Source organism: Paraburkholderia sp. GAS199, assembly GCF_050436585.1.
Lineage (GTDB): Bacteria > Pseudomonadota > Gammaproteobacteria > Burkholderiales > Burkholderiaceae > Paraburkholderia.
This window is the reverse complement of the sequence record NZ_JBNDMM010000001.1, coordinates 518,901-576,571: the sequence shown is the minus strand read 5'-3', so window position 1 is coordinate 576,571 and position 57,671 is coordinate 518,901. Positions and strand designations below refer to the sequence as shown.

Below are 57,671 nucleotides of genomic sequence, written 5' to 3'. Positions count from 1 at the left end.
AATGTAGACTGCGCGGTGGGTAAACGCAAGTAAACTTTGCACGCTCCGACCCCGCCGAAACCCGCTTCGCGCCTGGCGCTGCGGGGAAAAGCTAGAAAAAGCTTAAGGGTAAACGGGCGAATGGCCTTATTAGGGGCCATATCATAACCACATTTCGTCGACTTTTTAGGTCGAAACGGTGTGTCGCGCATTGTATTCTGGTCGACCGCTGGCAGTTCCGCCGATCGGTCGGGCGGCCAAATTTGGGCCTTAAAAATTTTAAGTCGCTGATTTCGTGGCATTAGTTTTGTGGGAAACAGGCTGCTACCGATTGATCACGGTGCGCTGAGAAAGAACTGACAGACTCCGCGACCGTCGCCGCGCGAAGCTTCCTGCTGCACGGTTTGAGGAAAGTCCCGCCGTGTAGGTACTCTCAACTTCCTGATCCCAATGAGCCGATCGTCAATACGATGGACGTGCCGCTTTTCAACAGCATGACTTTCGAATTGTCACCGTCGCGCCGTATGAGTGAAAAATGGAAGAGTTTTGATTTGTGCCTAAAACTGGATTTGTTACGCCGAGGATCCGATGGTGCCAAGTGGACGGCACGCGAATGACGATGCAGAGAAGTGCTACCGAGTGATCACTGTCTAGTGCGGCATCGGATTTGTTTTCTCCTCACTGACGATCCATCAATTGGCTATGTGATGGTCGGCCACCTACATCGTGTAATTTGAGTTGGGCAGATGCGAAGAGAGATGGGCGACGAATGAAATGACGGATTGCAGCCACTCGAGCGACTGCCCAGCAAACTTGTTTTTTCGATGAGCCGGAATCTAAGCTGTCAGTCGCTCGGGAGCCGAAAACCAAAGCATCGGCTTTCTTCAGGCTCGCTTTTCCTCTGGGCACAAAAACGCGCACGGCATCTGTTTATCCAAGTCGCCAAAAATTTGCAGCGGTCAAAAAAATTGCAAACAACATCCACGTGCCAATCACCAACAGGTTTGGGCGGCTGAAACTGCAGATGGCGCGAAACCGCCTCCTGACAAAATCCGAACACGCTGCAGGGACAAATATCTTGTGACGAACCCGCCGATCTAGACGCCCGTGCCACGCGAGAGCGCGAGGTGCTTTAGTCAGCGAGATTGGAGGAGGGGCACATTTTGATTAGAGCACTGGACCGCCGCTGACTACGGTGCACCGACAGCCGCGGAAAGAAACCTCAACAAGATAGCCAGTAGATATTCACGACACTTGTGCACGGCGACTCCGATGGAGCGGAGCCAATCCGCAATGTTGCGTGTCTGTCGTGATGCCGGGAAGGATTGGCGCTAATTGAGTTGTGTTGCTTGCGGCAGTCTCCATCACGCCGGCCCACAGAAAGTGCGCGCTTCTCGGTCGGAGCATCCGCTCATCAGTCAGCGGCATTGCGCGCGCCGGCGCTTGCCAGGATCGTACTGAATCATTCGTCAGTGCCGCGCCGCGTTTTGCCGTGTGACACGAGCAACTTAGTCCCGGTCTTCGCGCCGGCGCTCACGCACTCGCACACGTCACGACGTCCGACGCTCGCTCCTTGAGCTGCGCTCAAAAAAGCTTCAATTGCACGATCTCATAATTCGTGGGCTCTTAAGCGCGACTGGCTACAAACTGCGCGCTCGTCTCCAGTCCAATCCGCGACCTCGATTACGCATTATCTTTCTCCTGGCCAGCACCCTGCGACTTGAAAACTTGTTCGTGCGCACCTGTATTTATTGTGAAGGTGAGGCGGGTGCGGGCGGAGCCTGAGGCCGAGTGAAGCAGGGGAGGGACCACGATGCTCGGACGCGCGATGCACTTTACTGGCCGTAGATCCGACTATGGTCAGGCCCAAGCTTCCCATAGCGTCGCAAATCCTCAGCAAGGATTGTGAGCCCTCAAGTGTTTCCCCAAGACCCTCACACAAGTCCAACCAGCATTCGCTCCGTGAAACAATCATAATTTTTCGGCAACTGCGTGAAAACCCAATATAGACGGCACTTTCGGCCAATTGATCGCTCAATGTTTCACGAAACGAGAAACAAGATGAACATTTCGTGTCTCTGCGGCTCCCAAAAACGCTCAGGCGGGCGCTAAAGCGTTCTAACGTGGCAATGAGTAGCAATTGCTACGTAATTTGTAGTGCCGCGAATTCCGCGCACTGAACTGGGTGGACGGCGCAGCGCACGTCGGATTATCGAATCGCAGCGAAAACCGGGAAACGACGTTTCACGCTGCATCCGTCGACCTTGCAAAACCTGGCCTTTGTGACTTCCCAGACTAAACGAAGCCAGCACCTAACCGCGCAAAGTCGCATGTCCGCAGCGAGCACGACCCGTGCATACACCTAATGCCGACAACCCCCCCGGCAAAAAAATAAATACGGCTCCGCATGAAAACCAAACCTGCGGCCGCCTCCACGCCAGCAACCTGAAGACACTAATCCAGTTCCACACCGTCCGCGACAACCCCGCCCCGCCAATTCGCGGGTCGGCCACACTAATCGCACACGCGTCCCGACTGCCGCATAACCCATCCCGCAATACCGAAGTCAAACACACTCACCTCCGAACATTCGACTCATTTACCGGTCATGACAAAAGCAGAATCGCGTACCACCTAACCAACATCCAATCCGGGACCATCCGACCGAACCATGCGTAACCTCGATTTCAGTTCCCTCCATGCGCTCGTGTCGACGCTGCTCGGGCTCACACTAATTACGCTGCTCGGCGTGGGCATCCGGCTGATCCTGATGCAGACCCTGCAACAGCGCCGCGAGCGAGAAAACCGCCAGATCAACGAACGGTTGCGTACGCTGATCGCCGCGTACAAAACGCTCGGCGGTTCATTCACCGGCAACCTTGCGGTCGATCCAACCCACCTGCGCGACCTCAAGCGTGCCTCCTTCGCAGTCCCGGCACCGGTAACAGACGTCGAACACACCGCCACCGCCAGTTCAGCAGACACCGGCACGCCATCAAATGCCGACACCGCCGGCTCCGATCGATCGCGACGGATTCGCGATGCAGTCGAAGCCGCGCTCGCCGACATCATTCTGCTGGGCACCGAGGAGCAGGTTCGCCTTGCTGCCCGCGCGGCATCGGAAATGATCGAGGGTCGTCTGATCCACACGAGCGAGTTGGTGGTTTCGCTGCGGTCGTTCATCAGAGATGTGCTGGCGCTCGACCGTTTGCCTGCCGAACTCGTCGTCCCCGCTCAGGGGCCTGCGCGACAGGGCGGCGCTAAAAGCACCAAAGACGGCGGTAAGGAAGGTCAGGGCTCAGGTGGAAAAGGAGCAGGGGGCGGCGGTGGCGCTACCGGCTTCGGACAAACAAGCGGTGCCACGACCATTCACGACGACGCCGCCAGTCATCACGAGAGCGTCGACGATGACGAGGAACGAAAAACCTGAGCGCCAGGCGACAGCACCGCAAAGCGTACAGAGCACACAAACAATTCAGAGCAACACTCGCTGCTCGACGATGCCTGAAGGCGTCGATAAGGCTGATCCAGGAATCACTGCCTTTCTCTGGCAACCAGTCTGCTACAAGCCAATCCTCGGACGCAGCCAACGTCTCTCGCGCGTCCACAAAAGCGCCAACTGTCCGACAAAACAACTAACGCTTCGCAATTCGAGAAGCGTTGCCGAATACCCACATTGCCCCAACCCAATCGCGGCATCACGGCTCATTTTATTGATGACGATTTTTTGACCAGGTAAGCTTTTTCTCAGACCGCGCTGCAATAAAGCTCGCAAGCGCGGCGACAGAAACGCCGAAGCAGAACGGGGAGTATGACGATGAAAATGGCTCACAGATTAGGTAACGCCGACACCGCCGGCCCGGTGTGGGGACTCGTCTTCGGCATGTTCATGACGATAGTCGGGCTGGGCCTCTGGTTCTACGCGGCGTCGTCAGCGCATCCCGGTCGACAGGATGAATCTCTGGCTGTCGCCGCGCTGCTGATCGGATTGTTTTCCGTGGTCTACTCGGGACGCGAACTCCGTCACAAACGTCGATAGATCTATCTCGACAACGCTCGTCCGTAGCGAACTCCTGCGCCGCGGGAGCGGCCCGACAGCGCCGCTTCTTCACAAGACAGACGCGCCGATGTGCGCGCGCTCGCGCGACTCCTTTACCGCAATGCGATGGTGCCGTCGTTCCGCAGTTACGACGGCAATCGATCACACGTGTGTGGCAATAAGCTTGAGCGCGAGCGCCACGAATACCAGACTGGCAAACCTGTTGACCGCTCGTTGCGTACGCACCGAACGCATCAGGAAATCGCGCGCGAGGCCGGAAAAGCCCGCGATGAGGCTGAACACGATGAGGCTGCCGGCAATGAACGTTGCGCCGAGTACGGCAATCTGGATGGGGACATGCCCACGGTCTGCCATAACGAACTGAGGCAGGAACGCGAGAAAGAAAATAACCACCTTGGGATTGCTCAGGTTCATCAGCAAGCCGCGCCGGTAAAGATGCCCTACGTCGACGGCCTCGGCCTTGCCGGTTTCGATCCCCACTGGCGCGCGCCACGCCTGCCACGCGAGAAAGACGAGATACGCTGCGCCCGCACTCTTCAGGATCGTGAATGCTGTCTTCGAAGTCACCAGCAACACACCGAGACCGATTGCTACCACGAAGGTATGCACGAGCAGTCCCGTGCACAATCCCAACACGATGATCATGCCCGCGCGCGCCACGAATCGCGGACTGGATGAGCACGAAGATATTGTCCGGACCGGGCGCGAAACCCAGCACGAGCGAGATGCCGAAGAATGGCAACAGGGTGGAGGCGGGCAGCATCGGGTACTCCCAGTGAATGAAGGAACGGAGGGTTGTCCGTTCGATGAATGTATCGCTGGGGCAAATTGTGGAAAAGGCTACGTGCGGCTCAAAATCCCCGACCATCGGCTCACGTCGCACACTTTCGTATAGGAGCCGGCTACATACCATCGTCCAGGTCGTGAAAGAACGAAACCGCGCTAATCTTGGTACGCTTCACAACACCTCACCGTGTGAGGCAGTGAACACTTGAACCTTGGCCGTCCGCGTAGCCCGCTCATGCCGGCGGCGCTACCCGGCGCAGGACGTGCGCATGCGGCGGCTTTACCTGCAGATCAGGAGCGTTACATGACTGATGAATCGCTGACGCGTGGAATCGACCACGTGGGACTGAGTGTGCTGGACCTGAATGTGACCCGCGATTTTTTCGTTGAATGTCTCGGGTGGAAACAGGTCGGTGGTAAGCCCGATTATCCGGCGGCCTTCGTGTCGGACGGTCACGTGCTGCTCACGCTCTGGCAAGTCGAGAAGCCGGACGACGCCGTGGGTTTCGATCGTAAGCGTAATGTCGGACTCCATCATCTCGCCTTGCGAGCGGCGAACGAAGAAGCCTTTGCGGAGATCTTTGCGCGCGTGTCGGCGTGGCCGGGTGTGCGGGTCGAGTTCGCGCCCGAACTTCTGGGTGCGGGACCGAAGCGGCACACCATGATCTATGAACCAGGTGGAGTGCGAATCGAGTTCGACCTCCAGCCGCCCGCGAAGGCGTGAGTTTTCAGAGTAATTGAGCCGGATAGCCTCCGGCTCTCTTCGATGTCCAGCTCTCAGGTCGACGCAACCAGCGACGGCTCCACTCCGAGTAATTGCGCCTTGCGAACGAGATCGGCGACCGAGCGCGGGCCGAATCGACATGCGCGATGCCGATTTTGGGCAGCACCAATCTGCCATTCCCCATCAACGATCTGGTTGGACGCGAGCAGACAGGCATAACTAGCTTTTCGGTCTACACGCGAAATACGCTTTCGACATCTCGCATCTTTCTGATCTATTCACGGGCGTTGCAATAAGCAAACGCTGCTGCGCGAGAGTCGATCAGTTAGTTGCGTAAAGATGCCCGCGACGCTTCGCCGCGAGATACACGACGATGCTGAGTAGTGCCACCGTTGCGCCGTAAATCGCAAACAGACGTTCGGCGCCCACGTGTCGCAGCCACAGCAGAAGGTATGGCGACGTGCCGCCGAAAATGGACACACCCAATGCGTAACCGAGGCCCACGCCGGTCGTACGAATGCTGCGCGGCATCAGCGTGACCGCAATATAGTTGTAGAGGCTGAAGTTGATGCCGACGATCGTGCCGCCCAGAATCATCACGAGCGCGAAGCGCCCGATGTCGGGTGAGTTGTAGAACCAGATCAGGAAAAACGCCGGCGCCAGCATCAGGCGCGTGATGACGAACGTCCGCGACACGCCGATGCGGTCGGCCAACGCGCCGACTATCGGGCCGCACAGCATCCAGATCAGACCCATCGACGTCGCGATGCCGAATACGAGGCTGCTGTCTTCCTCGAACACCGAGTTGGCCATGCCAGGCAACCCACTGACCCACGTGTAATTGGCAATCTGGATCGAGCCGATCACCATGATGACGGCGAGCAGCGCGAGACGCACGTCCCAGAGTTGCTTCCAGATACCTCGCGTGGTTGGATGAATGCACGCGCCTTCGCCGGACGAACGTGCACGCGTGGTCCGGGCGATCAATGTCTCAGGCAAGTTGGTGCGTAGATAAATGATCGCAAGACCGAGCACGCCGCCCACTGCAAACGGGATCCGCCATCCCCACGCGAGCATGTCGGGCTTCGACACCAGCAGGCTGACGACCAACGCGATGAGCGTCGAACCCACGCCGCCGATCTGGATGGCCGTGCCGCCGATCAAACCCATGAAGCGGCCTTGCCGTCCCGGTGTCGCCAGTTCGATAGCGATGGCGTCGGCAACGCCTGCCTCGACGCCGGTCGCGACACCCTGGATCAGGCGCAGGAGCAGCAGAACGACACCCGCCCACACGCCAATGGACGCGTAGGCCGGCATCAGGGCAATGATCATGGAACAGATCGCCATGGCCGAGACGGACATCAACATCACCGTTCGATGACTGATGCGGTCGGCAATAGGACCGAGCAGCGCCGCACCGATCGGCCGCGCGAAGAAGCCCGCGCCGAACACGCCGAAAGCCGCGAGCAGCGACACAACCGGATCGTGCGACGGGAAAAAATTCGGCGACAGAAACGACGCCATGATGCCGTAAATGCTCCAGTCGTACCCTTCGAGCGCCACACCGCCGATCAAACTAAGCGTGACTTTCGATGAACGGCGCGCGCCGGGCGACGGCGTCTCTTCTGTTAGAACATCCGGGGTCGAGCCCATACTTTTGTTCGACCCGTACGTGCGTTTAGTGGGATTCATCAGAGCTGGCTGGCAAACGGCTTTCGCGTGCTTTTCATAGTTATTGTGTGCGCACGAATATACCGCAACCCTACCGGTCCTTCTAAGCCCCAGGAATAGAAGAGACTGTTCGATAGATAAATATCTTTTTCAGCGCGGAATAAGCACGGGTACTCACGTGTTTTCCATAGAGGAGCGGCAAACGCGCGCTTCATGGCGAGATTGCCCGCAGCATATTTCTGGATGGAAAACCTGATGAATACACATGCCCGAACTGCGATCGTGACTGGCGCATCGAGTGGAATAGGGTTCGCGATCGTCGAGGCGTTCCTGGGTCTCGGCTATAACGTGGTCGGGAACGCACGCACCGTCCAACGTCTCGAAAAGGCTGCGTCGAAATTGCGGGACCAGACGCGCTTCCTCTACGTTGCGGGAGACATTGCCGACGCCTCCGTTGCGCGCACTTTGTTCGATACGGCGATCGCGCATTATGGTTCGGTCGACATTCTCGTCAACTGCGCCGGGGCCTTCATCGCCAAGCCTTTTCATGCCTATACGGACGAGGACCTCGGTACGCTGATCGACACGAACCTGAAGGGATTCTTCTACCCCGCACAACTCGCTGCCCAGCATATGTCGGACAACGGCCATGGGCATATCGTGAATATCACCGCCAGCATCGCCATGCAACCCAACGTGCGCGTGCCGTCCGTGCTCCCCGCGCTGGTGAAGGGCGGTATCAATGCCGCAACACGGTCGCTCGCGCTGGAGCTGGCGAAGAGCAACGTCAAAGTCAACGCAGTCGCACCGGGTGTCATCGATACGCCGCTGCATGAACCAGGCGCCGTCGAACAGTATCGTGGACTTGCGCCAACTCACGCCGTGGGCAGCACGAAAGACGTGGTCGATGCGGTGCTCTATCTCGTGCAATCCAGTTTCGTGACGGGCGTCGTCGTGCCGGTAGACGGTGGATCGACCGCAGGGGTCTGGTGAAAACATGACTACGTGGCGTGACGAGCGGCTATTGGCGCTCTTCGGTATCGAGGCGCCGATCATTCAGGCGCCCATGGCGGGCGTCGGTACTCCCCAATTGGCGATCGCGGCGGCACGTGCAGGCGCATTGGGCTCGTTACCGTGCGCTTTGCTGAGTGCCGAGCAGGTGCGTGAGGCCGTCGCGCTGATCCGCATGCACGCGGGCGCCGCGCCGCTCAATCTGAATTTCTTTTGCCACGAACCTGCCGTAGTCGATCAGCACCGACTCGATCTCTGGCAGCAACTGATCCAGACCCGTGTGGGCGATCCGGACGTCGCACCGTTGCCGACGCCTACGCTATCCGCCAGTCCCGGCATCCATATTTTCGACGACACCTTCTGTTCCGTTGTGGAAGAGACGAAGCCGCAAGTCGTGAGCTTCCACTTTGGCTTGCCGGACGCTTCGCTGGTTGCGAGAGTGCGCGCAAGCGGCGCCCGAATCATCTCGTCGGCCACCACGGTAGCCGAGGCGCGCTGGCTCGCCGCGCACGGCTGTGACGCCATCATCGCGATGGGCACGGAAGCGGGCGGTCATCGCGGCACGTTTCTACCCGGCGCGCTCGATACGCAGGCTGGCACATTCGCGCTCGTTCCGCAGATCGTGGACGCAGTCCATGTCCCGGTGATCGCTGCCGGCGGCATTGCCGATGGCCGTGGCCTCGCGGCCGCGTTGATGCTCGGCGCGTCCGCGGTACAGGTAGGCACTGCTTATCTGTTTGCCGACGAAGTGGCGCTACCGCCGCTTTACCGGCGTGGCATCGAACAGGCGGGTGACAACTCCACTGCACTGACCAACGTATTGACGGGACGGCCGGCGCGAGCCATTGTCAACCGGGCGGTACGCGAACTCGGCCCGCTTTCCGCAGACGCACCGCCTTTCCCACTTGCGGGGCCGCACCTTGCCCCGTTGCGCAGTCATTTCGAGGCGGCCGGCTCCGACGACTTCACGCCGATGTGGTGCGGCCAGTCCGCGGCGTTGGCCAAACGACTGCCTGCCACCGACATCACGCACCGCATGGCGACGCAGGCGCTCGAAACCATGAACGGCGGCCAATTCCTTAGCAAAACTCACGACTGAACCGGCTTGCCGCCCGAACGCGCCTCTCGGTGCCAAACGGGTGACGCCGCAATCGCGCGCGGCCAGAATGGGCCGACGATGGTCTGCCCCACCTATCCGGAATTGGGTGAATGCCACGTCAGACGCGCAAGATGCGCGTCTGTGCCGTGTCGATCAGAGAAGACAGATCCGGCTCAGATCGACCGTGCGTCGGTAGACGTTGCGATCGAGCCAGGAGACGTACGTGTATTCGTCGTAAGCGTTGCTGCCGATCATGATCCAGGTGTGTAGAGCGCATTGCATGATGAGACTCCTTGCGTAAGCATGAAAAACCGACGTTGCGCGAGGCAATAATCGCGTGACGGCCGTGGCCGTTACGGATCGTCAGTCGTCGTATTAAGAGTACGTACGCAAGGGCGGCGCTTCCAGTCTACGAAAGACTATCGACACGCCGTCTTTGGACAACAGAGGGCATACGAACGTATGCGGTTGCAAACAGCGAAGTGGTCTGTGGTTCCGTATTTATTCCGTGACGACGCTGCGCAGCATGGCAGGAATCTGTGCGAGCTTTTCGAACAGCGCGCGATCGATCCCGTAGTCGCGCGTCAGAAGTTGCGTGACATCGGAATAGTCGACATGAACGAGCCCCGCGTTGTCCTGCCACACGACGACCTTGAGCGGTAGCTCGACCGCTGCGTGCGGATTGGCGGCCATGATCGGCGTGCCGGCAGCCGGATTGCCGAACAGCAACAGAACCGTGGGTCGGAGTGTGGTTCCCGAATCCGACGCGGCTTTTGCCTGATCCACCTTCGCGAAGAGCGTGATATGGCGGCTCTGGAAAGCGGCCTCGAGACGCGCCAGCGTCGTTGCAAAATCGACCCGGCTCGTCAGGCTGACAACGTGAGGCGGTAGCGCGAAAGATTCGGATGCGGACGTGCTCATGGCGAAGGACTCCATAGGAAACAAACGGGTACTGGCTGCTATTAAACGGGTTCCCGATGGCGGAAGCAAGTCCGCGCTCCGGTTCCGCGATCGCACCCCTTGCACCAATCCATACGGATAGACAGGAACACTCAACGGATAGGTGACGAAGCCCGAAAGTACTATGGTCGCCCGTCTTCGCTAAACCTATGCTTGGTACGTCTAAGGAGGAACGAATCCTTGCAGATGGCCGGGCGGGAGCGTTCTGGCCGTGAAGTCGGGGGCAGCGGACCCGGATCGCGGAACATTGAGACGATCGAGCGAAATCTTGAGCCGCAAGAGGATGGGCAGTGATCCGCCGGCCTCCTAGACTTCGAATCATGTCGTGTGTGCCGGTGCGCCTTCGAAACAGCGTGCCGCGTGATCAACCAGACCGGAGTAGGCCATGTCGGATGTCGAACAGTTTGAATATGTTTTTCTCGGTGGCGGTAAAGGCGGCAAGACGCTTGCCATGGAACTCGCGCAGGCGGGCAAGCGGGTTGCGCTCATCGAGCGTGGAATGATCGGCGGCTCGTGCATCAACGTTGCCTGTATTCCGACGAAAACCCTGATCCAGAACGCCCGCATCGCGCATGTGCGCGGTGCCGGTGCGGTGACCGACATGCAGGAAGTGACCGGAAACGTCCGTTCGGTCGTCCGTGGCATGGTCGATCTCAATCTGAAAGCCTTCATTGCGTCGGGTTTGACGCTCGTCACGGGCACGGGCCGATTCATTGCGCCCCGCACCATTCAGGTCGAATCGAACGACGGTTCTACACGGGTACTGGCAGGCCAACATGTGTTCATCAACACGGGTACGACGGCGGCGATTCCCGACATCGCCGGTTTGAGAGACGCGCAGCCGCTCACCCATGTGGAAGCGCTGCAACTGGAGACGCTTCCCGGCCATCTGATCGTGATCGGTGGCGGTTATATCGGCCTCGAGATGGCGCAGGCGTTCAGGCGGCTGGGCAGCCGCGTCACGCTGATTCAGGAAGCGCCGCGCGTCGCCATGCGCGAAGACGAAGACGTGGCCGCGGAAATCACGGCTGCGCTCGTAGAGGAAGGCGTTGACGTTCGAGTTGGCGTCAAGCCAGTGAACGTGAGCGGTACGTCGGGTGATAACGTGACGATCGAACTCGACGACGGCAACTCCGTTTCCGGAACGCATGTGCTGGTCGCCGCGGGCCGCACGCCCGTCACCGCGTCGTTGAATCTCGACGCGGCCGGCGTCGAGACCGACGAACGGGGATTCATCAAGGTGGATGCACGGCTCGCCACCACGGCAGCCAATACGTGGGCAATCGGCGAAGTAGCGGGAACGCCGATGTTCACGCATGCGTCGTTCGACGACTACCGTGTCCTGAAGTCCCAGCTTGCGGGCGGAAGCCTCACCACCGAGGCGCGCGTCATTCCTTACGCGTTGTTTATCGAACCGGAACTCGGTCGTATTGGTCTGAATGAAACGGAAGCGAAAGCGCGCGGCATTGCGGTTCGGGTCGCGAAGATTCCCATGGCGGCCGTGCCACGCGCCCGCACCAACGGCGCGACGAAAGGCTTCATGAAGGTGCTGATCGACGCGCACTCGGACCGGATACTCGGCTTCACGATGCTGGGCACGAACGCCGGCGACGTCGTGACTGCCGTGCAGATGGCGATGCTCGGCAATCTTCCGTACACGGCAGTACGCGATGCGATCATCGCGCATCCGCTGATTTCCGAGGGCCTGAATATTCTTTTCGGGAAAGTGCCGGCGCGCGAAGGAAGCTGATGACCATTGGACCTTTCACATTCCCGGTTGCGCCGCTGATTCTGCTGTTGAGTATCGGCGTCGCGATGGGTGTGGCGCGACTCGTCGGCCGGGGCGCACCCCAGGCCGACTCGGCGATCCTGTCCAGCGTCCTGGCTGGGCTGGTGGTGGCGAGATTGTCCTTCGTCGCGCATTATTTGCCGGCCTATCGGGGCAGTCCGCTGAAGATGCTGGATTTCCGCGATCTCGGTTTCGACGCGGCGCCGGGCGTGGTGGCGGGCGCGCTGCTACTGGTCGTACTGATCGCCTTGCGGCGAGGCGCGCGCAAAGCCGTGGTGTTCGCGGCGCTTGCAGGCTGCGTCAGTTGGGGCCTCGCGAGCGCTTACGCCGACGCCGGACAGGAGCCGGCCTATCTGCCGGCCGTCAGTGTCGTCGACATGAAGGGCAACCCGCTGCCGCTGGCCCTTCACGACGGCAAGCCGCTGGTCGTGAATCTGTGGGCAAGCTGGTGCGGGCCGTGTCGCGCGGAAATGCCGGTTCTGGCCGAAGCGCAGAGCGAGTTCGACGGCGTGAACATCGCCTTCGTCAATCAGGGCGAGTCGGCGCAGACCGTCAACGGCTTCCTGGCGCAGGAAGGCATTTCCCTGCGTAACCTCGCACGCGACCCGACGCTCGCGGTTGCCCGCGCGGTCGGTGCGCGAGCGTTCCCCACCACGCTGTTTTACGACGGAAGCGGGAAGCTGATGGCCGTCCACCTCGGGCCGTTCTCGCGCGCGACCTTTCAGCATGCGCTGGAAACGCTGTATCCGGACACGCCTTTGAGTACGCGACATTGATTGATCGACGACAGCGCGGCTGTTGCCAATGCCTTCGTAGACTTGAGCTTCAACGAGCTTCTCGACACGGCGCATTGCGGACTCACGACCGTCGTCTGGTCGCTGGTTTCCCCGAGAGAATCACGACAGTGCGTCCTTGGCAGCGTAATCGTTTGCGACCACGGGTCGGCATCGTTCGCGTACTAGGAGTCGTGCTTCATAGTGGAGCGACGGCTCAACTTCGGCGCGGATTATCGTCTCTCGGTGCGTACCGGGCTGTATCTGCTCGCGGCCTATGAGCACGCGAGCGGAACGCAGCGCACGGCGAGTGGCGGAACGCGTCCGGCGCAGGCGTCGATTGGCGCATATGGTTACGCCGGTACGTCGTCGCAGGAGTTGATCATTGCAGGCATTCGCCATCGTTTCTAGGCGACTCGACTCGCCGCGCTCCACACGCCTTCGCTAGAACTTCGTCCTCAAGCCCACTCGCAAAGCAAGCTGGTTCTGACTGGTCGAATAGCCGGTGTTGGTGGCCGGATTCACGATCAGAAAAAGCCCCGCGGGTGAGGCCGCCGAATTGCTATGCACGAAGTTGACGCTGGCATATACGTCGGTGCGTTTGGACAGCAGATAGTGCAGCGCCGAGCTGATCTGACTGAATTGGGCCTGCGGGTAATGGTCGTACATGTACGCGATACCGCCGTAAGTATCGGCGGCGAAAAAGTAGTCCGCGCCCGCTTCGATCACGCTCACGACCACCTTGCCCGTACCCGGCACGCCGCTCAGGCGGTTGTTCGTATAGTTGCCGAACACCGTGAGCGCGCCGAAGCGATACCGTGCGCCCACACCCATGTTGCGGACCGCGGTGGCGCCCAACGCAGCCTCGGCGACCGAGGCGCCCGTCCCATTCGCATTCGTGTAGGCGAGGCCGATCGCGAACGGTCCATTGTTATCGTAGTTCAGGCCGAAGCTCGTGAAGCGGGGCGCGCCGGTCGTGCCGGCAAACGATCCCGCGACATTGCTGAAGCCGTACATCGCGCCCGCGCTCAGTCCTTTCACCACCGGCGTCACGTACTTCACGGAATTGTTGACCTGTTCGCCTGCAAGGCGATCGACATCGAGCAGGTGAGTAGCGTAGACGCCGCCGAAACGCGCGATCGCCGTGTCGAACACCAGGTTGTCGATCATGAAATCGTACTGGCGGCCCAGCGTCAATGTGCCGAAACGGCTGCTCAGTCCCACGATTGCCGCGCGGCCGAACATCGCGCCGCCCTGGCCGAGCATGCCATTGCCGAGCGTAAAGCCATTTTCGAGCGTGAAAATGGCCTTGGTTCCGCCGCCGAGGTCTTCTGATCCGAGCAGGCCCCAGCGATTGGCCTGCGCGATGCCGGTGTCTTCGATGACCGCACTATGGCCGCGCTGATTGCTGACATACGTGATGCCCGCATCGAGAATGCCGTAGAGCGTGACCGAACTCTGCGCATGCGCGGCAGTGACGGCAGTGGATAAGGCGAACGCAGTCGCGAGCGCGACGGCAGTCAGTGCTCGATTCATGGTGTCTCCAGACCTGTCTTCTATTTTTGTGGGAACGACGAACGACGAAGTGGCGGCTAACTCGGCGAGACGAGACGCGCGGCGCTCCATTGCGCCGCGTGTTGCATGGCAAGGCGCGCGAGCGGCGTGTCGAATTTGGTGAATCCGTGCGCCATCGATTCGTAGAGGTTGAGCGTGACGCTCGCGCCCGCGCGATCCGCGTGGTCGGCGAGACGTTCGACGTCGCTCAGCATCACCTCATTCGCGCCGACGCAGAGCAGCAGGTTGGCGCGAGCGTCGAACCGCGCGTTGAGCGGCGTAGCGAGCGGATCGGCTCTGTCCTTGTCGTCGATGTAGAGGCTCAGCATGCGTTCGCCCATGTCCCGCGTGGCGATATCGCGCGATGCGTTCACGTACCACGACGCACTGTCCATGCGCAGATCCGCCATCGGACACAGGCCGACGAGACCCGCGGGCATCGGACATTCGCCGCGTGCCACGCGCTCCGGCAAGGTCATGGCGAGACAGCCGCCGGCCGATTCGCCGACTATCACGATGGCGTCGCTGGTGCGGCCGGTTTCGAGCAGCGCGCGATAGACGGCGAGCACGTCGAGGCTCGCAGCGGGGAAGCGATGTTCCGGCGCCTGCCGGAAACCGGCAGCGAGCACCGTCACACCGGACAGCGCGGCGAGTTCCATCGCGTTGCGGCGTCCCAGTTCGAGGCTGCCGCGCACGAAACCGCCGCCGTGGAGAAAGACGATCAGTCCGCGTGACGACGCATGGGCCGGCGTGATCCATTCGCACGGGACGCCCGCGATGTCACACGGCGTGACCGTGAGGCCGTCGGCGTCCACGGTGAAGCCGCCCGATTGCAGGATGGCGCGAGTGGCGTCGCGCATGTCGTCGGCCGACTGCGGCGTCGAGTAGACCTGCGTGAAGGCACGGTCGCCGAGCAGGGCGTCGATAAAACGGCGGTCCGCATCGGAGGCCGGGAAGTACTGGAGGTTCATCGGGCGATATCGGTGGATTGGGAAACGGGGCGCGTGAGCGTGACAGGGGTGCGTTCGAGTCGGTTCAGGGCGCGCCGCATCGACAGCGAGCCGGCGCCGGCGCAGACGAGCAGTACAACCGCCAGCGCGAGCGACAACGCGCGGCCATCGGCGTGGGCATCCGGAAAGCCGCTCAGGTGATCGCCGACGAAGCCGACCAGGACTGGTCCCGCGCCCGTGCCGATCACGTTCACGCCGAAGATGAAGAGGCCGATGACGCGGCCGCGCATCCGATTGGGTACGCCCACCTGCAATGGAATCGGCATCAGCGAAGTCATCATGCTGATGACGAACACCATCGCGGCGTAGCCGATGGTCGAGAGCAACAGGCTTTGTCCGAATGCGAGCAGCAGGACGGCGGGCACCAGCAGCAGACAGAAGCGCGCGCCGAGCCGCATGACGCGCGCAACGATTTGCGTGTCGCTCACACCGCCGACAAACCATTGGCCGCTCAACGAACCCGCGAGACCGCTCACGAGAAACGTGACGCCGAGCAGCGGCCCGAGCGAGGCAGCCGTGCCGTAGTGGCTGCGAATCGCGAAAGTCGGGAACCACGTGATGAGCGAGAAGAATGCGGCGAGAATGCAGGCGTAAGCAAAGAAGTAGCCCCGCAGATACGGCGATTCTCGGTTGACGAAGCGGATGACGTCGCGCAAACCGGCGTGCTCGACGTGACGGGTGGCGTCGTCGTGACGCGCCGGTTCGCGCACGACGAGCCAGAGCAGCAGCGCCAGGCACAGTCCCGGCATGCCGACGACCGCAAAGACCGCCTGCCAGGGTTCAAGGTGTCCGGCCCACGGCAAGGTCAGGCCACCGCTTTGCTCGAACCGTTTCAGCAGGAAGCCGCCCGCCACCAATGACGCGCTCCCGCCGATGAACGGCGCGGCCGTATAGATGGCCGTCACACGCGGCAATTGCCGTGGCGCGAACAGGTCGGAGAAAATGGACAGCGCGGCCGGTGAGCAGCCTGCTTCCGACAACGCGGTGAGCGAGCGCACCGCCAGCAGTTGCAGATAGGTCGATGCAAGCCCCGATGACGCGGTGGCAACGCTCCAGATGGCAACGCATCCGGAAGCGATACGCACGCGGTTGCGGTTGTCGACGAGCCAGCCGAGCGGGATGCCGCCGATCGCGAAGCATAGGGCGAACGCCAGCCCTTGCAGCAGGCCGATCTGGGTGTCGGTGAGGCCGAGGCTGTGACGCATCGGGTCGATCAGCAGTGTGAGGATCTGCCGGTCGAGATAGGCAAGCGCAAACGCGATGAAGAACAGCGCGACCACGAGCCAGCGTTGCGTGCGCACGCGCCAGCCGGAGGGCGGGGCGTTTTGTGGTGTCATATCGTCTCCTGATACGACGCGCCCGGTGGCGTCGCCGTAGGAATTTAAAGATTCATTTGATACTAGTATCGTTCTATATGAAACTATATTCAATCGAAGAAATGTAGTGGTTTACGCGGCCGGTGCGACGCGCGAACGCTGCCGGCGCGGACAGCGAGGCGGCGTCCGGGGCCGCTATACTGTCGTAGGAACATCAGGAGCGGGACATTGAAAACAAGGGTGCACAGCGAGGAATCGCGCCAGGCGGAAAGCTTCCTCGATCATCTGTCAGGGAAGAAGGGCGAGAGTCGCGGCGAGCCGTTTCCGCCGGAGAACTATCGCTACGAGCTATCGCAGCTGCAGATTCTCGCGACGCTGCTCGAACGGCTCTACATCAAGCGGATGTTGCCGTTGCACGATCTGCCTTTGCTGGAGTGGCGTCTGCTCGAAGCGATTGGTAGCTCGCCCGGCATCACGGCGGCCGAGTTCTCGCAATACTGGGTCTACGACAAGGTGACCGTGAGCCGCGCACTCAAGGCGCTGAAGGATCGCGAACTGGTGGAGTCCGGACCGCATCCCACCGACGGCCGTCGCACGGAACTGCGCCTGACCGACGCGGGCCGCGAGGTCTTCGAGTCGCAGCTCGATGCGAAGCAGCGTCAACTGGAGGCGCTGTCGAGCGTATTGAGCGAGAAGGAAATGACGGAGTACACGCGTTTGTCGCGCAAGCTCATCGACCATTTCCGGCGTGTGAATTCGGCTATCTGAGCGGCGAGTGGCGGCGCGTTCTTTACGGAGCGAACCGCACCGCAATAACAACGTCGACGTGAAATCGAACCCGGATTTTCGCGCCAATCTCTGAAACGACAGCATGCGCATCGTCCCTTTAAGCAGCGGTCCAACCGATTTGCCGACGCTCGTGTGTTTGCCCGGCGCAATGTGCAGTCCGCTCGTCTACGCGACGGCTGCCACGCAAGCGGGCCTGAACGCATTCGCGCTAGCGTGGATGGAAGACGACGGCGCGTTTGATCTGCACGCCATCGCCGGTCGCATCGTCGACGCCATCGCCCGCAAAGGTGAGGTCGTTCTGGTGGGGCACTCGCTCGGCACGCCGCTGGCGGTTCTTGCCACGCTTGCCGCCGCCGAACGCGATGACGTACGCGTGACTGGTCTCGTGCTGGCGAATAGTGGCGCGAATACGAAAGGTCATGGCGACGCGTCGGCCATCGTCAGACGCATCGAAGAGAACTGGGGCGAACCGATGTGGAAGACCTTCGCCGAGCGCTGCTTTCACACCATGCCGTCGAGCCCGTTGCTCGACGAAGTGCTCGCCTATCCCGCACGTGTTCGAAGCGGCGCGGTCGCGGCCGCAATTCGCAGTCAGATGGACACCGATCTGCTTCCGTTGCTGGGGCAATTGCCCGATGTTCCGGTCGCCGTCGTTCACGGAACCTATGACGCGGCGCGAACCCTCGCGCACGCGGAAGAACTGTCCGGCGCGATAAGAGGCGCAACGCTACACGTGCTCGATACTGGGCACACGAGTTGTGCCGAAGATCCCATCGGCTTCGCCGCGATCATGCGCGCGGTTGCCGAAACCGCGACTCGCACACAACGGCAATAAACCCACTCGACAGCGCCACTACCGTGTTCATCGAGGCGGCTTCGACACCTCGACGCTCTTGCGCAAATGTTCGCTGATTGGCCCTCGCTGCTGCTCCAGCGTTTCTTCGACCAGCGACAGCAACGCGCTCTCCTCGTTGCTGCGATAACGCATCGTGACGGGCAGCACGGCACTGCTCGCGGGAAGCGAGCGGTACGCAAGTTCGAGGTTGGTCCAGCGCGCGCTTTCGGGCACGATGCTCAGTCCGTAGCCCGCTGCCGTCATGGTCAATGCGGTGGCGAGACCGCGGACTTCATAGACGTCCCGCGGCGACACCCCCGCGCCTTTCACCATCGACCAGATGCGGTCGAACGAACTCGGTGCGGGCGTGTCGGGATATAGAATCAACACCTGGCCTTCCAGCGCGGAGAGCGGCAGTTCGCCAGTCTCGCTCGCGAACTCGGCGTCCTTCGGCATGGCGACGCATAGACGCTCGTCTCGCAGATGTTTGACCTCGGTGTCGCGCTCCCAGTCGTCGGAGTAGCCGAATCCGATGTCGATCAGTCCGCTGCGCAACGCGTCGCCCTGGTCCGGCGACATGACTTCCATGGGGCGGAACGCATAGTGTTCGCTGCTGTTGCTCAGTGCCCGAAGCAAGGTCGGCAAGCCGCTATACGTGATGGTGGGCGAGAAGCCGATGACCACCAGACGCTGCGTGGTGGAACCGGACCGCCGCGCGGTGCCGACCATGCGCTCGCATCGTTCCAGAACGGCGCGCGCGTCGTCGTAAAACCGGCGGCCGGCCGGCGTGAGCTGCAAAGGTCGCACGCCTCGAACGAGCAGTTTCGCCCCGACGTCGCTTTCCAGCTTCTGTATCTGTTTGCTCAGCGCGGGCTGCGCCATATGCAGGAGTTCGGCCGCACGCGTGAAATTGCGCGTCTCCGCCAGCGCGGTAAAGCGCTTGAGCATCTTTAGATCGATATTCATTCAAGAAGGGGCAATGGCGATACCTGCGCGGAACCCGGTCGGGCGTTCGTGACCAGCACGACGAACCTACTATTCCTGAAAGTATATGAAAGCTAGCTGATATTGGTCTTGGACTCAGCTTACAAATCCCCTGAGAATCGCGACCTTACGCCGCACTATAAGGGCAATGACTTCGCGCAGGCAACCTGACGCGACGCGCAAGCGCGTCATTGTCTTCACGGTTTCGCGCCTCACAAAAAAGCGCATGCGGCGTGGGCGATGGTCTTTTTTCATGCTGCGTTCACAAGCAGGCCGGTCTGTCGATCCGGTCGAAACGCGCTTTTTTCGGGGAATAGGGGTGGTCACGGAAGCACAGCCTACACGGCGCTCTGGTTGGATCGTGGTAATTCTCGGCATTGTCGTGGCGCTGTTCGGCGCCGCGATGGCTTATGGCGGCGCGCAACTGGTTTCACTCGGCGGCAGCGCGTACTACTTGCCCGCCGGGCTATTGATGCTCGTCTCGGGTTTCTTGCTGTGCCGTCGCAAGTTGACCGGCGTGTGGCTTTACTTCGCCATGCTGGTCATCAGCGCAATCTGGGCATTGTGGGAAGCCGGATGGAATTTCTGGCCGCTCGTCGGCCGTCTCGGTGTGCTGGGTCTCATCGGCATGCTGGTTGCCGCATCGGTTCGGGCGATACCCGAAGCCGCTGCGCGCCCAGGCGTGCGCAAGAGCGGTAGCGCAGTCGCCGTATTGCTGCTGCTGTGCCTGATCGGCGCCGGCTTCAAGGCATTCCAGCCGGTGTGGCTGGTCGCGCCGCATGGTACGCCGACCGTCGCCACCGACTACAAGCCGGGCGACGATCATCAGAGCTGGACCGGTTTCGGCCGCACGCCGGATGGTGTGCGCTTCGCGCCGTTCACGCAGATCACCAAAGACAACGTGAAGAATCTCCACGTCGCGTGGACCTTCCGCACGGGCGATTTCGCCTTCGGCGGCGGAGAAAACCAGAACACGCCGCTGCAGATCGACAAGACCATTTACGCGTGTACGCCGTCCAACAAAATCTTCGCGTTGAACGCGGTGACCGGCGAACAGCGCTGGACCTACGACCCGAACGTCAACTCCGGTTATTCGCCGACGTGGCAGCGTTGCCGCTCGCTGGCCTATGCCGATCTGAGCTTGCCCGAGTCGCATGCGTCGCAGACCATCGACACGAACTCGACGTGCGCGAAACGCATCTACGTCACCACGGCGAATATGCAACTGATCGCGCTGAGCGCGCAGACCGGCAAGCCGTGTGGAGACTTCGGCTCGGACGGCCGGGTGAGCCTCGCGGAGCATATGGGCGAGACGGTGCCCGGTTTCTACAATCCGACCTCGGGACCGGTGTTCGCGAGAGGCAATCTGATCGTGGGCGGCTGGGTCATGGACAATCAGTCCACCGACGAGCCTTCCGGTGTGGTTCGCGCGTTCGACGCGGTGACGGGCAAACTGAGTTGGGCGTGGGACATCGGTCGTCCGGGTCAGACTCAGGCGCCGGCAGCAGGCGAAAGCTACACGCGCTCGACGCCGAACATGTGGGCCACACCCACCATCGACAATCAGTTGGGCCTGGTTTATCTGCCCACGGGCAACGGCACGCCGGACATGTTCGGCGCGCAACGCAGCGCGGCAACCGACAAACACAGCTCCTCCATCGTCGCGCTCGATGCGACAACCGGACAGGAACGCTGGGTATTCCAGACCACGCACCACGATCTGTGGGACTACGATCTGCCGTCGAAGCCGGTGCTGTACGACGCGCCGGACGGCAAGGGCGGACGCGTGCCCGCGCTTATCCAGACGTCCAAGCGCGGCGAGATCTATATGATCGACCGTCGCAACGGTCAGCCGATTGCCGCGGTCGAGGAACGCAAGGTACCGACGGACGGCGCACCGGGCGAACGCGTTTCGCCGACCCAGCCGTACTCGGTCGGCATGCCGGAAATCCGCGAACCGGTGCTCACCGAGCAACGCATGTGGGGTATCACGCCGCTCGACCAACTGGCTTGCCGTATCCAGTTCCGCAGTCTGCGCTATGAAGGCGACTTCACGCCTCCGAGCATCAGTTGGTATATCGAGCATCCGTCGCCGTTCGGCACGATGAACTGGGGCGGCATTTCGATCGACCGCAAAGACGATTACCTCGTCGTCAACGACATGCGGATCATGATGAAGGGCAAGCTGATCCCGCGTCCGCAATTCAACGCGACGCTGGCCGCAAGCGACAAGGTGGGTCCGGGCGTCGGCGGTGTGGTGCCGATGGCGCATACGCCGTACGGTCTCGTCCGCGCGATGGTGATGTCGCCGCTCGGCGTGCCGTGCACGCAGCCGCCGTTCGGCACGATGACGGCCATCGACATGAACACGCGTCAGATTGCGTGGCAGCGTTCGATGGGAACGGTCGAGCAGATGGGTCCGTTGCATATTCGCACGCATCTGCCGATTCCGCTGGGTATGCCGACGCTCGGCGGTCCGGTGGCGACGGCATCCGGCGTGGTGTTCTTCAACGGCACCGCAGACTATTACCTGCGCGCGCTCGACGTTGCGACGGGCGACGAAATCTGGAAAACGCCGCTGCCGGTGGGCGCGCAATCGACACCGCTCGTGTATGAGCAGGACGGCACGGAGTATGTCGTGGTAACAGCGGGCGGCGCGCGCGACACGCCGGATCGGGGTGATTACATCATCGCCTACGCGTTGCCGAAGCAGTAAGCAGTCCGACCATGCCCACGACACAGCGTCGAACCGCTGTCGGGCATTGCGCGAGCGCCCTTGCGTTGATTCTCGTCACGCATGGTGTGCTCGCGCAGGCCGAAGACCGCGTTCTGCTTTACGGCGTACTGGACACCAGTATCGAAGTCACCAACCCCAGCAACGGCTGGACCGAACGGATGGACTCGGGGGCCTATCGCGGCTCGCGAGTCGGTCTGCGCGGATCGGAAAGTCTGGGCAACCATCTCGACGTCATTTTCGACCTGGAGAATGGCTTCAACTCGGCGGATGGTACGTTGTCGACCGCCGGCACCTTGTTCAACCGGCAAGCCTGGGTCGGCTTGCAGGGCGATTTTGGACAGGTGCGCGTCGGCCGACAGTATTCGCCGATCTACATTCCCTTCAAAGGTCAACTGGATGCGTTCGGTGCGGGCACGATTGCCTCCGGCCTGAACAATCTGTCGAAGATCACGCCTTATGTGAACAGCGCACTGACCTATATGTCGCCGGACATCCACGGTCTGCGCTTCACGGTGATGCTACCGCTTCGCGATCCTGCCGACGGCAGTGGCAACGGCATTGCCGGTCACTACGAAACCGTCAATTACCGCAATGGGATTTTCGCGGCGTCGTATGCGCATCAGTCGGTGCATGGCGTCAACGCGCTGGCCGCCAATCTGGCGGGTGCATCGGTGCATGTCGGCCGCAGTCACGTGTATCTGTCGTACTTCAACTATGTCGGGGGAACCTCGCCGTATAAAGGACGTGGCGTGTCGGCAAGCACGCGATACGACCTGTCTCACCAGTGGTGGGTCGGCGGTGGCTGGGCGTACCTGCAGGATCTTTCGGGCAGGAACGGCAACGCGTCGCAGTACAGCGTGATCACCGACTATGCGGCGTCGCCGCAGTTGTCGTTCTATTGCAGTCTCGCGTGGCTCAGCAACCGGGCCAACGGGACGTCGACCTTGCGTGGCGTCAACGTCACGGGGCTGCCGGTTGCGTATCCGGGCGCGTCGGTGCGCGGTATTCAGTTGGGTATGTTGAAGACGTTTTGAGGGGTGGCGGGCGGCGCAGTGTGCAGCGTAGATTTTCTTCTCGACCCGACAAGTTCTTCTGATTTGTCGGCGGCGATGGCAGCAACGATAGTGTGTCTACCGGCGACGCAATGCCGTTGGAAGTTTCCGATCCGTCACACACATCGAGGAGTCTGTCATGAAGCTTACGAACAAAATTGCCCTGATCACCGGAGGCACCTCGGGCATCGGCCTCGAAGCTGCGAGGCTTTTCCAGAGCGAAGGTGCCACGGTCATCGTGACCGGCACGAACGCCGAACGGCTGCAACACGCCGTCGCCGTTCTCGGCGAAAACGCTCTTACCCTGTCGGTCGATTTGCGCGATCCTGCGCAGATCGACAAAGCGGTTGCGGATGTTGTCGAAACATTCGGCCGCATCGACGTGATCTTCGCGAATGCGGGTGCGGGGACGGCTGCGCCACTCGAAGCCGTCACGCCTGAGCAGATCAGCGAACAATTCGCGCTCAACTTCAACGGTGTATTCTCCACGATTCAGGCAGCAGCGCCGCATCTGTCACACGGATCGTCGATCGTCGTGACGACGTCGTTTCTGAACGAAGTCGGCACCCCCGGTTTGTCGATTCTGTCAGCCACGAAGGCGGCGACGCGTTCGCTCGTCCGGTCGCTTGGCGCGGAACTCGCGCCGCGCGGCATTCGTGTCAATGCGGTCAGCCCCGGTCCGATTGCGACGCCGTTTCATGAAAAACTCGGCTTGTCCGAGAAGGATCTGGCCGCTGCCGGCTTGGCGATTCAAGCCGCCGTTCCTTTGAAGCGTTTCGGCGAAGCGCGTGAAGTCGCGACAGCCGCGCTGTTTCTCGCCAGCGACGACGCTGCGTTCGTAACGGGGGCGGAACTGGTTGTCGATGGTGGACTGACGCAAATCTGACAGGCGTGGTTCAATGGATGGCGTGTGCGGATCGTCCCATCGCGCAACGAACTCAACGACAAACTGCCAGGTATCGTGATGGAAAACCAACTCTCCTGGGACGGCGATTGCGGCCTCCCCACTTATCGCCTGATGGAAGGCCGCACGCCGATACAGCGGCTCGCCCGGCTCAGCGAGAAATTGAAGGTCAACATCTACGTCAAGCGGGATGATCTGACGGGGCTGGGCATGGGCGGCAACAAGCTGCGCAAGCTCGAGATTCTGTTCGGCGAGGCATTCAGCCAGAAAGCGGACACTGTCATTACCGTCGGCGCAAGGCAATCGAATCATGCGCGCCTCACGGCGGCTGCCGCGGTGAAAGCGGGCTTGCAATGCGAACTCGTTCTGAATCGGGCGGTGAACCGCACGGACGCCGACTACGTCGACAACGGCAATACCTTGCTCAACGATCTGCTCGGTATCGTGGTGCACGATTTGCCGGGTGCGTCGGACGTTCAGCAATTCGCAAACCATCGCGCGGAGGCATTGCGTGCCGAAGGTCGCGTCGTCTATGTGTGTCCGCTTGGGGGATCGAGTCCGGTCGGGTGCCTGGCGTACGCAAGGTGCGCGTGGGAGATTCGCGTTCAACAGGACGAGATCGGCGTGACGTTCGATGAAATCGTCGTGCCGAATGGCAGCGGCGGCACGCACGCCGGGCTCGTCGCAGGCGAAGTTCTACTCGGCGGCGCGCCTTCGCGGATTCGCGCTCATGCGGTGCTCAGCCCTGTCGATCGGTCGCACGAAATTACACTGGAAAAAGCAAATCAGACTTTGCGCCTTGTCCGGCCCGAGTGCGAAATCGCAGCTGACGATCTGAACCTGTCCGGCGATTCCCTCGGCTCCGGCTACGGCATTCCCACGCCGGGCATGGTCGCCGCCGTGAGAATGCTGGCATCGACCGAAGGACTGTTTGTCGACCCCGTGTACGGCGGCAAGGCGTTTGCCGGATTGCTGGCCGATATCGAGGCCGGGCGCTATCGGCGTGACCAGAACGTACTGTTCCTCATGACCGGCGGACTACCGGGGTTGTTTGCATATCGGGAGGCCTTTTCCGCGAGCACCCAACTCGGCTGAACCTCGAGCGATGAGAGCACCGAACAACCTGAACGCCCTGCGTGCCTTCGAAGCGGTTGCCAGACACCTGAGCTACACCGCTGCCGCCGCGGAGTTGAATGTGACGCCCGCGGCAATCGGGCAGCTCATTCGCGGCCTGGAAGCCTATCTGGACATCGAGCTGTTTCACCGCTCCAGTTCGGGGCCATCGCGACTATCGCTCACGGACGCCGCGCGTGCCGCGCTCCCTGATCTGCAAGGTGGATTCGATCTTGTTTCGAACGCCGTGGAGAGGCTGAAAGCGAGCAAATCTCGCATCGTCTTCACGGTGACCGTTCCACCCGCGTTCGCTGAAAAGTGGCTGCTATGGCGCGTCGATCGCTTTCAGCGCCGGCATCCTTATTACGATCTGCGAATTGAAACGGGCGGCCAACTCGTCGATTTCACTTCTGCGCGAATCGATGTGGGTATTCGATACGGCGCTGGCGTGTGGCCGGATCTCACGGCCACGTTTCTGTTGCGCGACGAATTCTTCCCGGTTTGCAGTCCGGCGCTCGTGGCCGGTCCGAACGCGTTGAAGCAGCCGTCCGACCTGAAGAATCATGCATTGATTCACGACACGTCGATGAGCGGGGTCGGCGTCTTTCCCACATGGCGCTCGTGGCTCCTGCACGCGGGCTATCGTGACGCGATCGAGACGGATCGCGGCCTGCAACTGAACGATTCCGCAATGGCTTTTCAGACGGCTATTTCGGGCAACGGCGTCGCGCTCGGACGAACGACGCTGGTCGAGCGCGATCTGGCAGAGGGACGCCTCGTCAAACCGTTCGACCATGTCCAGAGTTGCGAGTTGGCGTACTACCTCGTGCACAGAAAAGAAAGCGAACAGCATGCGCCGGTGCAGGCTTTCAAGGAATGGCTGCTAGAAGAGGTGGGTTCCAGCTAGCGGTTCGATGGCGCTGGCTCGCCGTGTCAATCTCGTGCAGTCGATCTCGCGCGACGGAACGGGTCGGGGCGGCAGTAAAGAATGAGAAACGACGCCAGCAAAATGAGCCGTAGCACGGGCGGAATGAATACTCCGGCTGTGCAGACAAAAAATACTCCCAACATGACCCAGGCCCGAAACCATTGCCACTTTCGCGCACGCGGATCGCCGTCGTCAGGCAGATGAGAAAAGCTTTCCCACATCAAGACCATGTAGGTGCCCTGCACGAGAAGAAAGACCAGCGCGTAGAACGTCAGCGGAAAGCTCGCCAGCTCGCTTTCGGCGAGCCACGCCGTGGTGAAGGGAATGAAGGAAATGGCGAAAAGATTGGCGAAATTGGCGAGGGCCAAGGTGCCGGTCAATTGCTGCGCGTTCCGCAGTACCGCATGATGGTTTAACCAGACCACTGCGATGAACGCGTAACTTACCGCGTAGCTGATCAGATCGGGCCACAAGCCGGATAACGCGCGAAAATCGTGACCTGTAGGCGGTTTGAACGCCAGAACCATCACGGTGATGATGACAGCAAAAATGCCGTCGGAAAAGGCATAGAAACGCGCGAGTCTGTCTTCGACTTTGGCCATGGCGTCAGCACCTCGAGAGGTCGTCACTCTATTATCCGACCTCCCGCAAATCGCGCGAACCGCTGTGTCCTGCACCGAACGGACTTTTTGCCGCCGGCAAGCATTGCCCGATTCGGACGTAGGTGGCTCAGCGCCTCAGCCACGAACCCCGCGCCCTCAATCCAGCAGCGCCTCCAGACTCGCCGACGCCGCCTGCGCGACCTTCACCAGCCGCGCTTCGCTCATGCCTTCGCGTGCGCTGGCCGACAGACCCGACATAACCGTCGATACGAAATCCGTCACGACGGCGGCGCGTTTCGGATGGGTAGCGGCGATAAAAGCTTTAACCTGCGCGCGCCGGCCTTCGGCGGTTCGGCGCGCCAATATGGCGCTTTCGCTTTCACCATGTCCGCGTGCCGCTTCCAGAACGAGGCAACCCGGACGCTCGGGGTCGCGCGCGTAAGTTCGGGCCGCGCGGCCGAGCAGATCGGCCAGCGCCTCGGCGGGTGGCCGACCGGGGCGCAATATGTCGGCCAATGCGATCTCGGTGCGCGCGTAACGTTCCAGAACACGCTCGAAGAACGCCGCCTTGCTGCCGAACGCCATGTAGAAACTGGGCGGCTTGATCCCGAGCGCGTCGGTTAGCGCGCTCAACCCGACGCCTTCGTAGCCGGCCGCATGGAACAGACTTTGTCCCACGGCCAAAGCCGCTTCAGGGTCGAACACGCGCGGGCGGCCGCGCCCCGGCTTCGATTCCGATTTTAAATTAGTGATCACTACAAAAATTCCTTGCGCTGTCGTTTCTGTAATTTTATAGTGGTCACTAATTTAATTCAAGGAGGCCGATATGACGGTTCCTGAGGGATCGCAGATTCGTGGCAAATCGGTGATGGTGATCGGCGGCAGCCGGGGCATCGGGGCGGCGATCGTCGCATCGTTTGCGGCGGCCGGTGCGGCGGTGCGCTTCACCTACGCAGGGTCGCGCGACGCAGCCGAAGCACTTGCAGAAGCGACCGGCGCCATCGCGATTCAGGCCGACGCCGCGGATCGCGACGCGCTTCTCGCGTCGATCCGGGAAGCGGGTGCGCTGGATGTTTTCGTCTACAACGCGGGGCTTCTCGGCGTCGGCGATCCGCTGACGCTCGACCCGGACGCGGCCGACCGGCTGATCGACGTGAACGTGCGAGGGGCGTATCACGGGTCGGTCGAGGCGGCGCGGCGCATGGTCGATGGTGGCCGGATCATCGCAATCGGATCGGTGCACGGCGACAGAATGCCGTTCGCCGGCATCACCGCGTACGGCATGAGCAAATCGGCCCTGCAAGGCCTCACGCGAGGGCTCGCCCGCGATTTCGGTGCGCGCCACATCACAGTCAACCTCGTGCAACCCGGCCCAACCGACACGGACATGAATCCGGCCGACGGCCCGCTCGCCCAGCAGATGCACGACGAAATGGCGATACGCAGACACGGCACCGCCGACGAAGTCGCAAGCCTCGTCTTGTATCTCGCGTCGCCGCCCGCGCGCGGCATCACGGGCGCGATGCATACCATCGACGGCGGCTTCGGCGCATGAACGACGAGGCACGCATGACACAGGAAAGCACATCGCCCGTGACGATCTACGTCACCTACTCAGGCGCGGCGAACGCGCGTTTCGATCGCGACTGGTATGTGGATCGCCATCTGCCGCTCGTGATGACGAGTTGGTCGCGCTACGGCCTCGAAGCGGTCACCGCGTTTTTCCCGGCGGGTCAGCAAGACGGAACACTTGCCTTGTGCGAATGCCGGTTCCGCGATCAGGCCGCCGTCGATGCCGCGTTCGCCTCGCCGGAAGCGCCCACAGTCATGGCCGACGTTCCCAATTTCACCGACATCGCGCCGCGACGCGTGCGCGCGGTGTCACTCTGAGAAGGACACCATGATGAGTCAGACCTTTGCCCCGTGGACCACGACGCGAGCGCGCACCGTTCGACGCGGGCACTTCTGGGTTCCCGGCGAGCGCGTCGAGATCGGCGACAGGACGTATCAGCGTGGACCGATGTACGTGGAATGGGAAGCGCCCGAGCACGTCACGCGGCGCTGGCCCGTGGTCTTGATGCACGGCGGCGGTTTTCAGGGAACCGAATGGTTCGATACGCCGGACGGACGTCCCGGATGGGCGCAGCGTCTGGTGGAGGCGGGCTATGCGGTGCTCGTCGTCGATCGGCCTGGGCATGGGCGCTCGCCGTATCACGTCGACACCATGGGCAAGATGGGACCGCCGTTTTCCTACGAGGGCGGGCGGCAGATCTATTTTCCCGGCGACGATCCGCGTCACACGCAATGGCCGTTTGCCGCGCACGACGCGCCGGCCATGGATGAATTCATCGCGGGGTACGGTCCGTTGCCTGCCGACCTCGAAGCCTCCGAGACGATGGATGCCGACCGGACGGCGGAGTTGCTCGACCGCATCGGTCCCGCGATTCTGATTACGCATTCCGCTTCGGGGCCGGACGGGTGGCTCGTCGCCGACCGTCGTCCGCATCTCGTCAAGGCGATTGCCGCGATCGAACCGATGGGACCGCCGTTTGCCGACATTCCGAACATCGGCGCGATGCGCTGTGGTCCCACGGCGGCGCCGTTGCGTTTCGAACCGGCTGCGGCGACGCCCGACGAAGTGCGGCACGCACCGGCAGGCAAGTACGCACTGCCGGCGTTGGCCGACTTGCCGATCCTCATCGTGACAGCCGAAGCGTCCGCGTTTGCGGCCGCCAGTCCGCCGACGGCCGCGTTTCTGAACGCATGCGGCGCGTCCGCCGAACTGATGAGTCTCGCGGACCACGGCGTGCGCGGAAACGGTCACGGCCTGATCTATGAGAAGAACTCGGACGACGCCCTGGCGCCGGTGCTCGAATGGCTCACGCTGAAGACAGAAACCGCGCATGAAGCTCCAGCGTCCCGAACCGCTCAACCTTCACAAGGAAAAGTGCAATGAATATCGGCATGATTGGCCTCGGCGCAATGGGCCAGGCGATGGCGCGCAATCTCGTGAAAGCGGGGCATTCCGTTAAGGCATGGAACCGTTCGGGCAGCCCGGTGGACGGCGTGACGATGGTGGCATCGCCGGCCGATGCGTGCCAGGGCGACGCGGTGCTGACCATGCTGTCCGACGACAGCGTGATCCGTTCGGTACTGCTCGAACCGGGTGTGCTCAGCGCGATGAAGCCGGGCCTGATCCACGTCGTCATGTCGACGATCTCCGTGGCGTTCGCGCACGAACTCGTTGCACTGCACGCGGCCGCGGGCATCGATTATGTGTCGGCGCCAGTCCTCGGGCGTCCCGATGTGGCCGCGAAGGGCGAACTGAACATCCTCGTCGGCGGCGCTCCGCATGCAACGGCCACGCTCGGGCCCGTGTTCGACGCATTGGGCAAGCGGGTCTGGGACATGGGCGCCGATGCGCCGGCAGCGAACGCAGCGAAGATTGCCTGCAACATGATGATCACCATGGCCATCGAAGCGATGGCCGAAGCCGTGGTGCTGACCGAAGCCAACGGGCTCGCTCGCGAGTCGTTTTTTGACCTGATTCTGAACACGCTGTTCGGCAGCCGCTCGTATCAGGTTTATTCGGCGATTATCGCGGCAGGTCAGTACGAGCCCGGCTTCAAGGCTTCGCTCGGTTTGAAGGACCTGCGCCTTGCCACCGAAGCCGCCGGGCAGGCCGGCCGCTCCTTGCCGATGCTCGCAGCCGTGCATGGGCAGATGGCCGCAACTGTCGATGCGGGCTGGGGCGATCGTGACTGGTCGGCGATGGCGGCTTTGACGATTGGGTAGGCGGAATGGGTGCGCGATCGATCGATGCCGGTATGAAACGCGCACTTCGATCGCGCGCCTGAAACGCTCAGCTTGCCAATAACCCTTGTTATAGAAAACTTCCGGTGCACACGCGCACTGCTTTCGTGCTGCTTCTGAAAAACGGAAGCAACTGAATTCTGTTCTGATTTGTTCCCGGTTTTTGGGGCTTCTACATTCAGTCCATCGATCCGCGACGTTGCGTGCGGATCATATGACGAAACCCCGAATGACTGAGGACAGGCGATGCTCACCCCTCCCCCTACTGCGCGCGGCATCGTATGGCGCGCACTGCCTCCGACGAGAGGCGCCGCATGACCGAACTCATCCAGTATCTCGTCTCCGGTCTCGTGGTCGGCTGCATTTACGGATTGGTCGCGATCGGCTTCACGGCGGTCTATAACGCAACCCACATCGTCAATTTCGCGCAGGGCGAGACCTCGATGCTGGCGGCGCTCGCGGCTGCCAGCATGATCGCGTTCGGTGTGCCGCTCGTCGTCGCGCTGGTTATTGCCGTGGCCTTCGTCGCGCTCGTCAACGTTGGGATCGAGCGTATCGCGATCCGGCCGATCGGCAACGACGTGACGCGTGGCATCATCATCACGATCGGCATCGGTATCGTGGCGCAGGGCCTCGCCGCGCTGGCCTGGGGCACGGACGCGCAACCGTTGCCCGCCTTCTCGGGCTCGGGCTCGCTGAATCTCGGCGGCGTGTCGGTGCCGCGTCAGGCGCTCTGGGTGTTCGGCACGACGGTCGTGCTGATGGCCGGCCTTTATCTGTTCCTCACGCGCACCTATCTCGGCAAGGCATTTCGCGCCTGCGCGATGAATCGTGACGCAGCCGGCCTGATGGGCATTCCGACGCGTTCGATGCGCGGCATCGGCTTTCTGCTGTCCGGCTTCGTCGGTGGCGTGGCGGGTGTGATCATCGCGCCGATCGCGCTGATGCAATACGACAGCGGCACGCCGCTCGGCATCAAGGGTTTCGTCGCCTGCATCATCGGCGGTTTCGGTAATCCGCTCGGCGCAGCTGTTGGCGGCCTGCTGCTCGGTGTGCTGGAAGCGCTCTGCTCGGGCTACCTCAGTTCGGGCATGAAGGACGCCATCGCTTACGTGCTGTTGCTCGTGTTCCTGCTGGTACGTCCGGGCGGCATGCTCGGCGAATTCGGAGGCGCGCGCACATGAAAGCCATTCTGATTCTACTGGCGGCGCTGGCCGTCGCGCTCGCCGCCAGCAATGCGTACGTCGTCAATCTGCTGGTCGTCTGCGCGATCTACGCGATCCCCGCCATCGGTCTGTCGATGCTGATGGGCTACACCGGCCAGATTTCACTTGGACACGGCGCGTTCGTTGCGTTCGGCGCGTACCTCGCGGCGTGGCTCACGCAAACGCTCGGGCTCGATCCGTGGCTCGGCGTCGTCGCGGCGACGCTCGGCTCGGCCCTGATCGCCTGGTGCATCGGCTGGATCGTGTTCCGTCTCAAGGGCCATCACCTCGCCATGGCGACGCTCGCGCTCGCGTTGATCGTGCATATCGTGCTGGTGCAATGGCGCAGCGTGACGGGCGGTCCTGACGGCATCGCAGGGATTCCGTCGCTCGCGATCGGGCCGCTCAGTCTCGCGTCTGACCAGGCGGTCTACGTCCTCGCGTGGCTGCTATGCGCACTCGGACTCGCCATGGCGCACAACCTCGCTTCTTCGCCGATGGGACTCGCAATGCGCACAGTCAGCGAAAGCGAACGCGTGGCGGTCTCGCTCGGCATCGACGCGGCGCGCGTCAAGCGTAAGGTGATGGCGCTGAGCGGCGCCTACGCTGGACTCGGCGGCGCGCTGTACTCGTACTGGATGGGCTACATCAGCCCGGACCCATTCAATGTCAGCTTCTCGATCAAGCTGCTGCTGATCGTGGCACTTGGCGGCGCGGCCGGTGTGTGGAACGTGCTGTTCGGCACTTTCGTGGTCGTGATCGTCAGCGAATGGCTCAAGCCGTTCGGACGTCTCGACGTGGTGATCTACGGCGTGCTGCTGGTGAGCGTGATGATCTTCATGCGCGACGGCCTTGCGGCGATGCTTGCCGGTCAACTGCGGCGACTGCGCGCCCGCGTCGCGCTGCGTGCACTCGTGCCCGGCGACGTGCTGCGCGACAAGGAGTCACTATGAACGCCACCGTTTCCCCGACCTCTCCGGCCGTGCTGCTCGACGTGAGTGGCGTGTCGGTCCGCTTCGGCGGATTGCAGGCGCTCTCCGACGTGAGCTTCGACGTGCGGCGCGGCGAGATTCTCGCGCTGATCGGCCCGAACGGCGCCGGCAAATCGACCTTGCTCAATGTGCTGTCGAGCTATATCGCACCGCAAAGCGGCGAAGTGCGCTTCAAGGACCGCACGATCAGCGGACTCGCGCCCGACGCGGTCAACCGGCTCGGCCTCGCGCGCACTTTCCAGGCGGCTGAAATGTTGACCGGCATGTCCGTGCTCGACAATGTCGCGACCGCCGGTGTGGCGCGCCGACCGTCCGGCATGTTGCAAGGCTTGACGAACCCGTTCGCCACCGCGAAGACACTCGATGCGTTGCGCAGCCACGCCGCGACGATGCTCGATCTGGTCGGCCTGCGCTCGCTCGCCGACCGTCCCGCGGCGACGCTGACGGCCGGGCAGCAACGACTCGTCGCCGTGGCCCGTGCGCTCGGCAGCGACGCCGAACTGATCCTGCTCGACGAACCCGCCGCCGGCCTCACCACCGACGAGAAAAAGCTGCTGGCCGAAGCGATCCGCCGTATCCGCGAGCGCGGCATCACCGTGCTGTTCGTCGAACACGATCTCGCCTTCGTCAGCAGTCTCGCCGACCGGCTGGTCGTGCTCAATCACGGCGCGGTGCTGGCCAAGGGCGATCCGGAAACCGTGCGCCGCGATCCGGCAGTGGTCGCCGCCTATCTCGGCAATACCGACGTGCGCGCCGCGCGAAGCACGCGCGCGCCAGGCGCCGAGGCACGCACCGACGCGCCACTGCTCACGCTCGACCGGCTCAGCGTGCGCTACGGTCAGTCGGACGCGCTCGTCGATGTATCGCTGTCGGCACGACGCGGTGAAATCGTCACGCTGATCGGCGCAAACGGCGCGGGCAAATCGAGTCTGCTCAAGGCGATTGCCGGTCTCGTCACGCCCGTTTCCGGCGAGGTCTCGTTCGGCGGTGCGTCTATCGCCCGTCTGCCGATGGAGCGCCGCACCGCGGCTGGCATCGCGCTCGCGCCCGAAGGGCGCCAGCTATTCGGCACGCTGAGTGTGCGCGACAACCTGCGCATGGGCGCGTACACCGGTTTGCGCGGCGCGGGTCTCGTCAACCTGTTCCGGCCGCGCCGTGAGGTTGCGCGCGCGATGACCGACACCATGGACGACGTGCTCGCGTTCTTTCCGCGTCTGAAAGAACGCATCGACCAGCAGGCGGGGACGCTGTCCGGCGGCGAAGGTCAGATGCTCGCCATCGGCCGCGCGCTGATGAGCCGGCCGCAACTGCTGATGCTCGACGAGCCGTCGTTCGGACTTGCGCCGCAGGTTACGCGCGAGATTCTCGAATCTTTGCCGCGACTGGCCGAGCGCGGCATCACCGTGTTGCTGGTCGAGCAGAACGCGCATTCCGCGCTCCAGGTGGCCGATCGCGGCTACGTGCTGGTCAATGGCCGGATCGCGCTCGAAGGCGACGCCGCCGCGCTGCTCGCGTCGCCCGACATCGGCGAGGCCTATCTCGGCTGGCAGGATCCCACCGCATGCGAGGCCGCGTAATGGCGCGTCCTTCCGATATGACTCCGGTCACTTCGTCGTCCATTTCGGCTTCACACGCGGACGCTGATCGCATCGCGCTCGATGCGATCGCCACGAGCCGTCCCACGCTGCATGCGCTGGTGCGCGCGCGCGACGCGATCCAGTGGCCGGACCGCACGCTGCTGCACGCCGGTCCTCCGCTCGGCGACGACACACCGCCCGCGCCGATCCTCCATTCCGCTGCGCATGCGGCGGTATTCGAAGGATGGATGCCGACCTTCGACGCCGCCATCGACGCGATTCGTGCGCGTGAAATCCTGCTGGCGCCCGCGCAGGAGCACGATTGCGTCGTGCCGCTCGCAGCTGTGCTGTCGCCCGGTCAGTACGTGCAGGTCGTCGCCGACGCGGCGGGACGTGGGCGCACGACACACGCTGCGCTGAGCGGCGGCAGCGGTCTGGCGATCCGCCTCGGCATGGACGACCCACGCGTGGTCGCGCATCTGCACTGGATCAACGGACCGCTGGCGGACGCGATCGGCGAGGGCCTCGCCGCGCCTATCGATCTCGCCGGCATTGCCGATGCTGCGCTCGCGCTGGGCGACGACTGTCACGGCCGTACCATCGAGGGCACGCGCCTGATCGTAGAGCGCTTCGCCGCACACGGCGCTTTCGACGACGACGCCGTCCAACGCTTTCTCGACACGTCGCCAGGTTTCTTCCTCAACACGTGGATGGCCGCGTCGCGCTGCATGCTGAGCGCGGCGGAACAGGTCAGCGGCAGCGCGATCGTTACGTCGATGGGCGCGAATGGGCGGCGCGCGGGATTTCGCCTTGCGCACGCGCCGGAGCGCTGGTTCACGATCGCCGCCACCACGCCCGTCGGACGCTTTGATGCAGGCCTGAGCGCAGCCGATGGATTGCCCGCCATTGGCGACAGCGCCGTTGTCGAAGCACTTGGACTCGGCGCGATGTGCATGCATCGATCGGACGCCCAGCAGCAGAACCTCGGCGCATTCATGCAAGCCGCCCCCGCGTTGCTGAACGAGGTCGTGCTCGGCGTGCCCCATCCCGCGTTCACTAGCGCAACGACAAGGGTTGGCCTGAATGCACGCAGCGTCGTCGGAAGCGGGTTGCAGCCCGCGGTCGCGCTCGGCGTGCTCGATTCGAACGGACGGCTCGGGCGCATCGGCGGCGGCATCTGGACGGCTCCGCAGGCCCTGTTCGACGAAGCGCTCACTGCTCTATTCATCTGAAACCACAATAACGGACTACACCCATGAAACGCACGCAACGTATTGCTTTCGGTATCCTGATCAGTTTGGGGATCTGTCGCGCGGCGCTCGCCGAGGACGATATCAAGATCGGCGGCCTGCTTGAGACATCGGGCTTCATCGCGTCGCTCGGTCAGCCCGCGCTCGAAGGCGCGCAGCTCGCGGTCGATCAGGTCAACGCGGCGGGCGGTATCAAAGGTCGCAAGGTGAGCCTCGTCAATGTCAACACGGAGAGCGACAACACCAAGAGCGTGTCGGCACTCAAGCGGCTCACCACGCAGGAAAACGTGGTCGCGATCATCGGGCCGTCGAGCAGCGGGTCGAACTTCGCGATTGCAGACGCCGTGGAGCGCGCCAAGGTTCCGATGATCGGCATCGGCGCAACGCGCGGCATCGTGATGCCGACAGACCGTCGAAAATACGTTTTCCTCGTGCCGCTCACCGATGTCGTCGTGGAAGGCGTGATGCTCAAGGACATGAAAAAGCGTGGCATCACGAAGATCGCCATGCTGCACTCCGATGTCGCATTCGGCACCAGTGCGAGTGACAGCCTCGAAAAACTCGTGAAAGACGAAGGCATCACGCTGGTGGACAACGAGAGCTTTGGCAACGGCGACACCGACATGACGCCGCAGTTGACAAAAATTCGCGGTACGGACGCACAAGCCACGGTGATCTGGGCGACCGGTCCGGGCCTCGCCATCGCGACGCGAAACTATCGCGCGCTCGGTATCAAAGGCCCGCTTTATCTAACACACGCCGCAAACGACTTCAACTTCCTGCGGCTTGCCGGTGATTCGGCAAATGGCGTGCTGCTGCCGTCGTCGAAGATTTACGTGGCGAACGAGTTGCCCGATTCCGATCCGCAAAAGAAGGTGCTCACATCGTTCTCCGCGGCATATCAGGCGAAATACGGCCATCTGCCTGCCACTTTCGCCGGTAACGGCTACGACGCGGCGATGTTGCTGATGGATGCGATCCGCACCGCAGGCGACAAACCCGACGCGATTCGCAATGCGGTCGAGAACGTCAAGGACTATGTCGGCGTCACGGCGCGCTATACCTACGGCCCACAAGACCATTTCGGCACGCGCGCGGAAAGCGTGGAGATGCTGACGGTGGAGCAGGGCAAGTTCAAGCTCGCGCATTAAGCGCGTCCTTTTATCCGTTCTCTAATTGCAGCCACTTCGCCGCCCATGGACCGCAATCCTTTTGTGTTCGCGCCGGTGTCACCTGCATCGTCCGCCGACGCCGCGAACGAAACGCAAGCCGATCCGGTCGCACAACGTGAACGGGTCAGGCAAACAGCCGCCTGCGCATTCCGCTATCTCGCGTCGCTACGCATGAATATCGGCGTGTCCGGACATCTTTCGATTCGCGACCCGATACGCAGTGACTGCTTCTGGGTCAATCCGTTCGGTGTGGGCTATGGCTTGATGCGCGCCGATGACCTTTCGCTCGTCTCGCACGACGGCGCGGTACTCGAAGGACGAACGATCAACGCGGCGGCATTCGCGATCCACGCGCAGATTCATCGCACACGTCCCGATGTTGCGTGCGTGGTGCATGGTCATCCGGAACATGCCACGGCGTGGTGTGCGCTGAATCGGCCGCTCGACCCCATCAATCAGGATGTCTGCGCGCTTTACGACGATCACTGCGTGTACGTGGAAGACAGCGGCCTCGTCGTGGACATGGACGAGGGCGAACGCATTGCACGCGCGCTGGGCTCGCGCAAGGCCGCCTTGCTGCGCAACCACGGTCCGCTGACGGTGGGTCGTAGCGTCGAAGAAGCCTTGTGGTGGTTCGTCCTGATCGAACGGTCGGCGGGCATTCAGTTGCTCGCCGAAGCGGCGGGCGTCACGTCGAAATTGAGCGCCGATGCCGCCAGCTCCATTGCGCGCGGCATCGGTACGTCTGCGTTCGGTCACTTTCAGGGCGCGACCTGTCTGGCGGAATTCGCCGCGCTGGAATCTGAACGACGCGGTGCAAAGACCGAGCGATACGAATCAGAAAATCCTTAGCGAGCGGCGTTATTTTTGAATGTCGCCGGGCGGACGGCGTCGTTAGCATCGTCATAGAACATCATACGCAGAGTGAAGCCATGACCCAGAAAACCATCCTGATCAAGCCCTACTCGGCTTACGAGCGGGAGCGTCAACCCGTTGAAAACATCGAGGTCACGCACGTCGAAAAAGGCACGCCGATGGGCGAATACCTGCGCCGTTTCTGGCAGCCGGTTGCGCTCTCCGCCGAACTCGACGGACTGCCGAAAGCGGTGCGCATGTTCGGCGAAGATCTCGTGCTGTTTCGCGCGAAAAACGGCAAGCCAGGGCTGCTTGAAAAACACTGCAGTCATCGCGGTACGTCGCTGGAATTCGGCATCTGTGAGGATGAAGGTTTGCGCTGCTGCTATCACGGCTGGCTCTTCGGCGTGGACGGCACCATTCTCGAAACGCCGGGCGATCCGCCGGAATCGCAGTTGCGGTTCAACGTGTGTCATGGCGCGTATCCGTTGCATGAATATCGCGGCATCATCTTTGGTTACTTCGGGCCGCCCGAACACAAGCCGGAGTTTCCGGTCTTCGATACCTACGATATCGAAGACGACCGGCTCGTGCCGTACTGCATTACGTATCCGTGCAACTGGCTGCAGGTGCACGAAAACGTGATGGACCCGGCGCACGCTGTTTTCCTGCATACGCGCATCAGCTTTACGCAGTTTGCCGAAGCGTGGGGCGAGTTGCCGGAAATGGATTTCGTGCCGACGCCTGCCGGCATGATTTACGTCACCACACGCCGCTGGAAAGACAAGGTGTGGGTACGCTCGAATGACATCATTCTGCCGAATCTCGCGCAGGTCGGTCACATCTGGGAAGACGGCCAGGACGAAAAGAGTTTCGCGCGCGTGGCGATCACGCGCTGGACTACGCCCATCGACAACCAGACGTGCCGCATCATCGGATGGCGTCACTTCCATCCGGACGCGGACCCGCGCGGCATTGCCGACGAAAGTTTGTGCGGCGTGGAGTCGGTGGATTTCTTCGGCCAGAACGGCGAGCGCCCTTACGAAGACCGGCAGCGCATGCCGGGCGATTACGACGCACAGGTTTCGCAGCGTCCGATCGCCGTACACGCGCTCGAAAATCTCACGCGCTGTGATCGCGGCGTGGCGATGTTGCGTCAGTTGCTCAAGCGTGAGAGCAAAAAGGTTGCGGAAGGCGGCCGGCCTGCGGTGTCGCCGCTGCGTAGTAACGGCGCGACGCCCACTTATGCGCACGACACCGTGATTACCGCCGCGCCGCGCGACGACGACACCGCTTTCATTCGCGAAGTCGGCAAGACGATTACGGGCATCGTGGTACACGGCGAACACCACGAAATGAACGATCGCGACGAGCAGGTGCGCGAACGTATCGAAGATTACGCGCAGTCGCTCACCGGCAGCACCGTCTAATCAGCATTCGACAACGTCTTTCCAGAAGGCATAACGAACATGAATCAACCCGTTCATCCCGGCACGGTTGCGTGGACCGGCGACAACCCCGGCATCTATCTGAAAGAAACTGACGACGGCGATTGGACCAGTCTCGCCGCGTACTACAAGATCAACTACTCGCCGTATGGCATGGGCAAGGGCGTGTTGCTGCTGGAAAAACCCGGCGTGGCCGCGAGCCTGCCTGAAGCGTGCAACGTGTGCATTGCCGATAACGAAGCGCTAGCGCGCTACCTGATGGAGCACTTCTTCGGCAAATTCGCGGCTTTCCGCGTCTCGCCGGGCACGGCGGCGATCCAGTATCTGCCGCTCACGGATTCGCGCTCGGTTGGCGATACGCGCTCGCGTTACCAGGAAATCCTGGTGTCGGGCGATCTGGAAGTCGTGATGACCTGGAATCAGCTTGGCACACCGTACGCGGTCGATATGCCTGCCGAAAAAGGACCGACCCAGAAGCACGAGATGTACAGCCTCTTTATCGACGCAGCGGACGCGAGCATCGAAGTGAACGGCCGCATGCTGGCGGGCAAAGTGACCACGCGTAACTTCGACGGCGGCAAGAAAAGCTCGGCGTTTCTGGCGTTTTCGGAGTCGTGGATGGAAATGCCCGCGGCGTGACGAACGCTGCGCCTATCGCGCCGCGCTGATCAGGGCGACTCGATCGTCAGCGTTTCGATGATCGACGCAATGCGCTCGACGATGGCTGCAGCCACGCGCGGATAGTGATAGCGGTACGAGTACGCTACGACGATATTAGGTTGACGCACCAGCGATTCGAACGGACGCGAGACGATGCGGCCGATGCCGGGCACGGTATAAGGCGGACAGAAGTTGAGCAGCGAAAATCCGTGCCCTGCCGCGACGAGGCCGAACAGCATGTTCAGCGAAGTCACCGAATGCGCGATACGTGGCAATACGCCGTGCGAACTGAATGCCGACAACATGTATTCACGCGTGCGCGGCAGATCGAGCAGGATGAACGGCTCGGTATTGATGTCGGCCGTGGAAATGCGGGTACGCGCGGTAAGCGCGTGCTGCGGAGGCAACACCACCTGCAAGGGCGCGCTGCGCAGTGTCATCACCTGAATACCGGATGGAATCTCGAAGTCGTAGAGCACCGCGAGATCGAGTGTGCCGGTGCGCAGCCCTTCGATCAGGTATTCGTGATGGCCTTCGGTCCAAGTGAGTTTTGCATTGGGGATGTCTTCACGCACTGTGTTGAGCAGTGAGGGAATGACGAGCGGCGCAAACGTGGTGAGGCAGCCGACTTTCACTTGTCCGCGCAGCGCGCTGCGATCGAGCGAGCCGGGTTGCAGCAGATCGTTGGCGTTCTGCAGAAACGCCCGGCATTGCACCGCGAAGGCACTGCCCGCTTCGGTAAGAATCAGGCCCCGCGCGTGTTGGCGTTTGAAGAGCGTGACGCCGAGCGTGCCTTCGAGATGCGCGATGGCCGCCGACACCGCGGGCGACGATACGTGCAGAACCCCCGCAGCCTTTTGCACCGATTGATGTTGTGCGGCAGCAAGAAAGTACGACAGTTGGCGCAAAGAAAAATCCGGGGCGCGGATGGGGCCGTCAGCCAGTTCGTCGTGTTCGGGTTTGGGCAGATTCATAGCGGAGCGGATCGGGCGGGCCTGCAAATAGAGCGCTTGCCACGAAGACGAAGCGGATGGCTGACATGAGGATACATGTGTGATCGATGATTGGGCAACCACCTCGCAGAATGACTGGCTTAACGGCGCGTATGCGGTGGGCGAGAGCGTGATGCTCGACGGCGCGATGCGCGCGCCGGTTGTCGTGCGATTGGGGACTCGAGTAGATGGCGAGCGCATCGCTTTTACCGTGCCGCTCCGCGATGGAGTGCCCGTAAGGCCCGATCGTATGCCACGTCATGCGCTGCGCGTGCCTGCGCATTTGCCGTTGCGCGACGCACTGTGTTTGCCTGCCTGCTGGCCGAAAATTTATATGGCGCTCGTGCGACGCCTGAAGGTCGAGGCGCGCGACGCCGTGTTGATCCACGACGCGCATACGCCGGCCGGGATGCTGGCGTGCCTGCTCGCAGCGTCGCTCGAAGCCGATGTACTGGCCATATGTGATACCGCCGACCACGCGCGCCGCACGATCTTTATGGGCTCAGTAGAAGCCACGACGATCAGCACTGGGTGGCCGGAAGTCATGCGTGAGCATGGCGGCGCGGATGTCGTGCTCGACCTCGCTGGTGGTCGATATGCAGGCGCGTCGACGATTTGCGCGCGACGTCATGCACGAATCGGTGTCGTGGATGGTGTGCGTCAATTGATCTTCGACGAGATGCAACAACATCGCTTTTTCTCGAAGCAACTTGCGCTGATGGCCGTCGACTGGTCGCCGATACGCGACGCAACAGTCGCACTTGAAGCCGCCACTGCGTTCGACGCGATCACGCGCACGGATATCTGGACTCGCTATGTGAGCCTACGCGACACGTTGAACACGACAAACGGCGGCGAAAGCGCGTCGGCCGAAGAATTTGAATGGACCCCAATCGAAACATGACTTCCTACTACGACCTTGCACCGCTGACCGCGGTGGCGATCCGTCAGGGACTGACCGGCGGATCGCTCACGATCGACGCGGTGTTCGATCGCATCGACGCACGGATTGACGCGTGTGAGTCGCACGTTCAGGCGTGGCGCGCACTCGATACGCAGTCGGCTCGCCGCGCGGCGGCCCAACAGCAGGCGTCCTCGCTACGTGATGCCGTGCTCGCGGGCGTGCCGGTCGGCGTGAAGGACATCTTCGCGACGCATGACTTTCCCACCCGGTACGGCTCGCCGATCTACGCGCATGGTGTGCGGGCAGCGGACGCCACCTGTGTAGAGCGGGTGCGAGCAGCAGGTGCGCTCGTCACCGGCAAGACCGTGACCACCGAATTCGCTTACTTCACGCCGGGTCCGACCGCGAATCCTCACGATGTGCGGCGTACGCCGGGCGGTTCGTCTAGCGGATCGGCCGCGGCCGTGGCGGCGGGCATGGTGCCGTTAGCGTTCGGCTCGCAAACAGCGGGGTCGCTGATCCGCCCCGCGTCGTATTGCGGGGTCTTTGCTTTGAAGCCAACGCACGGCGAATTCAGCCTGAATGGCGCGAAAGCCATGGCGCCCTCGCTCGATACGCTCGGCTGGCTTTCACGGTCCGCGGACGATCTCGAACTGATGCGCGCGGCACTCGCAGGCGAACGGTTCGACGCATTGACGGATATCGATGCGGTGGCGCTGTCGATTGCCATTCTTCCCGAGTACGAGCAAAGCCCGATCGAAGCATCGACGCAGACGACGTTCAATCAGGCGCTCGCACGTCTTTCTCGCGCGGGCGTGTCTATCGTCAAGATCAACGCGTCGTCCGACATGCACGGTCTTATCGACGCGCAAAAGTGCGTGCAAGCGTATGAAGCCGCACAAGCGTTCGATCGGGAATGGCGCAATCACCGCGAGCAGCTGAGCGGGCCGTTTGCCGCGCTGATCGAAGCAGGTCAGCAAACGCCGCGTGACGAGTACGACGCGTCGCTCGCGCTGGCCGAACGCGCGCTCTCTCAGTTTGGCCTGCTAACGCGCGATGTCGATGCCGTTTTGACGCTTGCCGCACCCGGCGAAGCACCGGTCGGACTCGGCGCTACCGGCGATCCGGTGCTGTGCCGTTCGTGGACGCTGCTCGGCTTGCCGTGTGTCAACGTGCCGGGCATGCGTGGACCGAACGGTCTGCCGGTCGGCCTGCAGTTGATCGGCAAACCGCACCAGGAACGACGCCTTCTCGCGATCGCGCGCCGTCTTAACCTCATTGTCGAACAAGGTCTGTAAATGAAGCTGATTGTCGAGAGGAACGAGGTATTGGCCGACAACGTGCGGCTGATCGCATTGCGTGCGGAAGACGGTGCGTTGTTGCCGGTATTTACGCCCGGCGCACATCTCTCTTTCGCGATACCTGGTACGCCGCTGCATCGCGAGTATTCGCTGACAGGCAGCGGCGAGGCGAGCCATATCTACGAGGTAGCCGTGCTGGCGCGCGCTGGTGGAGTCGGTTCGTCGTGGATGCATGCATTGCAACCTGGCGTGCCTGTAGACGCCGAGCTGCGCAATGCGTTCGCGCTCGAAGCAGCGGAAGGCGGTCATCTGCTGATTGCTGGCGGTATCGGCATCACGCCGATTCTGTCGATGGCGCGACGGCTGACTCGCGATGGACTGCCTTTTGCGCTGCACTATGCGTCGAAAGATCCTGCGAACTCGGCCTTCGCGGATGAAGTTGCGGCGCTTGGACCGCATTGCACCTTACACGGTGGTCGCCCGAACGCCCTGCGTGCGAAGTTGAGTGACGTGCTCGCTTCACCGCGTGCGGGCGCACGTCTCTACGTGTGCGGTCCTCTCGCAATGATCAACGAGGTGGTCGAGGCGGCGCGCTCCGCTGGCTGGCCCGACGCGCGCGTGCACGTCGAACTGTTCGAAGGCGCGTTGGCGCACCCGAACGATCAGCCATTCGATGTCGAGTTGAGCTTGAGCGGAATGACGGTGCACGTCGACGCGGGACAAACCATGCTCGACGCGCTGATCGCTGCCGGTGTCGAACCGCTGCACGACTGCAAGCGCGGCGAATGCGGTATGTGCGTGACGCCGGTGCTCGAAGGCGAGCCGGATCACCGGGACCGGTATCTGTCGAAGAGCGAACGCGCCGCAAACAACGCGATTTGCGTGTGTGTTTCGCGGGCGCGTTCGTCGGTTATCGTGCTGGAGCTTTGATGGAGGGGTTACATCTTCACGACATCCAGCAAGGTCTTTTTGCTTGACCGGAATGTGTAGAGAGAAACCACCCCATGCTTCAGATCGCCCTTGGAGTCGAAGCTGGTTTCACCAATCATCCCCGTATAGTCGGTGTTCGGCATCGCAGCAAGAATCTTTGCTGGCGCGGTCGAGTCGGCACGCTTCATCGCGTCGACGATGATGTACACCGCGTCGTACGTGAACGGCGCGTAGATCTGGATGGGTGCGCCGAACCGTTTCAAGTATTTTGCCTCGAAGTTTTTGCCCTCGGCCATCCGCTCGATGGCCATGCCGGCTTGAGAGCAGATGACATTCTGCGCGGCGTCGCCAGCCAGTTCGGAGAGTTTTTCAGAGCAGAGGCCGTCTCCACCCAGCACCTTGGCTCGTAGTCCGAGTTGCCTCGCCTGTTTGGCGAATGGGCCGCCGGTTGCGTCCATACCGCCGTACATGATCGCGTCCGGGTTTTCGCCCTTGATCTTCGTCAGAATTGCGCGGAAGTCGACGGCCTTGTCATTGGTGGCGTCGTGCGACATCACGTTCAGACCCAGCGATTTGGCGGTCTTTTCAAATTCGTTTGCCAGACCCTGGCCGTAAGCGGTCGAATCATCGACGATCGCCACGCTCTTCACTTTGAGACCACTTGCTGCGTAGTTAGCCAAAGCCGGACCTTGTTGCGCATCGGTCGCAACGACGCGGTACGTCGTCTTGAATCCCTGCTGCGTATAGGCCGGGTTCGTTGCCGACGGCGAGATCTGCACGATGCCGGCGTCGCTATAGATGCGAGACGCGGGAATAGACGTCCCCGAGTTCATGTGACCAATCACTGCAACCACTTTATCGTCGACCAGTTTCTGTGCGACTTGCGTCGCCGTGCGCGGATCGGCCGCGTCGTCCTGAGCATCGAGCTGTAGCGTCACTTTCTGACCGCCGATCATCAAACCCCTTGCGTTGATTTCCTCGACCGCGAGACGGGCTCCATTTTCGTTGTCTTTGCCCATGTGCGCGGAGCCGCCGGTTAGGGGCGCCACGTGCCCGATCGAGACTACGGAATCGGCAACGGCCGCCGTTGTCGTCATCAACATGATTGCGCCAGCAAAGCTGACGGCTTGTGTCGTTCGCTTGATCATGATGCTCGCCTCTTTGGATGAGTGATTTAGGGGCAGTGAATTGAACTTCGAATGGACATGGGCGAGAGCGCCCCGGGTAATACACACATATCGCGACACGGAATGTCTCCTTGATTCGGTGTCGCGACGCGTCGATGCGTAAAGCGCCACTAGATTGACGCAGTCATCCACCGACGACCATTTGTGTTCGAAGAAGACCGCCTTAAACGCAGGCTAACTGCGAGTTCACCTGAGCCGGCGCGACGGCGCGATGTGGCACATCGACCATCGCGACCGTCTCTAATTGCGAAACGGCGCCTTAACCGTGCGTTAACGCGGGTTGCGGAAGCTGAGGCACGCGATGTCGTCATAACGGCACGCGTATGAAGAAAGCGCGACGCGCTGTTTTGCGGAATCAGCAGCCGATTCAGTGCTAAGCACCAGCGTTCGATCGTCGCCGCTATGCCGCGTCACTCAAGGCTCTCGGGCGTTCCTATCCATGCTTTGTCGGCCGCTGAATAGCCGTGTTTTCGCCTTTCACAAAATTGCCGGAAGCGCGAAATCGGACGCCGTTTGATCAGGTCCGATTTCGATCGGATCAGCAGAGACAGGCGAGCGCCCCGCCATCTTTGGAAGTGGGCGATGACGCCCACCGACTTCGCCACGGGTAAACACTAACTTATACGGATATATTGAGCATATATCGTGGCGACACTCAGTTGACGCACACAGCGCTCGGCTTCGTTAAATCCCTCACGACAGAGGAAACAGATGATTTCCGCCTATCTGCCTTTGGTTGGTGTCGTCATCATGGTGGCGACGTTCTTAGTAGGACTAAATCCACTTGCCGGTGCTGCGATCGCGGCAGTAGTGACGGGCGTTATCGGCCATATGACGATAGTCGAAATACTGACTGTGGTTGGGCAGTCTTTTATCAAAACGCGCAACCTTCCTTTGATCATCCTTTTGCCCGTCGTCGTCTTCGGGTTGCTGGAGCGTCACGGGTTAAAAGAGTTTTCGTATGCGTCCATCAAACGGATACGGACCGCGACGGTCGGCAGACTGTTGATCGTTTATCTGTTGCTTCGAGAGGTTTCCGCTGCAATCGGACTGACCAGTTTGGGCGGCCAGGTGCAGATGGTACGGCCGATTGTTGCTCCGATGGCCGAAGGCGTGGCCGAAATGCAAGCGGGTTGTTTATCTAATGAGGAATTGCGGGAGATACGAGGCTATGCAGCGTCTGCAGACAATGTTGGATTGTTTTTCGGGGAAGATATCTTCGTGGCTTTCGGCGCTATCGCGCTCATGCACACTATTTTATTAGAAGAACATATCGCCGTAGATCCCCTTCATATCGCGTTCTGGGGAATTCCGACCGCCGTCGCTGCATTTGTCATCCATTCGATTCGACTCGGCTGGTACTCCACGCGAATTTCGAAACGGCGAGTTGGTGAGAATTCTTTCCCGGCGACTCACATGCCGATCGCCGAGGAGAAGCAATGATCTCCGTCTCGCTACTCTGCCGTCTGCTCGGTATCGTGCTGCTCGTCGCGGCATATAGGGCGCTCGCTAACCCGAAGCAGAAGTACAGGCTCATGACCGCCTCGTTCTGGGGCCTCTACGGTATCAACTTTCTGGTTGGCGACGAGTTGCCGCCCATTGTGGTGGGTTGCGCGGTTTTCCTGATGGCGGCAATCGCCGCGTTGGGTGGTGTTAAACCCGGCAAGCACGCGTTTCCGGATGAACATGCACGCGCCGATTCGGCGAGACGTCTCGGCGTCAGGCTGTTCATCCCCGCATTGACGATCCCGTTGATGACGATGATCTTCACCTTGCTCGCACCCAGGCTGGTGATCGCCGGAAAACCGCTCATCGACCCTTCGAACATCGTACTGTCATCGCTGGGACTTGCGGTCATCATTGCTCTTGCCGTGACGTGTGTGATTACACGCGATAGTCCTGCGCAGTCCACGGTCGAGGCGCATCGTTTGATCGACTCTTTCGGTTGGCCCATTGTCTTGCCGCAGGTTCTCGCGATTCTTGGTCTGCTGTTCATTCGCGCTGGAGTAGGAACATCGGTCACGCATGCATTGGCGCCTCTGCTTCAGCTGGACAGCAGGTTTCTCACGGTCGCGGTTTACTGCCTCGGCATGATGTCGATCACCATGGTGATGGGAAATGCCTTTGCGGTCTTTCCACTCATGGCTGCCGGCGTGGGAATTCCCATTCTCATCGTTCAATACGGCGCCAATCCCGCCATTGTCGCGGCGGTGGGCATGTTCTCCGGCTATTGCGGATCGCTCGTGACGCCCATGAATGCGACATACAACATCGTCCCGGTTTCTCTACTGGACCTGGGCGGAAAGTATTCGCTCATCAGGTTGCAGATCATGACCGCGATCCCGTTGATCCTGTTCAACGTTCTGTTCCTGTACGGCTCCATGACCTTCAATCTGTGAGCCGTGGACTGATTGCAGCCGTACCCGTCTTTTAGATCATTGGAAGAAGAAAGAATGCAGAATATCCTGACTTGCGATGAAGCTGAACTCGCAGCGATTCACCGAGGACTCAAGGTCCGCTACAGCTGTCTTCAAGCTCTACAGTTGAATCTGAATATTGCGCGAGGCGTTCCGTCACGCGAACAGGTCGCCTTGTCGGACGAATTGTTGAGCTTGCCCGGTGCAACGGATTTCGTATCGGACGACGGCGTCGACGTGCGAAATTATATGGGCCAGCAAGGTCTGCGCGAGGTCAGGGAGCTTTTCTCCGCGAGTATGGAGATCGATGCCGACAACCTCGTCGTAGATGGAAACTCGAGCCTTGCATTGATGTACGACTGCGTGAGTCACGCGTGGAGGGCGGGCATCGAGGGCCACAAGCCCTGGCATCAGGTGCCCGGTGGAATCGCATTTCTTTGCCCGGTTCCGGGATATGACCGCCATTTTGCAATATGCGAAGCGTTCGGAATCCGGTTGATTCCGGTGCCCATGTCGTTCGACGGTCCAGACATCGACTTCATTCGCGCGGCGGTGGCGACCGATGAATCGATCAAAGGCATGTGGTGTGTGCCGAAGTACAGCAACCCTACTGGCGCAACCTACTCCGACAGCAAAATACGCGCATTGGCCTCGATGCCGACCGCCGCTGCCGACTTCCGCCTGTTCTGGGACAACGCCTACTGGTTACACCATCTCACCGAAGACGAAACGCAGATCGCGAACATCGTCGCGCTGTGCAAGGAGCTTGGAAACGAGAATAGGCCGCTGGTTTTCGGCTCCACGTCAAAAGTCACCTTCGCCGGAGCCGGCCTCGCGATGTTGGGTAGCTCGAAGGAAAACATCCAGTGGTGGCTGCGCCACGCATCGGTACGCAGCGTGGGTCCGGACAAGGTGAATCAATTGCGCCATCTTCGCTTCCTCAAGAATCCGGAAGGGCTGAAGGCGTTGATGCGGCGCCACCGCGAAATTCTGGCTCCCCGCTTCAGCATCGTCGATCAGAACTTCAGACGACTGTTCGAAGGTTCCGGCATCGCATCGTGGACGCTGCCGAAGGGCGGCTATTTCATCACCTTGAATCTAACGCACGGAATCGCGAAGCGCGTCGTCGACCTGTCGAAAGCGGCCGGCGTCACGCTCACGCCGGCCGGTGCGCCGTTCCCACGCGGAGTCGATCCTGCGGACAGTGTGCTCAGAATCGCACCGTCGTCGCCCACTGTCGGCGAAGTCGGGCAGGCGGCGGAAATCGTCGCGGTCTCGGCGCTACTTGCGGCAGCCGAGCAGCGCGTTCAACGTTTGGCGGAAGCGGTGTCGAACCTGAGTCGCTGATGTGACTGGCTGGCCGTCAGAGTATTCCAGATCGAGCTAGTGGTCGCAGTCTTGGCGCTTCCCGCCGTCGTCGCGAATAACTAGCTTTATGCAAGGCATGGGGCAAGAGAGTCGGGTCCAGCGCCCAAGTATTTAGCGGCAGTGCCGAAGAGTGTCGAGTATGCGGTAGGACCAGGCCACCGTTGCAGCACTGCGCGGCGCGGTTCGTGGATCGCTCCTTCACTGCAACACATCACGTCGATACATATCGAAAACGTTTAGTACACCATATATAGCGTCGAATATAAAAGGGAAAGTGAAATGAAAAAGCTGTTCTGTTTGGGTTGTGTCGCATTCGCAGGCGTGGCGCATGCTCAATCGTCGGTCGTGCTTTACGGCATCGTGGATGCCGGCGTCACCTACAACTCGAACGCGAAAGGTGCGCCGACTTACGCGCTCACGAGCGGAACGGAAGGAGCGGGGCGTTGGGGCGTCACAGGAAAGGAAGACCTGGGCGCGGGCTTGTCGGCCATATTCACACTGGAAAACGGCTACAGCGCGACGACGGGCGCCTTGGGCCAGAACGGCACCTTCTTTGGACGGCAGGCGTTCGTCGGGCTCAGCAGCACACAGTTCGGTACTGCCACACTGGGTCGTCAGTATGCATCGTCCAGCATTTATCTGGGTGCGTTCTCGTCGGGCGGTGACTGGGCCGCGTCGGGATCGACGTTTGGTACGCACCCCGGCGACCTCGATAATCTCGACAGCACGAATCGCGTCAACAATGCCATCAAGTATCAGAGCGTCGACTATCACGGTTTCAGCGTCGGCGGCCTTTATAGCCTCGGCGGTAAAGCGGGTGATTTCTCGCAGAATCAGATCTGGTCTCTCGCCGGCGGCTATTCCGGTGGAGGACTGAGTCTCGCCGTGGGTATCCTGAACGCGCGGAACCCCAATTTTTCTCTATGGGGCAACAAGGCAAACGATAGCCTGACGGGTTCGAACATAACGAGTCCGGTTGCGAGCGGATATGCATCGGCGCACAGCCAGCAGGTTATCGGTATCGGCGGGGCTTACGTGTTCAGCAGTCTGCGCGTGGCAGCGGTACTGACCAACACGCGATTCAACGATATTGGAGGCACGCCGGTTGCAGGCGCTGCAACAACGCTGCACGGCGACGCGAATTTCACGACGGGTGAACTCAATTTGAAGTACACGCTGACGCCGACTATCCTGCTTGGCGCCGCCTATCACTACACACGCGGCAGCGGGGTGGGGCCGATTGGATCGTCGCATTATCAGCAGGCTAATCTGGGCGTGGACTATTTGCTGTCGAAACGCACCGATCTGTACGCGTTATTTTTCCGCCAGTATGCCAGCGGTACCGACTCGACGGGTCATGCGGCGGTTGCCGCAATCAGCGGGGCAAGTCCGTCTTCATCGAATACGCAAAGCCTGGTTTCGGTCGGCATAAGGCACCGCTTTTAACGCGAGTCGGCGTGCGAGCTCTCGCACATGCACCGCTGATCTAAAATCTAAAGGTTCAACTGGAATAGCGCGCCATTGGACTGCGAGAGAATACGCGTCACACGGCTATGGAATTGTTGCGCATGTGCCGTCATGCTTGCGCTCAACTGTTCCCGGTCGCAGTTGACGATAGCTTGAATGATGTCGTTGTGCTGACGCTGTATGAGCTTGTGCTCGCCTCGCAGATCCACTTCGAACTGCCTTTCGACGCGATAGATGTAGTAGGTCAATCGCTGCGAGTGATTCTGCATCTGCTGCGAAAACGCCATCAGGTGATCGTTGTCGCAGGCCTCGGCGATTCTCAGGTGAAAGTTGGTATTGGTGTTCTGGATCGCATCAGGGTTAACCATATTCTGAGCCGCTGCATGCTCTCTGTTGATCCTCTTGAGATCGTCAACCAGGTTTTCGTCCTGAAAGTTGCAGAAAAACGCGATGGCCTTTTCTTCCACGAAATAGGCGTCGAAGAAACTCTTGATTTCGCCAAGATTGAGTGCGGGCACAAAGTACCCGAGCTTCGCCTCGATCTTGACCAGACCTTCCGATGCGAGCCGGTTCAGCGCTTCGCGGGCGGGTGTGCGGCTAATGCCAAACTGGCTGTCGAGCACGCGCTCGTCGAGCCGCGATCCGGGTTCGAGAGAAAGATTCAGAACGGCTTTGCGCAACAAAATAGTGGCCTTATCGGCCAGAGTCTGGCTCGCTGGGTTGTCGGCTCCGTTTGACGGAGATTCCGATTTCTTCGGCATGTAAGGTCCTTATATTGTCTGCGGCCGCTGTCGTGCCCGGCGCGACGGAATCGCGTCGTCCTATTGTACAAGTCTGGTCAAACGAGCCGCGGTGCCCGGCAGTCGCGGCAGGCGACAGTTAGTCTGCGCTTAAAGCCCTCTTCTCAACACACAAATTGTGGTACGGGGGCGGGTGAGTCAATCTAGCGTCAACACTGCTACCTGACGATCCCATGACTGCCGAACTCGATTATCTACGCTCCTGGATTGGCCGCACTCAGGCCGAGAGCGAATTTGTCTCGCCGCGCCTGGCGAAGCAACTCGCCGCGTCACTGGACTATGAGGACGTCGTGCAGACAGGCTGGCCGCTGCCGCCGCTCTGGCATTGGGCGCTGTTCCCTCACATTGTTCCGCAATCGCAGGTGGGCGCGGACGGACACCCGAAACGGGGCGGTTTCCTGCCGCCCGTGCCGCTCCCTAGACGCATGTGGGCGGGTAGCCGGATCCAGTTCAGGCGCCCGCTGACGGTGGGCAGCGACGTGACGCGGACGTCGCAGATTCTCGACGTTGCCGCGAAAGAGGGGCGCAGCGGCAAACTCGTCTTCGTCCGTCTGCGTCACGAACTCGAAGACAATGAAGGGCCGCTGATTTCCGAAGAGCAGGACGTGGTGTACCGGGATGCAGCGGCGACTGCCTACGCGCCGGCAACAGCACCGAGCGCGCCGACGGAATTCACCTGGAAGCGGGAAATCGCACCGGACCCGGTGCTGCTGTTTCGCTACTCCGCGGCGACCTTCAACGGGCACCGCATCCACTATGACCGCACCTATGCCCGCGACCAGGAGGGCTATCCCGCGCTGGTCGTCCACGGACCGCTCACGGCTACGTTGCTGATCGACCTGTTGCGGCGCTGCGTGCCGGACGAGTCGATCGTTTCCTTTTCATTCAAGGCGGTGAATCCGCTTTTCGACGGTGTCCCTTTTTCTATCTGCGCGGCCCGCGCGCCCGGATCGGCGGCAGTGAAGCTCTGGGCAGCAAATTCCGATGGCGTGCTGTGCATGGACGCCGAAGCGACGCTGGCGGCGTCCGCGTAAGTTTTTTTATAACGAACTCCAAGGAGTAGAGACAAGTGCTGGCCAATGTTGACCCCTATCAGGACATTCGCGAAGCCGTTCGCGATCTGTGTTCGAACTTCCCCGCTGAATACTTCCGCAAGATCGACGAGGAACGCGGCTACCCTGAGACCTTCGTGCAAGCCTTGACCGACGCCGGTTGGCTGGCCGCGCTCATTCCGCAGGAATACGGCGGCTCGGGGCTTGGCCTGACCGAAGCGTCGGTCATCATGGAAGAGATCAACCGCAGCGGCGGTAATTCAGGCGCGTGCCACGGGCAGATGTACAACATGGGCACGCTGCTCAGGCACGGCTCCGAGGAACAGAAGGCCAGATACCTTCCGGAGATCGCGAGCGGCAAGCTGCGCCTCCAGTCGATGGGCGTGACCGAACCGACGACCGGCACCGACACGACCAAACTCAAGACGACGGCGGTTCGCAAGGGCGACCGTTATGTGGTCAACGGTCAGAAGGTCTGGATTTCGCGGGTTCAACACTCCGACCTGATGATCCTGCTGGCGCGTACCACGCCGATCGACCAGGTCGCGAAGAAGTCGGAAGGCATGTCGATCTTTCTGGTCGATCTGCACGAGGCGATCAAGAAAGGCATGACGGTTCGCCCGATCCCGAACATGGTGAATCACGAGACGAACGAGCTGTTTTTCGACAACCTCGAGATTCCCGCTGAAAACCTGATTGGCGAAGAAGGTAAGGGATTCAAATATATTCTCGACGGTTTGAATGCCGAGCGCACGCTGATCGCCGCGGAATGTATCGGCGATGGCTACTGGTTCCTCGACAAGGTCTCCAGCTACGTGAAGGAGCGCGTTGTTTTCGGCCGCCCGATCGGCCAGAACCAGGGCGTGCAATTCCCCATCGCACGCGCGTACGTGAACGTCGAGGCCGCCAGCCTGATGCGCTACAAGGCCTGCGAACTGTTCGACGCCAAATTGCCGGCCGGCGCGCAAGCCAATATGGCCAAACTTCTTGCGGCCGACGCCTCCTGGGAAGCGGCGAACGCGTGCCTGCAGTTTCACGGCGGTTTTGGTTTTGCGACGGAGTACGACGTGGAGCGTAAATTCCGCGAAACCCGCCTTTATCAGGTCGCGCCGATCTCCACCAATCTGATTCTCTCGTATGTAGCCGAGCACCTGCTTGGTCTGCCGCGTTCATTCTGAGGGGACGTCAATGAAACCGCTGGACGGCGTAAAGGTCATCACCCTCGAACACGCGATTGCAGCACCATTCTGCACGCGGCAGCTCGCGGATCTGGGCGCGCGCGTGATCAAGATCGAGCGTCCCGGTGTCGGTGATTTCGCGCGTGCTTACGATGAACGCGTACACGGCATGGCCTCGCATTTCGTGTGGTGCAACCGCTCCAAGGAAAGCCTGACGCTCGACGTCAAGGCTCCGCAGGCGCAGGACATTTTCGAGCGGCTACTGGAAGACACCGACGTGCTGGTGCAGAACCTGGCACCCGGCGCAGCGGCTCGGCTCGGTTTGTCGTACGAAGCGCTGCGTCACAAGTACCCGCGTTTGATTGTGTGCAACATCTCCGGTTACGGTTCCGATGGGTCTTATCGCGACAAGAAAGCCTATGACCTGCTGATCCAGAGCGAGTCGGGCTTCCTGTCGATTACGGGTGGCCCGGACTCGCCCGCCAAGGCCGGTTGTTCGATCGCCGATATCGCCGCAGGAATGTACGCGTACACGAATATTCTCTCCGCGCTTCTGCAGCGCTCGAAAACCGGCGTGGGACGCGAGATCGATATCTCGATGCTGGAGAGCATGGTGGAGTGGATGTCTTATCCGCTCTATTACGCATTCGACGGCGCCACTCCGCCGCCGCGTGCCGGCGCTGCCCACGCAACGATCTACCCGTACGGTCCTTTCCCTGCCGGCGACGGGAAGACGGTCATGCTGGGTCTGCAGAACGAACGCGAATGGGGCGCTTTTTGCGCGCAGGTGCTGAGAAACGCCGAGCTCGCCGTCGATCCGCGCTTCAGTTCCAATTCGAAGCGTGCCGCGGCGCGCGAAGTGCTGCGCGAGATCATCGTCGCCGAGTTTGCCAGATTGACTTCCGAAGAAGTGATCGCCCGATTGGACAGCGCGCAAATCGCCAACGCGCGCATGAACGACATGTCCGACGTCTGGTCGCATGCCCAGCTGAAAGAGCGCGATCGCTGGGTGAATATCGATTCCCCTGCCGGCTCCATTCCCGCCCTGCTGCCGCCGGGCGTCGGCACGGCAGCCGACGTTCGGATGGACGCCGTACCCGCGTTAGGCCAACACACAGAAGCCCTCCTGAATGAACTGGGCTTGACGGCCGATGCCATCCGCGAGCTTCGTGAAGCGGCCGTAATCTAACCTCCCAGTCAAGGTAAGCCAGTGATGAGCAATACACAGATTCTTGCTTCGTTTGCAGCCAGTCTCAAGTTCGAACAGATACCCCAAAACGTCGTAGCGCGTACCGAAGATCTCTTCCTCGACTGGTTCGGATCGGCGTTGGCCGGCCGCGAGGCGCGGCCCGTCCAGACGATCCAGAAATACGCCTTCGAATTCGGACCGCAGTCGGGTCCTTGTGAAGTGTTGATCTCCCGTCGCACCACCAGCGCGCTATTCGCGGCCATGATCAACGCCGCAGCATCGCATTTCGCCGAACAGGACGATCTGCACAACAGTTCCGTCCTGCACCCAGCCACCGTCGTGTTTCCCGCAGCATGGGCGGTTGCTCAGGCGCTTGGCCGGAGCGGCAAGGAATTCATCGCCGCGTCGGTGGCGGGCTATGAAGTGGGCATCCGGGTCGGCGAATTTCTCGGCCGGTCGCACTACAAGATTTTTCACACCACCGGCACGGTCGGCACGATTGCGGCCGCGGCTGCGGTGGGCAGTCTTCTGCGACTGAACGCCGAACAGATGGTCAACGCGTTCGGCTCGGCCGGCACTCAGGCAGCCGGGCTCTGGGAATTCCTGAAAGACGCCGCCGACTCCAAGCAATTGCATACGGCCAAGGCCGCGGCAAACGGCCTGCTCGCCGCTTATCTGGCGGCGGACGGTTTCACCGGTGCCAGGGACATCTTCGAAGGCGCGAAGGGAATGGGCGCGGGCATGTCGACGCAAACCTATCCGGAGAAACTCGTCGACGCGCTCGGCGAGCGCTGGGCGCTGGTCGAGACGTCGTTCAAGTATCACGCTTCCTGCCGCCATACTCATCCGGCAGCCGATGCGCTGTTGCAAGTGATTCAACGCGAGAAGCTCGTACCGAACGATATCGAATCGGTGGTCGCCTATGTTCACCAGGCCGCGATCGACGTACTCGGTCCCGTCACCGATCCGCAAACCGTCCATCAGGCAAAGTTCTCCATGGGTACGGTGCTCGCCCTGGTGGCTGAGTTTGGACACGCCGGCGTGCGCGTATTCGACGAACACTATCGGGAAAGCAGCGTCGCGCATTTTTGCGAGAAGGTCTCGATGGTGCTTGACCCGGAGGTCGATAGCGCCTATCCGTCGCGCTGGATCGGAAAAGTGGTTGTCAAGACGAAGGGCGGCCGCAGCTTCGAAGGCCGCGTCGACGACCCCAAAGGCGATCCGGGCAACACGCTGACGCGGGCCGAGCTGGAGCATAAGGCGATCACGCTCGGTCTGTACGGCAATGCCGCGACCGAAGAAGATCTTCAACGCGCTATCTCCGCCGTGTGGAAGATGGCGGACGCGCCGGTCGTGCCGAAATTGCTGCCGGAATATCAGCTGGAGGCCCAACATGGCTGACCTTGCACCGCGGTCCTATCTCTTTGTTCCGGGCAACCGTCCGGACCGCTTCGCCAAAGCGGCGGCGTCGGGTGTCGATGTGGTCGTGATCGATCTGGAGGACGCCGTTCCGCCCGGCGAGAAGAAAATCGCGCGGGCGGCGCTGGCCGAATGGCTTTCGACCAACAGTACGCCGGTGGCCGTGCGGGTCAACGATGTCAACAGCGAATGGTTTCGCGACGACATCGCCCTGTGCCGTGCGCCGTCTGTTTCCGCCGTCATGTTGCCGAAGGCGGAACGTATCGACGATATCTTCCTGTGCGAGTTCGCCGGCAAGCCGACCGACATTCTGCCGATGATCGAAACCGCTCAAGGATTTCGGAACGTCGTCGCGATCGCGCAGCATCGGCTGACCACGCGACTCGTTTTCGGCAACGTGGACTTCCAGCTGGACCTCGGTATCGACGGCGACGACGAACAGTTGTTGTACTTCCGCTCGCAGATCGTCTTTGCCTCCCGCATCGGCAACCTGCTGCCGCCCGTGGACGGCGTCAGCACGACGCTCGACGACGCCGCGCAGATCACGCGCGACACGCTTCGCGCAAAACGGCTCGGTTTCGGCGCGAAGCTGTGTATTCATCCGCGCCAGGTGGCGGCGGTCAACGCGGCGTTCATTCCCAGCGAGCAGGACGTCGCATGGGCGCAGCAGGTTGTGGACGCGGCCACGGCCTCCCATGGCGCGGCAGTGGCGGTGGGTGGTCGCATGGTAGACCGGCCGGTCATTCTGAAGGCGCAGGAAATTCTGGCGGAATCGCAGCGGCGTGTGGCGTCGGCCGCCTGATCAGATAAAGGAGACAGTAGTCATGCAACGATTCGAAATGTATATCAACGGTGAATCATGCCAGTCGGCCTCGGATCAGTGGTTCGACACCGAGAATCCGTTCACGGGCGAAACCTGGGCGCAGATTGCCAAAGGTAACGCGACGGACGTCGACCGGGCCGTGCAAGCCGCGCATGCGGCCTTCAGCAGCGGACCGTGGTCGCAGATGTCCCCGAGCGAGCGTGGTTTGCTGCTGCATCGGGTTGGCGATCTGATCGCTCGCGACGCAAAGCGGCTTGCCGAACTCGAAGTGCGCGACAACGGCAAACTGATGGCGGAAATGCTCGGCCAATGCCAGTATTTGCCGCAGTGGTATTACTATTTCGGCGGCCTCGCGGACAAGATCCAGGGCGCCGTGATTCCGCTGGACAAGAAGGGTTACTTCAACTTCACGCGCAATGAACCGCTCGGTGTCGTCGCCGCCATTACGCCGTGGAATTCGCCGTTGCTGCTTGCCACCTGGAAGATTGCACCGGCGTTGGCGGCGGGTTGCACGGTCGTGATCAAGCCGTCGGAATTCACGTCGGCGTCGACGATCGAATTCGCGAAGCTTTTCACCGAGGCTGGATTCCCGCCGGGTGTCGTGAACGTCGTGACGGGTTTCGGTGTGGATGTCGGCTCGCCGCTCGTCGATCATCCGCTGGTTAAGAAGATCACCTTCACGGGTGCGGATTCCACGGGCCGGGCAATCAACGAGGCGGCGGCCCGTCAGTTCAAACACGTCAGTCTCGAACTCGGTGGCAAGTCGCCCAATATCGTGTTCGAAGACGCCGATCTGGACGATGCCGTGAACGGCGCGATTTCCGGCATCTTTGCCGCGACGGGACAGACCTGCATCGCGGGCTCGCGTCTGCTGTTGCAGGAAAGCATTTACGACAGCTTCGTCGAAAAACTGCTGGCGTTGGCCCGCACCGCAAAAATGGGCGACCCGTCGAGTATGGACACGCAAGTCGGTCCCGTCACGACGCGACCGCAATA

50 protein-coding genes and 3 pseudogenes (1 of these 53 only partly in view) are annotated in these 57,671 nt (G+C 61.4%); 40 read left to right on the top strand and 13 right to left on the bottom strand.

The genetic code is table 11. The annotated features are described in order from the left end of the window. The first annotated feature begins 2,650 nt into the window (after positions 1 to 2,650). Together P3T18_RS02475 and P3T18_RS02470 are read left to right on the top strand one after the other, a co-directional pair. Positions 2,651 to 3,409 (top strand): hypothetical protein, encoded by a 759-nt coding sequence (locus tag P3T18_RS02475; protein WP_429298320.1) that lies wholly within the window; start codon positions 2,651 to 2,653, stop codon positions 3,407 to 3,409. 393 nt (positions 3,410 to 3,802) lie between these two features. Beyond that, entirely contained in the window at positions 3,803 to 4,018 is a 216-nt protein-coding gene (locus P3T18_RS02470; protein ID WP_429298319.1) for a hypothetical protein, read from the top strand. Between the two features lie 162 nt (positions 4,019 to 4,180). On the opposite strand, the pseudogene P3T18_RS02465 reads toward P3T18_RS02470, so the two are convergent. Continuing rightward, positions 4,181 to 4,802 (bottom strand): annotated as a pseudogene (locus P3T18_RS02465) (LysE family translocator). Between the two features lie 327 nt (positions 4,803 to 5,129). On the opposite strand from P3T18_RS02465, the gene P3T18_RS02460 reads away from it, so the two are divergent. Further along, complete coding sequence (locus P3T18_RS02460; RefSeq protein WP_429298318.1) at positions 5,130 to 5,549, top strand: VOC family protein; 420 nt, start codon at positions 5,130 to 5,132, stop codon at positions 5,547 to 5,549. Between the two features lie 321 nt (positions 5,550 to 5,870). Here the strand turns inward: P3T18_RS02460 and P3T18_RS02455 are convergent, their stop codons facing one another. Continuing rightward, positions 5,871 to 7,202, bottom strand: coding sequence for an MFS transporter (locus P3T18_RS02455; RefSeq protein WP_429298317.1), 1,332 nt, complete (start codon positions 7,200 to 7,202; stop codon positions 5,871 to 5,873). Between the two features lie 273 nt (positions 7,203 to 7,475). On the opposite strand from P3T18_RS02455, the gene P3T18_RS02450 reads away from it, so the two are divergent. Both P3T18_RS02450 and P3T18_RS02445 read left to right on the top strand, forming a co-directional pair. After that, entirely contained in the window at positions 7,476 to 8,213 is a 738-nt protein-coding gene (locus P3T18_RS02450) for an SDR family NAD(P)-dependent oxidoreductase (protein WP_429299023.1), read from the top strand. A gap of 4 nt (positions 8,214 to 8,217) precedes the next feature. Next, a complete protein-coding gene (locus P3T18_RS02445; RefSeq protein WP_429298316.1) occupies positions 8,218 to 9,330 on the top strand; it encodes an NAD(P)H-dependent flavin oxidoreductase in 1,113 nt (370 codons plus the stop codon). 153 nt (positions 9,331 to 9,483) lie between these two features. On the opposite strand, the gene P3T18_RS02440 is transcribed toward P3T18_RS02445, so the two are convergent. Both P3T18_RS02440 and P3T18_RS02435 read right to left on the bottom strand, forming a co-directional pair. Beyond that, entirely contained in the window at positions 9,484 to 9,612 is a 129-nt protein-coding gene (locus P3T18_RS02440) for a hypothetical protein (protein WP_429298315.1), read from the bottom strand. A 219-nt stretch (positions 9,613 to 9,831) separates the two neighbouring features. Next, entirely contained in the window at positions 9,832 to 10,251 is a 420-nt protein-coding gene (locus tag P3T18_RS02435) for a DUF302 domain-containing protein (RefSeq protein ID WP_429298314.1), read from the bottom strand. Positions 10,252 to 10,675: 424 nt separating this feature from the next. Here P3T18_RS02435 and P3T18_RS02430 point away from each other — a divergent pair, with 424 nt between their 5' ends. From P3T18_RS02430 to P3T18_RS02420, 3 genes and pseudogenes are all read left to right on the top strand, one after another. Further along, a complete protein-coding gene (locus P3T18_RS02430) occupies positions 10,676 to 12,040 on the top strand; it encodes an FAD-dependent oxidoreductase (RefSeq protein WP_429298313.1) in 1,365 nt (454 codons plus the stop codon). Next, positions 12,040 to 12,855, top strand: coding sequence for a TlpA family protein disulfide reductase (locus P3T18_RS02425; RefSeq protein WP_429298312.1), 816 nt, complete (start codon positions 12,040 to 12,042; stop codon positions 12,853 to 12,855). Before P3T18_RS02430 ends, P3T18_RS02425 begins: the two co-directional genes overlap by 1 nt. Before the next feature lie 210 nt (positions 12,856 to 13,065). Next, positions 13,066 to 13,263, top strand: a pseudogene (locus P3T18_RS02420) (porin); the annotation flags it as partial. Between the two features lie 33 nt (positions 13,264 to 13,296). On the opposite strand, the gene P3T18_RS02415 reads toward P3T18_RS02420, so the two are convergent. Genes P3T18_RS02415 through P3T18_RS02405 form a run of 3 tightly spaced genes read right to left on the bottom strand, consistent with a single transcriptional unit; the run spans position 13,297 to position 16,753 of the window. Continuing rightward, the gene (locus P3T18_RS02415) at positions 13,297 to 14,388 is read right to left on the bottom strand and encodes a porin (protein WP_429298311.1); all 1,092 of its coding nucleotides are present in this window, start codon (positions 14,386 to 14,388) and stop codon (positions 13,297 to 13,299) included. 56 nt (positions 14,389 to 14,444) lie between these two features. Continuing rightward, positions 14,445 to 15,377, bottom strand: coding sequence for an alpha/beta hydrolase (locus tag P3T18_RS02410; protein WP_429298310.1), 933 nt, complete (start codon positions 15,375 to 15,377; stop codon positions 14,445 to 14,447). Then, positions 15,374 to 16,753: an MFS transporter gene (locus P3T18_RS02405; RefSeq protein ID WP_429298309.1), complete on the bottom strand. Its 1,380-nt coding sequence runs from the start codon at positions 16,751 to 16,753 to the stop codon at positions 15,374 to 15,376. Before P3T18_RS02405 ends, P3T18_RS02410 begins: the two co-directional genes overlap by 4 nt. A 207-nt stretch (positions 16,754 to 16,960) precedes the next feature. Between P3T18_RS02405 and P3T18_RS02400 the strand changes: the two genes are divergently transcribed. After that, on the top strand, positions 16,961 to 17,500 hold the full coding sequence (locus P3T18_RS02400; RefSeq protein ID WP_429298308.1) for a MarR family winged helix-turn-helix transcriptional regulator: 540 nt from the start codon (positions 16,961 to 16,963) through the stop codon (positions 17,498 to 17,500). Positions 17,501 to 17,603: 103 nt separating this feature from the next. After that, positions 17,604 to 18,356, top strand: coding sequence for an alpha/beta fold hydrolase (locus tag P3T18_RS02395; protein ID WP_429298307.1), 753 nt, complete (start codon positions 17,604 to 17,606; stop codon positions 18,354 to 18,356). A gap of 27 nt (positions 18,357 to 18,383) precedes the next feature. Here the strand turns inward: P3T18_RS02395 and P3T18_RS02390 are convergent, their stop codons facing one another. Continuing rightward, positions 18,384 to 19,322 (bottom strand): LysR family transcriptional regulator, encoded by a 939-nt coding sequence (locus P3T18_RS02390; RefSeq protein WP_429298306.1) that lies wholly within the window; start codon positions 19,320 to 19,322, stop codon positions 18,384 to 18,386. Positions 19,323 to 19,701: 379 nt separating this feature from the next. On the opposite strand from P3T18_RS02390, the gene P3T18_RS02385 reads away from it, so the two are divergent. The 5 genes from P3T18_RS02385 to gcvA all read left to right on the top strand — a co-directional run bounded on the left by P3T18_RS02385 (position 19,702) and on the right by gcvA (position 26,053). Continuing rightward, positions 19,702 to 22,056, top strand: coding sequence for a membrane-bound PQQ-dependent dehydrogenase, glucose/quinate/shikimate family (locus tag P3T18_RS02385; RefSeq protein ID WP_429298305.1), 2,355 nt, complete (start codon positions 19,702 to 19,704; stop codon positions 22,054 to 22,056). Positions 22,057 to 22,067: 11 nt separating this feature from the next. Next, a complete protein-coding gene (locus P3T18_RS02380) occupies positions 22,068 to 23,111 on the top strand; it encodes a porin (protein ID WP_429298304.1) in 1,044 nt (347 codons plus the stop codon). 157 nt (positions 23,112 to 23,268) lie between these two features. Further along, on the top strand, positions 23,269 to 24,015 hold the full coding sequence (locus P3T18_RS02375) for an SDR family oxidoreductase (protein WP_429298303.1): 747 nt from the start codon (positions 23,269 to 23,271) through the stop codon (positions 24,013 to 24,015). 24 nt (positions 24,016 to 24,039) lie between these two features. Further along, positions 24,040 to 25,128, top strand: a complete 1,089-nt coding sequence (locus P3T18_RS02370) for a D-cysteine desulfhydrase family protein (RefSeq protein ID WP_429298302.1) — start codon at positions 24,040 to 24,042, stop codon at positions 25,126 to 25,128. Between the two features lie 10 nt (positions 25,129 to 25,138). Further along, positions 25,139 to 26,053, top strand: a complete 915-nt coding sequence (gene gcvA / locus P3T18_RS02365; RefSeq protein ID WP_429298301.1) for a transcriptional regulator GcvA — start codon at positions 25,139 to 25,141, stop codon at positions 26,051 to 26,053. A gap of 26 nt (positions 26,054 to 26,079) precedes the next feature. Here the strand turns inward: gcvA and P3T18_RS02360 are convergent, their stop codons facing one another. Both P3T18_RS02360 and P3T18_RS02355 read right to left on the bottom strand, forming a co-directional pair. Next, on the bottom strand, positions 26,080 to 26,676 hold the full coding sequence (locus tag P3T18_RS02360; protein ID WP_429298300.1) for a TMEM175 family protein: 597 nt from the start codon (positions 26,674 to 26,676) through the stop codon (positions 26,080 to 26,082). A gap of 156 nt (positions 26,677 to 26,832) precedes the next feature. Further along, on the bottom strand, positions 26,833 to 27,432 hold the full coding sequence (locus tag P3T18_RS02355) for a TetR/AcrR family transcriptional regulator (protein ID WP_429298299.1): 600 nt from the start codon (positions 27,430 to 27,432) through the stop codon (positions 26,833 to 26,835). 70 nt (positions 27,433 to 27,502) lie between these two features. Here P3T18_RS02355 and bdcA point away from each other — a divergent pair, with 70 nt between their 5' ends. The 12 genes from bdcA to P3T18_RS02295 all read left to right on the top strand — a co-directional run bounded on the left by bdcA (position 27,503) and on the right by P3T18_RS02295 (position 39,627). Then, positions 27,503 to 28,231, top strand: coding sequence for an SDR family oxidoreductase (gene bdcA / locus P3T18_RS02350; protein ID WP_429298298.1), 729 nt, complete (start codon positions 27,503 to 27,505; stop codon positions 28,229 to 28,231). A 14-nt stretch (positions 28,232 to 28,245) separates the two neighbouring features. Next, the gene (locus P3T18_RS02345; RefSeq protein ID WP_429298297.1) at positions 28,246 to 28,566 is read left to right on the top strand and encodes an EthD family reductase; all 321 of its coding nucleotides are present in this window, start codon (positions 28,246 to 28,248) and stop codon (positions 28,564 to 28,566) included. Positions 28,567 to 28,576: 10 nt separating this feature from the next. Continuing rightward, a complete protein-coding gene (locus P3T18_RS02340; protein WP_429298296.1) occupies positions 28,577 to 29,632 on the top strand; it encodes an alpha/beta hydrolase in 1,056 nt (351 codons plus the stop codon). After that, entirely contained in the window at positions 29,629 to 30,471 is an 843-nt protein-coding gene (locus P3T18_RS02335; protein WP_429298295.1) for an NAD(P)-dependent oxidoreductase, read from the top strand. Before P3T18_RS02340 ends, P3T18_RS02335 begins: the two co-directional genes overlap by 4 nt. A gap of 332 nt (positions 30,472 to 30,803) precedes the next feature. Beyond that, the gene (locus tag P3T18_RS02330; protein ID WP_429298294.1) at positions 30,804 to 31,673 is read left to right on the top strand and encodes a branched-chain amino acid ABC transporter permease; all 870 of its coding nucleotides are present in this window, start codon (positions 30,804 to 30,806) and stop codon (positions 31,671 to 31,673) included. Beyond that, positions 31,670 to 32,647 (top strand): branched-chain amino acid ABC transporter permease, encoded by a 978-nt coding sequence (locus P3T18_RS02325; protein ID WP_429298293.1) that lies wholly within the window; start codon positions 31,670 to 31,672, stop codon positions 32,645 to 32,647. The genes P3T18_RS02330 and P3T18_RS02325 overlap by 4 nt, the downstream gene beginning before the upstream one ends. After that, positions 32,644 to 34,263, top strand: a complete 1,620-nt coding sequence (locus tag P3T18_RS02320; protein ID WP_429298292.1) for an ATP-binding cassette domain-containing protein — start codon at positions 32,644 to 32,646, stop codon at positions 34,261 to 34,263. The genes P3T18_RS02325 and P3T18_RS02320 overlap by 4 nt, the downstream gene beginning before the upstream one ends. After that, positions 34,248 to 35,495: a DUF1116 domain-containing protein gene (locus P3T18_RS02315; protein ID WP_429298291.1), complete on the top strand. Its 1,248-nt coding sequence runs from the start codon at positions 34,248 to 34,250 to the stop codon at positions 35,493 to 35,495. Before P3T18_RS02320 ends, P3T18_RS02315 begins: the two co-directional genes overlap by 16 nt. Before the next feature lie 23 nt (positions 35,496 to 35,518). Next, complete coding sequence (locus P3T18_RS02310) at positions 35,519 to 36,664, top strand: ABC transporter substrate-binding protein (RefSeq protein ID WP_429298290.1); 1,146 nt, start codon at positions 35,519 to 35,521, stop codon at positions 36,662 to 36,664. 45 nt (positions 36,665 to 36,709) lie between these two features. After that, positions 36,710 to 37,537: a class II aldolase/adducin family protein gene (locus tag P3T18_RS02305; RefSeq protein WP_429298289.1), complete on the top strand. Its 828-nt coding sequence runs from the start codon at positions 36,710 to 36,712 to the stop codon at positions 37,535 to 37,537. Between the two features lie 80 nt (positions 37,538 to 37,617). Beyond that, a complete protein-coding gene (locus tag P3T18_RS02300; protein WP_429298288.1) occupies positions 37,618 to 38,970 on the top strand; it encodes a Rieske 2Fe-2S domain-containing protein in 1,353 nt (450 codons plus the stop codon). 39 nt (positions 38,971 to 39,009) lie between these two features. Beyond that, positions 39,010 to 39,627, top strand: a complete 618-nt coding sequence (locus P3T18_RS02295; protein ID WP_429298287.1) for a hypothetical protein — start codon at positions 39,010 to 39,012, stop codon at positions 39,625 to 39,627. 29 nt (positions 39,628 to 39,656) lie between these two features. On the opposite strand, the gene P3T18_RS02290 is transcribed toward P3T18_RS02295, so the two are convergent. Then, complete coding sequence (locus tag P3T18_RS02290; protein ID WP_429298286.1) at positions 39,657 to 40,622, bottom strand: LysR family transcriptional regulator; 966 nt, start codon at positions 40,620 to 40,622, stop codon at positions 39,657 to 39,659. A gap of 79 nt (positions 40,623 to 40,701) precedes the next feature. Between P3T18_RS02290 and P3T18_RS02285 the strand changes: the two genes are divergently transcribed. From P3T18_RS02285 to P3T18_RS02275, 3 genes are read left to right on the top strand one after another with little or no spacing between them, the layout of a single operon-like run. Continuing rightward, complete coding sequence (locus tag P3T18_RS02285; protein ID WP_429298285.1) at positions 40,702 to 41,544, top strand: hypothetical protein; 843 nt, start codon at positions 40,702 to 40,704, stop codon at positions 41,542 to 41,544. Continuing rightward, positions 41,541 to 42,842, top strand: coding sequence for an amidase (locus tag P3T18_RS02280; protein ID WP_429298284.1), 1,302 nt, complete (start codon positions 41,541 to 41,543; stop codon positions 42,840 to 42,842). The genes P3T18_RS02285 and P3T18_RS02280 overlap by 4 nt, the downstream gene beginning before the upstream one ends. Then, positions 42,843 to 43,775: a PDR/VanB family oxidoreductase gene (locus P3T18_RS02275; protein WP_429298283.1), complete on the top strand. Its 933-nt coding sequence runs from the start codon at positions 42,843 to 42,845 to the stop codon at positions 43,773 to 43,775. Positions 43,776 to 43,783: 8 nt separating this feature from the next. On the opposite strand, the pseudogene P3T18_RS02270 reads toward P3T18_RS02275, so the two are convergent. Beyond that, positions 43,784 to 44,863 (bottom strand): annotated as a pseudogene (locus P3T18_RS02270) (branched-chain amino acid ABC transporter substrate-binding protein); the annotation flags it as partial. 810 nt (positions 44,864 to 45,673) lie between these two features. Between P3T18_RS02270 and P3T18_RS02265 the strand changes: the two are divergent. The 4 genes from P3T18_RS02265 (at position 45,674) to P3T18_RS02250 (ending at position 50,193) form a co-directional block, all read left to right on the top strand. Next, the gene (locus tag P3T18_RS02265) at positions 45,674 to 46,405 is read left to right on the top strand and encodes a DUF969 domain-containing protein (protein WP_429298282.1); all 732 of its coding nucleotides are present in this window, start codon (positions 45,674 to 45,676) and stop codon (positions 46,403 to 46,405) included. Next, positions 46,402 to 47,361 carry a DUF979 domain-containing protein gene (locus tag P3T18_RS02260; RefSeq protein ID WP_429298281.1) on the top strand — a complete coding sequence of 320 codons (960 nt, stop codon included), beginning with the start codon at positions 46,402 to 46,404 and terminating at the stop codon, positions 47,359 to 47,361. The genes P3T18_RS02265 and P3T18_RS02260 overlap by 4 nt, the downstream gene beginning before the upstream one ends. A gap of 54 nt (positions 47,362 to 47,415) precedes the next feature. Beyond that, positions 47,416 to 48,726, top strand: a complete 1,311-nt coding sequence (locus P3T18_RS02255; protein ID WP_429298280.1) for an aminotransferase class I/II-fold pyridoxal phosphate-dependent enzyme — start codon at positions 47,416 to 47,418, stop codon at positions 48,724 to 48,726. A gap of 300 nt (positions 48,727 to 49,026) precedes the next feature. Further along, positions 49,027 to 50,193, top strand: a complete 1,167-nt coding sequence (locus P3T18_RS02250) for a porin (RefSeq protein WP_429298279.1) — start codon at positions 49,027 to 49,029, stop codon at positions 50,191 to 50,193. A gap of 47 nt (positions 50,194 to 50,240) precedes the next feature. On the opposite strand, the gene P3T18_RS02245 is transcribed toward P3T18_RS02250, so the two are convergent. Further along, the gene (locus P3T18_RS02245) at positions 50,241 to 50,975 is read right to left on the bottom strand and encodes a GntR family transcriptional regulator (RefSeq protein ID WP_429298278.1); all 735 of its coding nucleotides are present in this window, start codon (positions 50,973 to 50,975) and stop codon (positions 50,241 to 50,243) included. A gap of 212 nt (positions 50,976 to 51,187) precedes the next feature. On the opposite strand from P3T18_RS02245, the gene P3T18_RS02240 reads away from it, so the two are divergent. The 6 genes in view from P3T18_RS02240 to P3T18_RS02215 are tightly spaced (at most 35 nt apart) and all read left to right on the top strand, a layout consistent with a single transcriptional unit that may run on beyond the window. Continuing rightward, complete coding sequence (locus P3T18_RS02240) at positions 51,188 to 52,048, top strand: FAS1-like dehydratase domain-containing protein (protein WP_429298277.1); 861 nt, start codon at positions 51,188 to 51,190, stop codon at positions 52,046 to 52,048. A 35-nt stretch (positions 52,049 to 52,083) separates the two neighbouring features. Further along, positions 52,084 to 53,244 carry an acyl-CoA dehydrogenase family protein gene (locus P3T18_RS02235; RefSeq protein WP_429298276.1) on the top strand — a complete coding sequence of 387 codons (1,161 nt, stop codon included), beginning with the start codon at positions 52,084 to 52,086 and terminating at the stop codon, positions 53,242 to 53,244. Positions 53,245 to 53,254: 10 nt separating this feature from the next. After that, positions 53,255 to 54,433: a CaiB/BaiF CoA transferase family protein gene (locus P3T18_RS02230; RefSeq protein WP_429298275.1), complete on the top strand. Its 1,179-nt coding sequence runs from the start codon at positions 53,255 to 53,257 to the stop codon at positions 54,431 to 54,433. Between the two features lie 24 nt (positions 54,434 to 54,457). Next, positions 54,458 to 55,834: an MmgE/PrpD family protein gene (locus tag P3T18_RS02225; RefSeq protein ID WP_429298274.1), complete on the top strand. Its 1,377-nt coding sequence runs from the start codon at positions 54,458 to 54,460 to the stop codon at positions 55,832 to 55,834. Beyond that, positions 55,827 to 56,654 (top strand): HpcH/HpaI aldolase/citrate lyase family protein, encoded by an 828-nt coding sequence (locus tag P3T18_RS02220; protein WP_429298273.1) that lies wholly within the window; start codon positions 55,827 to 55,829, stop codon positions 56,652 to 56,654. The genes P3T18_RS02225 and P3T18_RS02220 overlap by 8 nt, the downstream gene beginning before the upstream one ends. 22 nt (positions 56,655 to 56,676) lie before the next feature. After that, positions 56,677 to 57,671, top strand: the 5' portion of a protein-coding gene (locus P3T18_RS02215; RefSeq protein ID WP_429298272.1) for an aldehyde dehydrogenase. It continues 484 nt past the right edge of the window; 995 of the gene's 1,479 nt are visible here — the first part of the coding sequence; the start codon lies at positions 56,677 to 56,679; the stop codon falls past the right edge of the window.

Coding starts and splice junctions, on each gene's coding strand:
- P3T18_RS02475 (WP_429298320.1), top strand. CDS start 2,651: ATGCGTAACCTCGATTTCAGTTCCCTCCATGCGCTCGTGTCGACGCTG.
- P3T18_RS02470 (WP_429298319.1), top strand. CDS start 3,803: ATGGCTCACAGATTAGGTAACGCCGACACCGCCGGCCCGGTGTGGGGA.
- P3T18_RS02460 (WP_429298318.1), top strand. CDS start 5,130: ATGACTGATGAATCGCTGACGCGTGGAATCGACCACGTGGGACTGAGT.
- P3T18_RS02455 (WP_429298317.1), bottom strand. CDS start 7,202: ATGGGCTCGACCCCGGATGTTCTAACAGAAGAGACGCCGTCGCCCGGC.
- P3T18_RS02450 (WP_429299023.1), top strand. CDS start 7,476: ATGAATACACATGCCCGAACTGCGATCGTGACTGGCGCATCGAGTGGA.
- P3T18_RS02445 (WP_429298316.1), top strand. CDS start 8,218: ATGACTACGTGGCGTGACGAGCGGCTATTGGCGCTCTTCGGTATCGAG.
- P3T18_RS02440 (WP_429298315.1), bottom strand. CDS start 9,612: ATGCAATGCGCTCTACACACCTGGATCATGATCGGCAGCAACGCTTAC.
- P3T18_RS02435 (WP_429298314.1), bottom strand. CDS start 10,251: ATGAGCACGTCCGCATCCGAATCTTTCGCGCTACCGCCTCACGTTGTC.
- P3T18_RS02430 (WP_429298313.1), top strand. CDS start 10,676: ATGTCGGATGTCGAACAGTTTGAATATGTTTTTCTCGGTGGCGGTAAA.
- P3T18_RS02425 (WP_429298312.1), top strand. CDS start 12,040: ATGACCATTGGACCTTTCACATTCCCGGTTGCGCCGCTGATTCTGCTG.
- P3T18_RS02415 (WP_429298311.1), bottom strand. CDS start 14,388: ATGAATCGAGCACTGACTGCCGTCGCGCTCGCGACTGCGTTCGCCTTA.
- P3T18_RS02410 (WP_429298310.1), bottom strand. CDS start 15,377: ATGAACCTCCAGTACTTCCCGGCCTCCGATGCGGACCGCCGTTTTATC.
- P3T18_RS02405 (WP_429298309.1), bottom strand. CDS start 16,753: ATGACACCACAAAACGCCCCGCCCTCCGGCTGGCGCGTGCGCACGCAA.
- P3T18_RS02395 (WP_429298307.1), top strand. CDS start 17,604: ATGCGCATCGTCCCTTTAAGCAGCGGTCCAACCGATTTGCCGACGCTC.
- P3T18_RS02390 (WP_429298306.1), bottom strand. CDS start 19,322: ATGAATATCGATCTAAAGATGCTCAAGCGCTTTACCGCGCTGGCGGAG.
- P3T18_RS02380 (WP_429298304.1), top strand. CDS start 22,068: ATGCCCACGACACAGCGTCGAACCGCTGTCGGGCATTGCGCGAGCGCC.
- P3T18_RS02375 (WP_429298303.1), top strand. CDS start 23,269: ATGAAGCTTACGAACAAAATTGCCCTGATCACCGGAGGCACCTCGGGC.
- gcvA (WP_429298301.1), top strand. CDS start 25,139: ATGAGAGCACCGAACAACCTGAACGCCCTGCGTGCCTTCGAAGCGGTT.
- P3T18_RS02360 (WP_429298300.1), bottom strand. CDS start 26,676: ATGGCCAAAGTCGAAGACAGACTCGCGCGTTTCTATGCCTTTTCCGAC.
- bdcA (WP_429298298.1), top strand. CDS start 27,503: ATGACGGTTCCTGAGGGATCGCAGATTCGTGGCAAATCGGTGATGGTG.
- P3T18_RS02345 (WP_429298297.1), top strand. CDS start 28,246: ATGACACAGGAAAGCACATCGCCCGTGACGATCTACGTCACCTACTCA.
- P3T18_RS02340 (WP_429298296.1), top strand. CDS start 28,577: ATGATGAGTCAGACCTTTGCCCCGTGGACCACGACGCGAGCGCGCACC.
- P3T18_RS02335 (WP_429298295.1), top strand. CDS start 29,629: ATGAATATCGGCATGATTGGCCTCGGCGCAATGGGCCAGGCGATGGCG.
- P3T18_RS02330 (WP_429298294.1), top strand. CDS start 30,804: ATGACCGAACTCATCCAGTATCTCGTCTCCGGTCTCGTGGTCGGCTGC.
- P3T18_RS02325 (WP_429298293.1), top strand. CDS start 31,670: ATGAAAGCCATTCTGATTCTACTGGCGGCGCTGGCCGTCGCGCTCGCC.
- P3T18_RS02320 (WP_429298292.1), top strand. CDS start 32,644: ATGAACGCCACCGTTTCCCCGACCTCTCCGGCCGTGCTGCTCGACGTG.
- P3T18_RS02315 (WP_429298291.1), top strand. CDS start 34,248: ATGCGAGGCCGCGTAATGGCGCGTCCTTCCGATATGACTCCGGTCACT.
- P3T18_RS02310 (WP_429298290.1), top strand. CDS start 35,519: ATGAAACGCACGCAACGTATTGCTTTCGGTATCCTGATCAGTTTGGGG.
- P3T18_RS02305 (WP_429298289.1), top strand. CDS start 36,710: ATGGACCGCAATCCTTTTGTGTTCGCGCCGGTGTCACCTGCATCGTCC.
- P3T18_RS02300 (WP_429298288.1), top strand. CDS start 37,618: ATGACCCAGAAAACCATCCTGATCAAGCCCTACTCGGCTTACGAGCGG.
- P3T18_RS02295 (WP_429298287.1), top strand. CDS start 39,010: ATGAATCAACCCGTTCATCCCGGCACGGTTGCGTGGACCGGCGACAAC.
- P3T18_RS02290 (WP_429298286.1), bottom strand. CDS start 40,622: ATGAATCTGCCCAAACCCGAACACGACGAACTGGCTGACGGCCCCATC.
- P3T18_RS02280 (WP_429298284.1), top strand. CDS start 41,541: ATGACTTCCTACTACGACCTTGCACCGCTGACCGCGGTGGCGATCCGT.
- P3T18_RS02275 (WP_429298283.1), top strand. CDS start 42,843: ATGAAGCTGATTGTCGAGAGGAACGAGGTATTGGCCGACAACGTGCGG.
- P3T18_RS02265 (WP_429298282.1), top strand. CDS start 45,674: ATGATTTCCGCCTATCTGCCTTTGGTTGGTGTCGTCATCATGGTGGCG.
- P3T18_RS02260 (WP_429298281.1), top strand. CDS start 46,402: ATGATCTCCGTCTCGCTACTCTGCCGTCTGCTCGGTATCGTGCTGCTC.
- P3T18_RS02255 (WP_429298280.1), top strand. CDS start 47,416: ATGCAGAATATCCTGACTTGCGATGAAGCTGAACTCGCAGCGATTCAC.
- P3T18_RS02250 (WP_429298279.1), top strand. CDS start 49,027: ATGAAAAAGCTGTTCTGTTTGGGTTGTGTCGCATTCGCAGGCGTGGCG.
- P3T18_RS02245 (WP_429298278.1), bottom strand. CDS start 50,975: ATGCCGAAGAAATCGGAATCTCCGTCAAACGGAGCCGACAACCCAGCG.
- P3T18_RS02240 (WP_429298277.1), top strand. CDS start 51,188: ATGACTGCCGAACTCGATTATCTACGCTCCTGGATTGGCCGCACTCAG.
- P3T18_RS02230 (WP_429298275.1), top strand. CDS start 53,255: ATGAAACCGCTGGACGGCGTAAAGGTCATCACCCTCGAACACGCGATT.
- P3T18_RS02225 (WP_429298274.1), top strand. CDS start 54,458: ATGAGCAATACACAGATTCTTGCTTCGTTTGCAGCCAGTCTCAAGTTC.
- P3T18_RS02220 (WP_429298273.1), top strand. CDS start 55,827: ATGGCTGACCTTGCACCGCGGTCCTATCTCTTTGTTCCGGGCAACCGT.